Source organism: Actinophytocola sp. (assembly GCF_036402745.1).
Classification (GTDB): domain Bacteria; phylum Actinomycetota; class Actinomycetes; order Mycobacteriales; family Pseudonocardiaceae; genus Actinophytocola.
In genome coordinates, this window is the sequence record NZ_DASWSJ010000244.1 from 1 (window position 1) to 57,671 (window position 57,671).

Consider the following 57,671-nt stretch of genomic DNA (forward strand, 5'->3'; position numbering starts at 1 on the left):
CGTCGGGCGTGCCCCGCAGCTCCCGCTCGCTGCGCGGCAGGCTGGTGGGCTGCAGCAGGACCAGTGTCATCGAGTGAGCCCCTCAGGAGACCGACTGCGACTTGCCGGCGAGCCGGGCGCGCTGCTCGGCCGGCGTGGGCAGGAAGCCGATGTCGACCATGTAGGAGAAGCACTTGTGCGCCAGGTCGGCCGTCATCAGCGGGCACTCGATGCCGGTGTCCCGCAGGACGGTCAGCGTGTTCGCGCACTCCTCCCGGAGGTCGACGCCCTCGAGCACCTCACGGGTGAACGCCGGCAGCACCGACCGCACCCGCTCCTCGAACAGCAACGGCAGCAACGGGAACAGCGGGTTGTCCGGCCCGAGTGACACCAGGTGCTGGACGGCGGTCTCCAGCGGCACGGTCTCGAACGCGTAGCCGAAGGACCGGACCCACTCGTAGACGACCTCGAGCGGCACCGGGTTCAGGTTCCACAGGTTGAAGTCCCGGTCGCGGGACTCCGGCCGCAGCGAGACGTGCGCGATCGCCTTGGCGGCGTAGTCGATCGGGATCGCGTCGAAGAGGTAGTCGATGGCCGGCACCACGCCGAACTCCAGCAGGCCCTTGATCTGCAGCAGCAGATAGTCGCTGGTCTGCGTGGCGCCGGTCTCGCTGTGGCTCATCATCATGCCGGGCCGGAAGACCGTGGTCGGGATGCCGCGGGCGCGGCCGATCCGGACGAGGTGGTCACCGGCCCACTTGGTCCGCGCGTAGGCCTCGGGCACCTCGAGGGGCACCAGCTCCTCGTTCTCCAGGAACGGGCGGTCTCGGCCGGTGTGCAGAAACGCGTCGATGCTCGACACGTAGTGCACCGCCTTGAGCCGCTCGCTGACCGCGAGGCGCAGCATCTCGGCCACGGAGTCCACATTGGCCGCCTTGAGCGCGCTGTACGGGAACACGAAGTTGACCAGCGCGCCGCAGTGGTAGATCGAGTCGATCATCCGGCCGAGCCGGGTGAACCCGTCCTCGCCCAGTCCGAGGCTCGGTTCGGCGAGATCGCCGACGATCGCCTCGATCCGGTCGTCGAAGGAGTCGTCCCAGATGAGGTAGGTCCGCATGACTTCGCGGATCCGCTCCTTGCCGGCCGCCGCGGAGTCCGCGCGCACGAGGCACCAGACGGTGGCGTCGGTCCGCTCGACCAGCTCCAGCAGGAGGAAGGCGCCGAGGTAGCCGGTGGCCCCGGTGAGCAGGATGTGCTCGGGAGCGTGCCAGTTCGCCGCGGGCAGGCCCTCAGCCGGGCGGATGGACTCGTCGAGGTCGGTATCGGCCAGAACGTCGGCGAGGCTCGCGGTGGCGTCGGCCTGGCTGCGGCGCGCGGCCTCGATCATCGCGGCGGCGCCGCCAACGTGCGGCACCTCGAACAGCTGGTGCATCGGGATGCTCACGCCGAACCGGCTCCACAGGCCGAGCGCCAGGCGCGCCAGGTGCAGCGAGTTGGCGCCGACGGCGAAGAAGCTGTCCAGCACCCCGATGGCCTCGATGCCGAGGATCTCGGTGACCAGCTGGGCCACCTCGGTCTCCAGCGCGGTCATCTCCCGGTCCGTGCCGGGCCGGCCGACCGGTTCCGGGTCGGCGAGGGCACCGCGGTCGACCTTGCCGGCGACATTGCGCGGCAGCGCGTCGAGAACTACGAGCCGGGCGGGGACCATGTGTCCGGGGAGCAGAGCGGCCAGGTGCTCCCGCACCTCGTCGGGGTCGACCGGCGCACCGTCCACACCGGACAGCCAGGCCGCCAGGATCTGGCTCGTGCCCAGCGTCCTGATGTCGGCCGCGGCCTCGCTGACGGCCGGATGGCCCACCAGCGCGTGCTCCACCTCGGCCAGCTCGATCCGGAAGCCACGCAGCTTGACCTGGTGGTCGACGCGGCCGCGGAACTCCAGCTGGCCGTCGGCGAGCCGGCGGGCGCGGTCGCCGGTGCGGTACATCCGCCCGCCGGGCGTGGTGCTCCACGGGTCGGGGAGGAACCGCGCACCGGTGAGGCCAGGCCGCTCGTGGTAGCCGCGGGCCACCCCGCCGCCGCCGATGAACAGCTCGCCATCCGTACCGTCGGGCACCGGCCGCAGGTCCTCGTCGAGCAGGTAGGCACCGGCACCCGCGATCGGGTCGCCGATCGGCACGGGCCCGTCGGGGTCGCCGCCGCGGAGGGTGGCGGTCGTCGTCCACACGGTGGTCTCGGTGGGGCCGTAGTTGTTGACCAGCAGGCATTCCGGTAGCAGCTGGTGGTGGCGCTCGACGAGCGCGCGCGGGCACGCCTCGCCGCCGACGATCACGCAGTGCAGGCTGGCCAGTGGGGCCGGGTCGTCGGCCTGGATCACTGAGTACAGCGAGGGCGTGCAGTCCAGGTGGGTCACCCGGTGCCGGGCGATCAGGTCGCGCAGCGCACGCGGGTCGCGAAGCTCCTCCGGGGAGGGGATCACGAGCTGGCCGCCGGTCGCGAGCGTCCAGTAGAGACCGACCGCGCTGGCGTCGAAGGAGAACGACAGCAGCAGCAGGAACGACGCCGGGGCGGGCCGGTCGTAGTCGTGCTGGGCCAGGGTCGTGTGCACGACCTGGCGATGGGCCGCGATGACGCCCTTGGGCTCGCCGGTCGAGCCCGACGTGTAGATCACGTACGCCGCGTTCCCCGGCGAGACCGCGACGTCCGGCCGAGCGTCCGGCTCGTCCGCCAGGTGCTCCGGGTCGGACAGGATCGTGGTCCACTCCCCGTCGGGCGCCGCACCGGCCGACGCCTCCGGGGTCACCAGGACCGTCGCCGCGGAGTCGGCCATCAGGAAGTGGAACCGCCGCGGCGGGTTCGCGGGGTCGATCGGCACGTACACCCCGCCCGCCTTCAGCACGGCGAGGAGCGCGACCACCGTCTCCGTGCACCGCTCGGCGATGACCGCCACCGCGGTCTCCGGCCCGACCCCGGCCCGGCGCAGCCGGTGCGCGAGCCGGTTGGCCCAGCCGTCCAGCTCGGCGTAGGTGAGGTCGGCGCCGAGGTGCGTGACCGCGCACGCGCCGGGCGTCCGGTCCGCCTGCCGCTCGACCAGCTCGTGGAGCAGGTGAACCTGCTCGGTGGTCGCGGTTCCGTTCTCTCCCATGGCGATACCGTTCCGTGCCGCCGTACATTTCCCGTACACGAGAGCTACGCGTGGACGGCCGGTGCCTCGAGGAAACCGGCGCGCACCAGGTGCGCCAGGATCTTGCGGCCCAGCTCGGCACTCATGGGCGGGCAGTCGATGCCGCTGCCGGCCAGCGCCGAGTCCGAGTTGCGGGTGCAGATCTCCGGCGCGCCGACCTCGGGGATGCCGCGTGGATCGACGAAGTCGTCCCGCAGCAGCAAGGGAACCACCGGGAACAGGGCGTTGGCGCTGTCCACCGCACGCAGCGTGCGCCGCCACGTCGCGTCGGACACGACCTCGAACCGGTAGCCGAACTCCGCGACCCAGTCCCAGATGTCGCGCAACGACACCGTGCTCGTGTTGCGGAAGTGGAACGCCCGGCCGAAGGACGCGCGCTGCCGGGACACGTGCACGATCGCGCGGCTCACGAAGTCCACCGGCATCAGGTTCATCGTGAGCGCGTGGTCGGGCCCGACGCCGAGCTGGACGCAGCCCTTCAACAGAACGCAGGAGAAGTCCGCGGGGTTGGTGGCGCCGGTGCCACTGTGCCCGAGGATGGTCCACGGCCGGTAGCGCACCACCGGCAGCCCGCGCTCGCCGAGCGTGGCGACCAGCTGCTCGGCCACCCACTTGCTCTGGTCGTACCCACCGACCACTTCGGACGGGTCGATGGCACCGTCCTCGACGATCCGTCGCGCGGTGCCGTGCATGAACACGTCCATCGTGGACAGATGGTGCACGGCCTTCGCGCGGACGTGGCAGGCGAGCCGGAGCACCTCCTTCGTGCCGAGCACGTTCGCGGCGCGCAGCGCGGAGTACGGGTAGATGAAGTTCACCTGCGCGCCGCAGTGGTAGATCACGTCGACGGTGGCGGCGACCTCGGCGTACCGGTCGGCGGTCAGGCCGAGCCCCGGCTCCTCCAGTGAGCCGGGCAGCGCGACGAGCCGGCGCCGGTAGCGCTCCTCCCAGATCCCGTAGCCGCGCAAGGTGTCGACCAGCCGCGCCATGCCCAGCCCGGCGGTGTCCGCGCGGACCAGGCAGTGCACGGTGGCGGTGCCGGCGCGCAGCAGCTCCTCGAGCACGAACGCGCCGAGGAACCCGGTGCCGCCGGTGAGCAGGATGTGCCGCGGGTCCAGGATGTCCGCGAGCGGCAGGCCGGCGGGGGTGAGGTCGTCCTCGACCACCGTGTCGCGCACCAGCTCCTGGGTGACCGGGTCCGCCGCGACCGCGCCGGACGCACCCGGTGGCGGCAGCGCCGCGCGGTCGACCTTTCCGTTGTGGGTCAGCGGAAGCTCGGGCAGCTCGACGTAGTGGGCCGGGACCATGTGCGCGGGCAGGGTGCGGCCGAGGAACTCACCCAGCGTCGCCGGCGCCGGCGCCTTGTGGGGCACGACGTAGGCGACCAGCCGCCGGTCCCCGGGCCGGTCCTCCCTGGCGAGCACCGCGGCCGCGCGGACGTTGCGGTGGCGCAGCAACGAGGCCTCGATCTCGCCGAGCTCGATGCGGTGCCCGCGCACCTTCACCTGATGGTCGGCCCGGCCGAGGAAATCCAGCGTGCCGTCGGACCGGTACCGCACGAGGTCGCCGGTCCGGTACAACCGGGCGCCGGGCTCGCGGCCGAAAGGATCGGGCACGAAGCGGTCGGCGGTCAGCCCGGGGCGGCCGAGATAGCCGCGGGCCACCCCCGCGCCGCCGATGTACAGCTCCCCAGCCACCCCGATGGGCACCCGGCGCCCCGCCGCGTCGAGCACGTGGAGCCGGGTGTTGCGGATGGGCCGGCCGATCGGCACCGGCCCCGGGCCGGCATCGCCCGCGGCGACCTGGTGCACGCAGCAGCCGACCACCGTCTCGGTCGGGCCGTACTCGTTGACCACCACGGAGTCGGGCGCACCGGCGGTCCACGCCCGCAGCGCCTCGCCGGGCAGCGCCTCCCCGCCCACCACGAGCCGGTGGCCCGCCAGCTCGCCGGGTTCGAGGGCGTCGCCCAGCAGCTCCAGGTGTGCCGGGGTGAGCTTCACCAGGCTCGGCCCGGACTCCCGCAGCACCACGGCGAGCGCCGTCACGCCAGGGCCGTCCGCGCCAGCGAGGAACACCGTGCGGCCCGCCGCCAGGGCGGGGAACACGGAGGTGACGGCGAGGTCGAAGGCGACCGAGGTGTGCAGCGGCGACCCGGCTCCCTCCGCCACCCGGTATGCCGAGGTGGCCCAGCCGACGTAGTTGGTCAGGCCGCGATGGGTGACCGCGACGCCCTTGGGGACGCCCGTCGAGCCCGAGGTGTGCAGAACGTAGGCGAGCCCGTCCGGGTGGACCCGCACGGACAGGTCGGTCCGGTCCTGCGCGGCCAGCTCCGCGGTGTCCCGGTCCAGCACGACGGCCCGCCGCGGCGGCACCGGGACCCGGTCGGCGAGGTCCGCGACCGTGACGACGAGCCCGGCACCGCTGTCGGTGACCACGAACCCGAGCCGGCCGGGCGGGTGCGCGGGGTCGAGCGGCACGTAGGCCGCGCCGGCCTTGAGCACGGCGAGCAACGCCACCGGCAGGTCCGGGCACCGGGGAAGGCACACGGCGACCCGGGTCTCCGGCCCGGCGCCGCGGGCCCGCAGCACGCGGGCGAGCCGGTTGGCGCGCTCGTTCAGCTGCCGGAAGGTGAGCCGTTCGGCGCCGAGGGCCACGGCGGTCGCGTCGGGCTCGCGGGCCGCCACGGCCTCGACCAGCTCGACGACGGACGGCTCGGGCTCCGGCGCGGCGACGCCGTGGGCCCAGCGGTCGAGGACCACGGCCTCCTCGGCCGGCAGCACGTCGAGGTCGCCGACCAGGTCGTCCACAGTGGACGCCGCGGCCTCGAGCAGGGTGCGGAGCCTCGGGAGCAACCGGCCGTCGCCGGTCACCCGGACGGTCACGGTGTCCTCGTCCACCACGCAGCTGAAGGTCAGCGGCCGTGCCGGGTTGTCGAGGCCGCCCCGGCACACCCGTGCACCCGCCAGGACGGCGTACCGGCCCGGGTCCTCGACCAGGACGGCGGCCTCGACCAGCTCGTCCCGCGCGACGTCCAGCTCCGCGGCAAGGCGCTCGACCGGGACCCGCACCCGCCCGAGCGCGTCCCGGTGCGCTGCGGCGACCAGGCCGAACGCGGCCCGCACGGTCGGCGCGCCGCCGAGGTTCACCCGGACCGGCAGCACGGCGGCCAGCGGGCCGATCAGGTTCTCCGTGCCCGGATCGGCCCGCTGGTCATCGAGCACGCCGAGGCGGACGTCGACCTGGCCGGACAGCCGGGACAGCAGCACGGCGACGGCGGCCGGCAGCACGTCCCGACTCGCCACCCCGGTGGCCGCCGCCACCGTGTCCACCAGCGCCAGCGGAAGCTCCACCGAGCTGTCCACACGGGACGGTCCAGCGACCGCCGGGAGGCGCATCGCCCGGCTCCCCTCGAGGTCGGCGACACCGGCCGCGAGCTGGGTCGCGTACTCGGCCGTCGTCAGCCATCGCCGCCGCCCGGCGAGCAGCTCACCGAGCCGCGCGAGTGGCCGCGGGTCGGCGGTCGCGAGCTCGTCGAGCAGGATCGCCGGTGAGAACTCGTCCGCGATCAACCGGTGCAGCACCACCGACAGCACGCTTCGCCCGCCGTCCAGCCGGATCAGGGTGACCCGGAACAACGGCGCGGCCGTGACCGGCAGCGGCCGCTCGGCGTCGGCCCGCAGGGCTTGCCGCAGCGCGGCCGCCCGGTCCTGCCGCGCCGTCCCGGACAGGTCGACGACACCGGCCGGCACGGTCAGGTTCCGGGCGACGAGCCGCACCGGTTCGCCGTCCAGCACACGGAAGTAGGTGCGCAGCGCCTCCTGCCGGCGCACCACCGCGGCCAGCGTGTGGTCGAGCGCCTGAAGGTCGACCGGCCCGTCGAGGTCGAACGTCGCCCGGATCGGGCCGGCTTCAGCACCGGACCACACCGCCTGCTGGCCCACCGACAGGTTCGTGCCGCTCATCCCGCGTTCCCTTCGCCAGCCGGTCGGACGGTCACGCCGGCTCGGCCACCAGCGACCCGGCCGCCACGCGTTCCCTCGCGTACAGGGCGAACAGCTCGTTCAGCTGGTACCACGGCGCGCGGCCGTCCCGGACCTCCACGGCATCGAGCAGGTTGGCGCACATCAGGTGCTCGATGATCCGGTCCGACCGGGCCGGCGGCCGGTCGAGCACGGCCGCGGCCGCCTCGCCGGGCAGCACCCCGGAACCGTGCGTCGCGATCAGCCGGACGGCCCGGCGCTCCTCCTCGGGCAGCGCCAGGTAGCTCGGCTCCAGCCCGGCCCGCACCGACAGGTCCCCACAGATCAGCTCGTCGAGCCGGGTCCGGTTGTCCCCGAGCCGGTCCGCCAGGTCCGCCAACGGCCAGCGCGGCCGCATCGCCAGCCGCGCGGCCGCCACCTTGAGCGCCAGCGGAACCAGGGCACAGCCCCGCGCGATCCGGCGGGCCGCGTCCGGCTCCCGGGCGATCCGCTCGGCGCCGACCACCCCGCGTAGCAGCCCGACGGCCTCACCGAGCGACAGGGGGCCGAGCCGGGTGCGGCGCAGGCCCTCCAGCATCGTCAGGCCGCACCGGCCGGACACGATGACCCGACACTCTCCCGTGCCCGGGAGCAGCGGCCGGACCTGCGCGTGGTCCCAGGCGTCGTCGAGCACGACGAGCACCCGGCGTTCGGCCACGGTGGCGCGGAAGAGCGCCGAGCGGTACTCCACCGCGTCCGGTATCTCCCACGCGGCGATGCCGAGGGACCGCAGCAGGGAGGCGAGCACGTCCGCCGGCTCCTTCGGCCGGCCGGTGGTGCCGCCGAGCGTCTGGTAGAGCTGACCGTCCGGAAAGGACGGCCGTAGCCGGTGTGCGGCGGCGACCGCGAGCGCGGTCTTGCCGACCCCCGGCGGCCCGGACAGCTCGACGCCGATCGGCCCACCCGCGGGCAGGCGCAGGACCGACGTCATGCCGGCGAGCGCCGCCGCGCGGCCCACCACCTGGGGGACGGCGGGCAGCGCGCACGGGCGGCTCGGCAGGGAGGCGGACCGCGCGCGGGTGGCGCCGGCAGGTCCCGGCTGGCCCGAGGTGCGGATCCGCTGCCGCACCCGGCACAGCTCCGCACCCGGCTCGATGCCGAGGTCGCGGCGCAGCACCGCGCGTGCCTCGGCGAACACCGCCAGCGCATCGGGCCTGCGGCCGGCCCGCTCCAGCGCGGTCATCAGCTGGGCCCAGGTGTGCTCGGCGAGCGGCCGTTCGGCGAGCATCTCGCGCAGCCGGGCGGGCAGGTCGTCGTGCCGGCCCAGCGCCAGCCGCGCGTCGACCCACGACGACAGCACCTCGCACCGGCGGTCCTCCAGGGCGGTGATCCGCGCCTGGGCCCAGGACCCCAGCTCGATCCCGTCGAAGGGCCGCCCGCGCCACAGCCGGATCGCGCCGCCGAGGCAGCGGGCCGCCCGGCCCGTGTCGCCCCGGTTGGCCGCGGCCACGCCCTCGTCGGCGAGCTTCTCGAAGTCCAGCAGGTCGAGCTCGTCGGGCCGCACGTCGATCGCGTAGCCGGTGGGGTCGCTGACCAGCCTGGGCCGCCCGTCAGCCGTGTTGCCCAGGGACTTGCGCAGGTCGGACACATAGGTCCGGATGTTCGCGGTGGCCGAGCAGGGCGGCGAGCTGTCCCAGATCGCGTCGATCAGCCTGGCCCTCGTGACCACCCGGCCGGGCTGCAGCAGCAGGGCGGCGAGCAGCGCGTAACGCTTGGCGCCCTTGATGTCCGGTACGACCGTGGAGATACGAACCTCCATGGGCCCGAGCACGTTGATTCGCATGACTCCCACTCCGTATCGCAACACGTACGGTGCGTTCGCTCGTCGCGCCGCGCTCGGGGAGAACGGTAGGGAGGGCCACTTACAGGCCTGTTACATTTCACTTTTGTTCGCCACAGCCGCGAAACCCGCGGCTCCGGTCGGCTACGCGGAGACCCGTTCGCCGTCGAGGGTGTCGGCCGTGTCCAGCCGCAGCAGCGCGGCGCCGTCGAGCGCGACCAGCCCGGCCATCGGGTCCCGGCTGGTGACCAGCACCAGGCAGCCGGGCGAACCGGGCAGAAGCGGACGGACCTGGGCCGGGTCGCGGGCGTCGTCGAGCAGGATCAGCACCCGCCGGGTGGCCAGCATCGACCGGAACAACGCGCTCGCCTCGTCGAGGTCGGCCGGCACCCGGGTGCGCGGCACGCCGAGCGTGCGCAGGAACCGGGTCAGCGCGTCGATCGGGCGGACCGGCGCCGCCGGCGCGGTGGCGCGGAGGTCAAGGTAGAGCTGGGCATCCGGGAACCGGTCGGCGACCTTGTGCGCCCACCGCACGGATAGTGCCGTCTTGCCGGCACCACCCGCGCCGACGATCGCCTGGATCGCGGGGCCCGGGCCGTCCACACCGGACACCAGGGTGTCGAGCTGGCGCAGCTGCGCCTCGCGCCCGCGGAACCCGCCGAACGCGGCCGGGAGCTGCGCGGTGACCGGCCGGCCACGGTCCGACCGGGGGTCTGGCGCGCGGTCCGGGGGCTGCTGGTTCAGCGCGCGGGTGAGCGCGCGGGTGACCCGCTTGGTCGGGTCGATGCCGAGTTCCTGGCGCAACCGCAGCCGAAGCCCGCCGTACGCGGCGAGCGCGTCGGCCTGCCGACCGCACGCCGCGAGCGCCTCGATCCACACGCTGTGTGCGGCCTCGTCGAACGGGTGGCGCTCGACCACCGGCTCGAGCATCGACACGGCCCGCTCACCGTGGCCGGCGGCCAGCCACGCCTCGGCGCAGTCGGCCACCACCGCGATCCTGGCCTGCTCCAGGGCCGGCCGGTGCGTGGTCTCGACCGCGGGGACCCGGACATCGTCGAGGGGACGCCCGCGCCACAGCGCCAGCGCGGACTCCAGCACCACGGCTCGCTCGGCACCGTGGTGCTCGAACGCGCCGGCAACCGTCTCCCGGAACACCTCGACGTCGCACGTGCCCGACTCGACCGCCAGCACGTACCCCGAGGAGGTGCGGCGCAACGCGACCGCGTCGCCCGCGGCCTCCCGCAGCCATCCCCGGGTGCGGTGCACGAGAACGCGCAGCCCGACGTCGTTCGCCGGGTCGCCCCACAGCCCCTCGGCGAGCCCCGAGTCCGAGACACCGCGGCCGCCGGCCACGGCGAGCAGGCCGAGGAGCGCGCGGACGTTCTTGGCCGACGGGGACACCGGCCGCCCGTCGACCCGGACGGCGACCGGTCCGAGCACCAGCACGTCAACCCGGGACATGTGCCTGCCAGCCCCTCCACGGAATGCACCACACGAGCATCGACTCCCGTGTTCGCAGAGAAATCGTCGAACTCGAGACCTTATAATGAGCCGGGCCCGACGGAGAAGGATGATTCGATAATTCGACGAACGACGACCTCGCGGCCGATAACGAATTGGCCGCGAATGCGCACACCGAATGGTCGACGGGCCCCTAATTGTCTTGCCGCCCGACGACTTCCGAACGCGCCTATCGTCGACGGCCGACCACCGTGACGAGGTAATCGTCACCCACGACCCGCTGGTCGTGCACGACCAGACCGGCATCCCGGACCATGCCCACCATCGTGTCGGGGGTGGCGAGGTCGGGCAGCCGGTAGATCAACCGCTTCAGCAGGCTCGGCAGCCGGTGCTCGATGACGACGCCGGTCCCGTCCGGTCGCAGCACCCGCCGGACCTCGCGCAGGCCGGCGGCCTGGTCGGCCCACTGGCCGAAGCTCGTGGTGGACACCACCAGGTCGATCGCGCCGTCGTCGACGTCGAGCGCCTCCGCGCCGCAGACCACGAACCGCGCCGAGGGCAGCCGGGCGCGCGCCCGGCGGATCATCCCCTCCGACGGGTCGGCGCCGGTCAGCCCGGCCGCCGGCAGCCGCCGGGCGAGCAGTTCGAGCAGCGCGCCGGTGCCGCAGCCGACGTCGAGCACGGTCCCCGGCGCCAGGTCGCGGTCGTCGATCTCGGCCAGCACCAGGCGGTGCATCACGCCGCACTCGGCGCCGTACATCGCGTCGTAGTCATGGGCGATCCGGTTGTACCGCGGCACCCGGGCGTTCACACGCGTGCGCATGGGTCGCAGTTCTCCCTTCGGTCGGACGCCGGCGATCCTGAGCGGCCGCCGTACATTTTCGGTACACCGGCCCGTGCGCATCGGGGCCGGTCACCGCCCGGTTGGCGGTGCCCGGCTCGTGTGGTGAGGTGTGCCCGGTGAGCACCGACCAACCTGACCTGGCCCGCCGGCTCGGCACCACCGACGCGGTGGTGATCGGGCTCAGCGCGATGATCGGCGCGGGCGTCTTCGCGGCGTTCGCGCCCGCCGCGGCCGCGGCCGGCAGCGGCCTGCTGATCGGCCTGGTGATCGCCGGCGGGGTGGCCTACTGCAACGCCAGCAGCTCGGCCGCGCTGGCCGCCCGGTACCCGCGGTCCGGCGGGACCTACGTCTACGGGCGCGAGCGCCTCGGCGAGTGGTGGGGCTTCATGGCGGGCTGGGGCTTCGTGGTCGGGAAGACCGCCTCGTGCGCGGCCATGGCACTGACCTTCGCCAGCTACGTGACACCGGGCCTGGCCCGGCCGCTGGCCGTGGCCGCGGTGGTCGTGTTCACGGCGGTCAACTACTTCGGCGTCACGAAGACCGCGGGGCTCGCGCGGGTCCTGCTGGCCGTGACCCTGGTAGCGCTGGCCGTGATCCTGGTGGCGATGTTCGGCGGTGGCCGGCTCGCCGCGGACCACCTCGGCGCCCAGCTGTGGACGGGCGGCGGCGTGGTGGGGACGCTGCAGGCCGCGGGGCTGCTGTTCTTCGCCTTCGCCGGCTACGCGCGCATCGCCACCCTGGGCGAGGAGGTCCGCGACCCGGTGCGGACCATCCCGCGCGCGGTCCGTACCGCTCTCGCCGTCGTCCTGGTCCTCTACGCCGTGGTGGCCGTGGGCCTGCTGCTCGTGCTGGACCCCGCCGAGCTCGCCGCCTCGACCGCGCCGCTGCGGGACGCGGTCGAGGCCGGGTCCCTGTCCTGGCTCGCGCCGGCCGCAAGCGTGGGCGCCGCGGTGGCGAGCCTCGGCGCGCTGCTGGCGCTGATCACCGGCGTCGGCCGGACCACGCTGGCCATGGCGCGCAACCGCGACCTGCCCGGGTGGCTGTCGGCCGTGCATCCCCGCTACCAGGTCCCGCACCACGCGGAGATCGCCGTCGGCGTCGTGGTGTGCGCGCTGGTGCTCAGCTTCGACCTCCGCGGGGTGATCGGGTTCTCCTCGTTCGGCGTACTCGTCTACTACGCCATCGCCAACGCTGCGGCCTTCACCCTGCGGGACGGCGAGGTGCGCCTGCGCCGCTGGGTGCCGGTCCTCGGCCTGGCCGGCTGCCTGATCCTCGCCGCGACGCTGCCGTGGACCTCCGTCGTGGCCGGGCTCGCGGTCTTCGCCGTCGGCCTCGCCGGCCGTGCCGCCGTACTCGCCCGCCGGGACCGTGCCGGCGGCGGCCGATCCGTCTGAACAAGACAAACAAGGCGCTTTACCACATTGCATATTCCGCGCACATTCGTCGCGATCCGAGGTTATCCGCTCGCGTTCCGTCACCAGCTCAACGCCTGGCGGCAGCCGCTACCGGGGGCGGGGTGAATTCATTTCCGGCGAAGGCGCGACGAATGTTGTCGCGTCCAGTACGGTAATCCGCCACGGACCCCGAACGTACGTTGTTGGAGACCGAGCAACGAGGAACCATGGCCGGCGACCGAAAGGACCTCCGAACATGCAATGGCGCCGAATCACCACCCTGCTGCCCGCGGCCGCACTGGCGTTGCTCGCCGCGGCAGGCATCGTCGGGGCCCTCGAGCTCGCCGACCAGAACCCGGACCAGGTCGTCGCTTCCGGCGCGCCACCGGCCGCGGCATGCGACTGGTCGGTTCGCCCGCCGAACCAGTGAGCCGGGCCCAGTAGACCCACGCCCGGTGCGCCATGGACGCTGACGGGGAGACCCCGGCCGGGACCGGTACGGACGTACTCGTGCTCGGCTCAGTGGTCGTACGGCACGAGGGCCGGCTGATCGCCCCGCCGTCGCGCGGTGGCCGGATCCTGCTCGGCAACCTCGGGCTCGGCCAGTACCGCGGGCTGCGCGACGACACGCTGCTCGAGCGCATGTGGCCGGACCGCTCGGCGGAGGACTCTCTCCGCGCGCTTCGGGTGGCGGTCCACCGGCTGCGGCACTGGTTGCAGGAAGCGGTCGGGGACGCGATCACCGTCGCGCGAACCTCGCAGGGGTACGTGCTGGAGATCGCCGACGGCGACGTGGACGCCGACCACTTCCGCCGGCTGGTGGCGAGCAGCACGACGCTCCCGCCGGCCGACAAGGCGGCGGTGCTGGCCAAGGCCCTCGAGCTGTGGCGCGGTCCCGCGCTCCTCGACGTCCCGTCCGACAGCGTCGACCGGACCGAGCTGCACCAGCTCTCCCGGCAGCGCACCCTGGCCACGGTCGACTACGCGCGCGCGATGGTCCACATCGGACAGGCGGACGTGGCGCTGCGGGCGCTGACCCCGCTGGTGGCCGACGAGGCGCTGAACGAGGGCGTGCACGCGGCGTGGATCGAGGCGTTGGCCGTGTCCGGCCGGCAGGCCGCCGCGCTGGAGGCGTACGAGACGCTGCGGCTCCGCCTGCGCAACGAGCTCGGCATCGAGCCGAGCCGCGAGCTCAGCCGGACCTTGATCAAGGTGCTGCACCAGGATCTCCCCGAGGCGACCGCGGACCCCGCGCCGGACGTGGCCGACAAGCCCGCGCCCGCGCAGCTTCCGGCCGCGGTGAGCGCGTTCACCGGCCGCCGGGAGCACCTGCGGGTGCTGGACACGCTGCTTGTCGACTGCCGGTCGTCGGCCGAGACCATGGTCATCTCGGCAATCGAGGGCACCGGCGGGGTGGGGAAGACGGCCCTGGCCGTCCACTGGGGGCACAAGGTCGCCGACCAGTTCCCCGACGGCCAGCTCTACGTCGACCTGCGGGGGTTCTCCCGGGACCAGCCGGTGGCGCCGGGCAACGCGCTCGGCCGGCTGCTGCGCGGGATCGGGTTGCCCGACGGGCAGATCCCGGCCGACCAGAGCGAGGCGGCCGGGCTCTACCGGTCGGCCCTGGCGAACAAGCGGATGCTGATCGTGCTGGACAACGCTGCCAATGCCGAGCAGGTCCGGCCGCTGATCCCCGGCACCCCGGGCAGCCTCGTGCTGGTCACCAGCCGCGCCCAGCTCGGCGGCCTGGTGGCGATCGACGGCGCGCGACGCATCGACCTCGAGACGCTCAGCCCTGACGAGGCTGTCGAGCTGCTGACCACGTTGCTGGGCAAGGACAAGGTGGCCGCCGAGCCCGCGGCGACGGCCGAGCTGGCCGCTGCCTGCGCGTGCCTGCCGCTGGCCCTACGCATCGCCGGCGCGAACCTGCTCGCCCACCGGTCGCAGCGGATCGCCGACCTCGTGCGCCGGTTGCGCTCCGGTCACCCGTGGACCGCGCTCACGGTGGACGGCGACGACGGGGCCACCGTGCGGCTCGCGTTCGACCTGTCCTACCGGCAGCTCTCCCCGCCGGCCGGGCGAGTGTTCCGGTTCCTCGGGATGCTGCCGGGCGCGGACACGACCGTCGACGCCACCGCCGCGCTCGCCGAGCTCGACGAGGAGCGGACGGCCGACGCGCTGGCCGAGCTGGTCGACGCGCACCTGCTCACCGAGCACGAGGACGGCCGCTACACCTTTCACGACCTGTTGCGGGCCTATGCGCGGGACCTCGCCGAGCACGAGGAGCCGGACCGGGAGGCGGGGGTGCGCCGGCTGGCCGCCTGGTACCTCGCGGCCGCCGACAACGCGGTACGCCAGCTCTACCCCAAGGTCCTGCGGCTTCCGGTGCCCGACCTGCCGGCGCTGCGGGCACCGGCCCTCGACGACGACCCGGCCGCGGCCGGGTGGCTCGCGACCGAGCTCGCCAACCTCGTCGAGGTGGTGCGCCACGCCGCGGCCCACGGTGCCGCGGAGGTCGCCTGGCTGCTCGGCGACGCGCTGCGGATCCACCTGTTCCGCCGCCGCCTCAACGCCGAGTTCGGTCAGGTCGTGGACGCCGCGCTCGCCGCCGCCACCGAGGCGGGTGACGCCGGTGGCTGCGCGGCGGCGGAGCTCGGCCTGGCCACCGTCTGCCGGTCCCGCGGTGACCTGCCGCGGGCCCTGCACCACCTGCGCCACGCGCTCGACCACGCCCGCAAGGCCGAGTGGGCCGACTGCCAGCTCGCGACGCTGAGCAACATCGCCGTGATCCACACGGAGATGGGCGAGCTCGACCGGGCCACCCGATACCTGCGCGAGGTGCAGGCGCTCAACCGGACCCTGGGCAACACCGCCCGCGAGGCGACCGCGTTCAACCACCTCGGCGCGATCCAGTTCCAGTCAGGGCACCTGGCCGAGTCGGTCCAGGCGCACCGGCAGGCGCTGGCGAAATACCACGAGCTCGGCGACGACTCCTACGACGGCCTGACCCTGCACAACCTCGGCCGGTCGCTGCGGGACCTCGGCAACCCGGCCGAGGCGCGGGAGATCCTCGACCGGGCGCTACGCACCGCCCACGCCACCGGCGACAAGCACATCGAGGCCGGCATCCTGAGCGACCTCGCCCGCCTCGACCGCGACGTCGGCCGGACCACCGAGGCCCGGGCCAACGCGGCCCGCGCGCTCACCCTGGCGACCGACCTCGGCGACCAGTTCGAGCAGATCGCGGCCCTGATCTGCCTCGGCAGCATCGACACGTCCCTCGGCGCCCTGCCGGGTGCCATGCGGTCCTACGAGCGCGCACTGACCCTGGCGCGCCAGACGAGCCAGGCGAGCCCGCAGACGGAGTCACTGATCGGCCTCGGCGCGGTGTGCCTGCGACGCGGCGATCACCAGAAGGCGGTCATCCACGCGAGGGAGGCACTCGCCCGCAGCCACGAGTGCGGGTTCCGCGTCCTGGAAGGCCAGGCCCTCACCCTGCTCGCCGAGATCCACCTGGCGGCGCACCGGCACGAACGCGCCGGTTCCCTGGCGGAACGCGCCGTGGCCAGCCACACCGCGACGGAGCACAAGCTCGGCGAGGCCCGCGCCCTGCTGGTGCTCCACGCCATCCGGACCGCCGCGGGCGACACGGAGGCGGCCGAACAGGCGTGCCGACGCGCCACCGAGATCCTCAGTGAGCTCGGCGTTCCCCACTAGGGAAGTCCGGAAGGCGGTAGGCGGTTCGCTCCACCACCGGGATGCGGTTGCCCCGCCCGGTTCGTGCGGCGTCGACCATGGTGGCGAGCGCCGCGACGGTCGGCTGGGCGAACAGGGCACGCAGCGGGATCTCCGCGCCGAACTCGTCCAGCAGACGGGCCGCGAGGCGGGTGGCCAGCAAGGAGTGGCCGCCGACGTCGAAGAAGTTGTCGTGCCGGCCCACGTCCGGCACCTCTAGCAGCTCGCCCCAGATCTCGGCCAGCCGGCGCTCCACGGGGGTCCGCGGCGGCTCGCGGTCGGCCGGCCGTTCGGTGCCCGTCGCAGCGGGCGCGGGCAGCCGGGCGTGGTCGACCTTCCCGTTGGCGCCCGTCGGCAGCGCCGGGAGCACCTCGACGTGCGTCGGCACGAGGTAGGCCGGGAGCCGCTCGCGCAGGAACGCCCGGACCGACGTGGGGCTCAGCTCGCCCACGACGTAGGCGACCAGCGACACGGGCCGCGAGCGCGGCCACGGGATGACCGTCGCCTGCCGGACATCGGGATGGCGGGCCAGCACGCCCGCGACCTCACCCGGCTCGATCCGCAGGCCGCGGATCTTCACCTGGCTGTCGCGCCGCCCGCGGAACTCCAGCAGCTCGTCGTTGCGGTAGCGCACCAGGTCACCGGTCCGGTACATCCGCGCACCTGGCTCGTGCGCGAACGGGTCCGCCAGGAACGCCGCCGCGGTCTCCGCCGGGCGCGCCAGGTACCCGCGCCCGACCGGCAGCCCACCGACGTACAGCTCGCCGAGGCAGCCCTGCGGCACCGGCCGGAGCCGCTCGTCGAGCACGTACAGCCGGGCGTTGGGCATCGCGCGGCCGAGGGCCAGCCGGCCGGTGCCGACCGCGTCCCGGCACGGCCACCCGGTGACCGCGATGGCCGTCTCGGTCGGCCCGTACATGTGCAGCAGCAGCGCGGGGAGCCGGGCGAGGATCTCGTCGTGGGTCGCCGGGGACAGTGACTCCGCGCCGGCCATCAGCATCCGCAGGCTCGACAGCGGCATGCCGCGCCGCCGGGACACCTCCAGGACGACGTCCAACATGGACGGCACCAGGTGGACCACCGTGGCCTCCGACCGTGCCAGGTGGACACAGATCTCATGCGCGTCCCGCTCGGCGCCGGGATGGGCGATGACCACCTGCGCGCCGGCGATGAGCGGCCAGAAGATCTCCTTGACCGACACGTCGAACGTGTGGACGGTCTTGAACAGCAGCCGGTCGTCGCGCCCCAGCGGCCAGTCCTGCTGCATCCACCGCAGGTTGTTCACGATCCCCGCGTGCTCGATCAGCGCGCCCTTCGGACCGCCGGTGGACCCGGACGTGTAGACGACGTACGCCAGGTCCTTCCCGCCGGCACTCCCGGGTTTCCGAGGTGAACCCGGCAGCCGGTCGACGAGCACCACCGCCGTGCCCGGCGGCACCCGGTCGGCATGCCGGCTCGACGTGACGACGACCCGGCACCCACCGTCCGCGAGGATCGCCGCGGTACGCAGTGCGGGATGGCTCGGCTCCAGCGGCAGGAACGCGGCACCCGCCTCGAGCACGCCCAGCTCGGCCACCACGAGCCCGGCCGACCGTCCCAACAGGACACCCACGACGTCGCCGCGGCGCGTGCCCAGGTCCGCCAGCGCCGTGGCCACCGCGGCGGCCCGGGCACCGAGCTCGCCGTAGGTCAGATGCCCCGGCGCGGCGGCACAGGGCTCGTCGGCATTGCAGTCCAGGCACCCGGACAACGCCACCGCGTCGGGTGTCGCGGCCACCTGGCGCCCCACCAGCTCGTGCAGCGGCACGTCGACCGGGTAGTGCGCGGGTGCGTCGTTCCAGTGCTCGAGCTGCCGCGACCGCTCGTCCGCGCTGAGCAGATCCAGCTCGGCCACCCGCCGGTGCGGCGCGGCGACCAGCTGCTCCAGCACCCGGACCAGGTGCGCGACCAGGCGGCGCACGGTGGTGCCGTCGAACAGGTCGGTGTCGTATCGCGCCACCGCGGCCCCGGTCCGCAGATCCTCGACCACCACGGTCAGGTCGAACTTCCCGATGCTCGCGTCCTGCTCGACCCGGCTCACCCGCAGACCCGGCAGCTCCACCGACACCGGCGCGTCCTCGACCGCGAGCATCACCTGGAACAGCGGGTTGGCGGCGTGCTCCCGCGCCGGCGCGACCGCCTCCACCACCTTCTCGAACGGCAGGTCCTGGTGCGCGTAGGCCGCCAGGCACGTCTCTCGCACCCGGTCGAGCAGCTCGGCGACCACCGGCCCGCCGGACGTGTCGACCCGCAGCGCCACCGTGTTCGCGAAGAACCCCATCAGCTCGTCGAACTCCGCCCGGGTCCGGTTCGCCACCGGCGTGCCGACCAGCACCTCGCGCTGGCCCGCGTACCGGCACAAGGTCAACCCGAGGCCGGCCAGCAGCACCATGAACGACGTCATCCGGTGCGCCGTGGCCAGCCTGTGGATACCCCGCAGGAGCGCGTCGGGCAGCTCGAAGCGCACGTCCGCGCCACGGTGGGCCGGCACCGCCGGGCGCGGCCGGTCGGTGGGCAGCTCCAGCACGGCCGGCGCGCCCGCGAGGGCGGAGCGCCAGAACTCCGTGAGCTCGCCGAGGCGCGAACCGGACAGCTGGTCCCGTTGCCAGCCCGCGAAGTCCGCGTACTGGACGGGCAGCTCGGGGAGGTCCGGCTCCGGCCCGCCGGTCTCGGCCAGGTAAAGCGCGCCGATGTCGCGGACGAGGACCCGGGCCGACAGCGCGTCGCACGCGAGATGGTGCATCGTCAGCACCAGCAGGTGCTCGGCGTGGCCGAGGCGGGCGGTGAGCAGCCGGAGCAGCGGGGCGCACGTCAGGTCGAACGGCCGGCTCGACTCGGCAGCGACGAAGTCGGCGAGCCGGCGCTCGTCGGGCGGCGCGGCGGACAGGTCGACGTGCCGCGCGGGCACCCGTACCGCGGCGAGCACGTGCTGCACGAGAGCGCCGTCACGCAGGCCGAACGACGTGCGCAGCACCTCGTGCCGCGCGGTCAGCCGGGCGAGCGCCCGCTCCAGCGCGGGGAGGTCCACCTCGCCGTCGACCCGCAGCACGACCGGCACGTGGTAGGCGGCGTTGCCGGGGGTCAGCTGGTCGAGGAACCAGAGCCGTTCCTGGGAGAACGACGCCGGCACGAGCCACGGCTCACCACCCGGTTCGGGGCGGGCCGCCGGGGTCAGCGCCGGGGCAGGCGCGACGCCGGCCTGCCGGGTGAGCCAGTCCGCGAGGCCGGCGACGGTCGGCCGCTCCAGGAACGTCCGCAACGCGAGGCCCTCGGCACCCAGCCGCGCCACGAACCGGCCGGCCAGCAGCGAGTTGCCACCCAGCGCGAAGAAGTCATCGTGCACGCCGACCCGGGCCGCCGGCACGCCGATCGTCTCGCACACCAGGTCGCGCAGCCGCTCCTCGAGCGGGTCGCCCGGAGCGACGAACCCCGCCGGAGCGGGTGAGGTGGGCACGGTCGGCTCGGCCACCGGGCCGCCGATCGGGCGCCGCACATCGGTGACGCTCCGGCTCACCGTGGCGACGAACGACTCGACCAGGGCGGCGATCCGGGCCCGGTCGAGCCGGTCGGTCCGGTAGTCGGCGCGGACCCGGAAGCCGTCGCCGGCGGGGCTCACCTCGAGGGCCAGCTCGCACTTGGCGTTGCGCGGCGGCACCGGCACGACGCTGACGGCCAGGCCGTCGAGCGTCACGTCCTCGATCTGGTCCTCGTAGGCGAACAGCACGTCGGAGAACGGCGTGCGACCCAGCTCGCGATCGGGCCGCAGCTCGTCGACGAGCCGCTCGAACGCCACGGTCTGGTGGGCGTAGGCGGCGGTGCAGCGTTCGTGGACCTGGTGCAGCAGCTCGGCGAACGTGGCGGCCGGGCCCGGCTCGAGGCGGAGCACCAGGGTGTTGACGAAGAATCCGACCAGCAGCTCGGTCTCGGGCAGGTCGCGGTTCGCGACGGGCACGAGGACCGCGACGTCCGGTCGGCCGAGGTGCCGGGCCAGCACCAGCGACCACACGGCCAGCAGCACGGCCATCGGCGTGGTCCCCAGCTCGGCGGCCAGCCCGCGCACGGCGGCGCCGGTGCGCGCATCGATCTCCGCGCACACGGTGGCGGCCGGCGCCGCGGTCGCCGGCACGGGCGCCACCGCGCCGTCGGCCAGCGAGAAGTGCGCCGGCGCACCGGACAGCTGCCGGCGCCAGTACGCGAGCGCGGGCTCGTCCGCGTCGGCCGGCTGCTCCCGTTGCCACGCGACGAAGTCGGCGTACTGGAGGGACTCCGGGGGCGGGGCCGCGGGGCCGCCGCGGTACAGGGTCCGCAGCTCGGCGATCAGCAGCCGCAGCGACCACGCGTCCACGACGATGTGGTGGGCGCACACCAGCAGCAGGTGGTCCCGCGGCCCGGTGCGGTACACCCGGCAGCGCAGCAGTGGCCCGCGGGCGAGGTCGAACGGCTCGTACGCGTCCCGCAGCAGATGCTCGGCCGGGTCGGTGCCGTCCGGGACGTCCACCAGCGCGAAGTCCGCGCGGGCCGTGTCCGTGATGTGCTGGTGGGGCACGCCGTCGAGGCAGCGGATGGTGGTGCGCAGCGTCTCGTGCCGGGCCACGAGCGCGTCCAGGGCCGCCCGCAGCGCCGGCACGTCGAGCGGTCCGCGTAGCCGCAGCGCGGCCGGCACGTGGTAGGCCGTCGTCTCCGGCGTCACCTCGTGGACGAGCCAGAGCCGGTGCTGCTCCTGGGAGAGCGGGAACATCGAGTACCCCGGCGCCAGGTCCGGCTCCCGGATCGCACGCTCGGCCGACGTGGTCACCGTGACTCCTCGCTCCCGTCCACTGTGGACATCATGGCCGCCACGGACGCGGCGCCGCGGGGCCGCCGCGTGAGGGCACCACGCCGGGCCGTCGCACCGGCCCGGCGGGCGAACTCGGCCAGCTCGCCGGCGGTGGGCCGCTGGAAGATGACCGCGACCGGTAGCTCGACCGCCAGCACGGCACGCAGGTGGGTGGCCGCGCGGGCCGCGGCGAGGCTGTGCCCGCCGAGGGTGAAGAAGTTGTCGTCGAGGCCGACCTCCGCCACACCAAGCTCACGCGCCAGCGTCGCGGCGATCTGCCGCTCCAGCCAGGTGCCCGCCCGCCTGCCCGCCGGGGTGCTGGCCGGGCGCACCCTCGCCAGCGCGGTGCGGTCGACCTTGCCGTTGGCGGTGAGGGGCCACGCGTCGTGCCAGTGCAGCCGGGTCGGGACCATGTGCCGCGGCAACGACTCCCGGGCCCGCGCCAGCACCTCGACGGTGACCTCGGCCGGCGTCGCCGCCGCCGCCGGCTCGGGGATGGCGTGGGCCACGACCTGCTGGCCGTCCCCGGTGCCGGCGACGACCACTACCGCCTCCGCCACTGCCGGGTGCTGGCCGAGCACCGCCTCGATCTCACCCAGCTCGACGCGCTGGCCGAACAGCTTCACCTGCTGGTCGGCGCGCCCGACGAACTCCAGCCGGCCGTCGCCGCGGTAGCGCACCAGGTCACCGGTCCGGTACAGCCGCGCGCCGGGCAGCGGACCGTACGGGTCGGGCGTGAAGCGCTCGGCGGTGGCACCCGGCCGGCCGAGGTAGCCGCGGGCCAGCTGGGCGCCGCCGACGCACAGCTCACCGACGGCGCCCTGGGGCACCAGCAGGCCCCGCGGGTCGAGCACGTAGGCGCCCGTGTTGCGCAGCGCCCGGCCGATCGGCAGCCGGCGCTGCGCCAGCTCGCCGGCCTCGACCTCGTAGGCCGTGCACATGACCGTGGTCTCCGTGGGTCCGTAGGCGTTGACGACGGTGGCCCCCGGCAGCACGGCCGCGAGCCGCTTCGCCAACGGCTCGGCGATCGGCTCTACACCGAGCAGCAGCCGGCGCATGGGCGGCGGCGACCCGTGCCGTTCGAGGTCGGCGACCAGCTCGCCGAGTGCGAACGGCGGCACGAACGCGGACTCGATCCCGTGGTCACGGAGCCAGCCGGCGAGCACCGCGCCGTCGACCCGTACGTGCTCGGGGGCGACGACGACAGTGGCACCGGTGTGGAAGGCCGCGAAGATCTCGTAGACGGACACGTCGAAGCCGGTGCTCGTCCACCACGCGCAGCGCGCCCCGGCCGGCACCCCGCCGCGCTCGCGGAAGTCGGCCAGCAGGTTGGCCACCGCCCGGTGCGGGACGCCGACCGCCTTCGGCACGCCTGTCGAGCCCGACGTGGACATGACGTAGCAGAGGTTCCCGGCCCCCGGCGCGGCACCGGCGACGACGGCGGGTGGCTCCCCGAGGTCGGTGACGTCGACGGCGCGGCCGTCCGGCGCGGGCCCACCCGCGGTCACGACGACGTCGATCCCGGCCTGGCCGCGGATGTGGTCGAGGCGCTCGGCGGGCAGGTCCGGGTCCAGCGGCACGTAGGCGGCGCCGGCCTTGAGCACGCCGAGCACGGCGACGACATAGTCCAGTGACCGTCCGATGTGGACGCCAACGCGGTCGTCCACGGCCACCCCGGCCGCCCTCAGGAGCCCGGCCAGCCGCTCTGCCCGCGCGTCCAGCCACCCGTAGGTGACCGTACGCCGGCCGTCGACGATCGCCACCACGTCGGGCTGGGTCTTCGCCCAGCGCTCGAACGGATGGTGTAGCAGCTCGCCGTCGGGAACCTCCCCCACCGGCCCGTTCCACTCGTGCAGCAGCCGGTGGGACTCCGTGGGCGCGGGGGCGGTCAGCGTGTCGAACGAGCCATCCGGGTCCCGGCCCACGCGGTCCACAATGGACACCCAGCTGTCGAGGAGCCGGTGTGCGGTGGTGGCGTCGAACAGGTCGGCGTCATAGGTGAGCTGGGCCGCGACGGCGCCGTCGAGCTCGCTCACCTCCAGCGCGAGATCGGTGAGGGCCGGCCGGTGCGGCAGCCGCCACGGCCGCAGGTGTAGCGGGCCCACCGCGACCGCGTGACCCTCGCCGCCCAGCGCGAGCGTGGCCGCGCCGGCGGTCGTGCGTGCCTGCTGGAACGCGAACACGGCCTGCACCAGCGGTGCGCGGCCGGCGTCCCGGTCGGGCGCGAGCCGCTCGACGATCACGGGGAACGGCAGCTCGCCGTGGTCCATCGCCGCGCAGGAGGCGCGATGGGCACGGGCGAGGTAGCCGCGGAACGTGTCCCGCGGCCGGTGGTCGAGGCGCACCGGCAGCAGGTTGGCGAGGTAGCCGACGACACGGTGCCGGTCGGGCCGGCCCCGGTTGGCGAACACGGTTCCGACGAGGAGGTCGGCCTGGCCGCTCTGCCGGTGCAGCAGCCAGGCGTACGCGGCGAGCAGCACGCTGGCCAGGGTCACGCCGGCCTCGGCCGCGAGGGCGGCGAGCCGGGCCGCGGCCTCCCGGCTCAGCTCCGCCGTCACGACCGCGCCGCGGTGGCGTGGCCGGCCGGGACGTTCGTGGTCGGTCGGGAGCGCGAGGACGTGCGGTGCGCCGGCGAGCCGCTCCCGCCAGTGGTCCCACAGCTCGCCCGCCCGCGGGGAGGCCAGCAGCTGGCGCTCCCGGTGTGCCTGGCGGCCCATCGGGTCCGGGTCGCCGGGCGCCGGCGCCGGCGCGTCGCCGGCGACCACCCGCCCGTACACCTCGCCGAGCTCCGCGAGCAGCACGTCGAGCGACCACAGGTCCACGAGGAGGTGGTGGGTACGCACGAGCACGAGGTGGCGGGTCGCGGTGAGGCGGAACATGTCGAGGTGCCACGTCGGGCCCGCGAGCCGCACCGGTGTCGCCGCCCGGCGCGCGCACTCGGCGTCGAGCCGGTCCGCCGGCCACGCGCTCGCGTCGACCACGTCGAGCGCGACGGCCGTGGCGCCCACCGAGCGGACCACGCGGTCCTGCTCGACGGTGACCCGGGTGCGCAGGGCCGGGTGCCGGGCTGCCAGCACCTCGACTGTCGTGCGCAGGGCGGTGGCGTCGAGCGGTCCCTCGACGACGAAGGCGTTGGCGACGGTGGTCGGCGACCGGTCGGCCGTGCCGAACTCGTCGAGGAACCAGAACGACTCCTCGCCCGGCGTCAACCCGTGCTCCTGCCCGGCGGGAGGTTCGGCCGGTCTTTCCGGAGTGGACGTTCGGGGGCCGGCCGCGAGAACGTCCGCCAAGGTGGTGCCGCTGAGGAGCGCGTGGAGCGGGACGTCGACGCCGGCCGTGTCGTCGAGGCGCGCCCGCAGCTCCGCGGCACGCAGCGAGTCGAGGCCGAGCGCGGTCAGCGGCGTGTCGGCCGGGACCTCGCGGCACGGGCTGCCGAGAACCTCCTCGAGCAGCTGCCGCACGACCTCTGCGTGCGGGCCGGCCGCGTCGGTCATCGGAGGTCCGCGGTGGCGACGAGCAGGCCGGTGCCCCGCAGGCTCTCCAGCTCGAGGTCGGCGACGCACCGGACCGGGACCTCGTTGAGGGACAGCGTTCCCTCCAGGTGCACCCGGCCGGTCCCCCGCTCGAAGTCGGCAGCGTCAGCCCGCGTCGCGCCCGGGTCCAGGCTCACCAGCAGCTCGGTCCCGCCGCGCGTATCGGGAAACCTGACGAAGACCGAGCCCTGGTCGCGGATCCGCTCGTGCAGCCGCGCGGCGGACGGGTCCCGCCCGCCCAGCTGGACCGGGTGCTCGCCGGCGCACAGGCGGCCGACCAGGTCGTCCATCTCAGTCCCCTTCCGGCCGGGCGGCTGTGTCGCCCCTGACATGCAGCGGGCAGGTCTCTCGCAGGCGCGAGTCGTCGTCCGCGATGAAGTACTGGCGCCACTCGTAGTTCGACGGGTCCCCGTAGTCGCCGAGGTCGGCGTGCGGCCCGACGGTGTCCCACTCGGCGAGCCGGCGGCGAATCGTGCGGCGGGCCCGCACACCCCCGGGGGTGCCACCGGTGACGTCGGCGAAGACCGTCCGTGGCTGGAACAGCAGGACGAGGCCGGCGCCGAGGTTGCGGCTCTGCCGCCGCTGGTAGGTGGGTGCGGCCGAGAACGCGAACATCGGGACCCCCGCGAAGGAGAACTCCCAGCTCGCGTGCTCGGGGTGGCTCGGGATGTCGGCCGGCCACGGCCGGTCGTCCCGGTCGTGCAGCTCCTGGAGCACCCGCCAGAACTCCTGCTCGTACCATGCGTGGTCGCGCGGCTCGTCCTCCGGCCGGCGGAACGCGGCCAGCACCAGGCGCCGGCCCGGATCACGTTGGGAGCGCTCGAGGAACTCCCCGAGCGCCCAGGCCAGCTCCGGCCCGGGGCCGTCGAAGAACGTGGCGAACAGCTCGCCCTTGGCCAACGCGACCCGGCCGAAGTGGCAGGGGTACTCGCGCTGGCCCACGCTGCGGGCGAAGTCCTCGGTGCACCGCTCCCACCAGGGTTGCGGGGGGCTGGTCTGCTGGCAGATCACGGGAACCCCGGCGACCTGGAGGGTGGGCGCGGACATCACTCCGGCCCGACCGTGCCGAACCGGCGATCGAGCTCCTCGGTGATGATCGGCTGGTGGTAGACGCACTGGCCGGAGAACACGACCGAGCCGTGCAGGCTGTGCTTGGGGATGAAGGCCATGTCGCCGGGGAGGTACTTGTGCTGCACCCCGAAGCAGTTCCAGAACTCCATCTCCCCGCTCTCGATGATCAGCAGCCGGTCCTCGTCGTGGACGTGGGTCGTGGAGCACTCCTCCCACGACTCGATGAACGTGTCGAGGTCGACGTCGATGTGGTGGGTCTCGATCGCGGCCTGCAGGCGCTCGGCCTTCTCCTGGTAGTACGGCATCGTGGTGATCCAGCGGAACTGCCGCAGCCGCTCGTCGTCGTGGACGTCGAGCAGGACCCGGTACTCCTCGAGCCCGCGGGACAGCTCGCGCAGCCCGTACGCGCCGCCGACCCGCTCGACCTCCCCGATGAGCTCGGTGACCGCGGCGGCGAGATCGCCGGACGGCAGCGGGTCGTGGCCGCCGCACAGGTCCACAGTGGTCAGCGCCTGCGCCTCCGCGAACCGCGCCACGAGCGCGCCGGCGAACGCGAAGAGCTGTCCCGGCCGGAAGGTCGTGTTGACATAGTTCATCAGCGCGAGAGTGGACGGCAGGTAGTACTGGCAGTAGCTGTGCGGCTCGGCCTTGATCCCACCGAACTCGGCGATCCTGCGGACCGGCCGGTACTGGCCGGGCGCGGGGGTACCGAGCACCGTCGCGATCGCCGCCGAGCCGGCCAGCGGCAGGAGCCGCTTCGCCGGGCGCAGCTCGGCGTTGAGCGCCTGCGCGACCGACTGGATGGCGACCATGCCGTTGAGCTGCGCGGGATCCGGGGACGTGGCGAGCACGCGCTCCAGTTCGGCCGCCCGCGCGTCACGGTGGTCGACGAGCTCGTGAATCTGGTCGACGACGTCCGCGCGGCTCGCGCGCACGTGCTCCCGGGCGCCGTCGCGGACGAAGTCGAACACGTGCCGCTCGAGCTGGGGCCGGACCTGGTCGCCGAGCGCGATGTTGTCCGGGTGGTAGAACAGCTCGAAGCTCGCCCGGTTCTCCGCCGTGTGCGTCCGGGGCAGCAGCAGCTCGTGCGCGTCGTGGATGTTGAGCAGGATTCGATGTGCCATCAGCCCGCTGAGCCGGGTGGCGTCCGTCCGCTCCAGCCGCGCGCCGAAGTCGACCATGCCTAGGTCGTCGGGACGCACCGGGCGGCGATAGGGATCGTCGTCGAGAACGAGCTCCTCGAAACGAGCTGACCGGAAGAGCGGGTTCGCCAGATACCGCTCCAGCACGTCGCCCTCAATTGGTTTCAATGCAACCTCACAGAGTGTTCCGCGGCGTGTCGTTCCAGCCGAACAATACTGCGGCACAACACTTCTGCCCATGTTGCGCGACCTAGCCAATTGGTCAACCAGGCGGACACGCAAAAACGGAACCGTCCATTCGGGTCATTCCGAATGGACGGTCGGTTCTGCGGACGACTATCGGGCCGGGTCGGTCTCCAGTGCCCGGCAGAAGTCCTCGACGGACTGGTTGACATACAGGGTGCGCATGCTGACGTCGCGGCTCAGCAGCGTCGACAGGCGGGTCGCCAGGCTCATCATGCGGATCGAGTTCCCGCCCAGCGCGAAGAAGTTGTCCCGCACGGTGAGCCTGTCGACCTCGAGGATCTCCGCCCACACGTCCGCGACCTTGCGTTCCAGCTCGGAGCCCGCCGGCTCCGAGCCGTCCGGGCCGTCCGGGGCGAACGCCGGTACGACGAGCGAGCGGCGCTCGACCTTGCCGCTGGCCGTCATCGGGAGCTCCGCGACGGACACGAACAGCGAGGGAACCATGAACTCCGGCAGCCGGCCGCGGGCGAACCTGCGCAAGAAGGTCCGGTCCGGCCGCCGGCCGGACTCGGGCACGACGAAGCACACCAGCCGGACGTCGCCGGGCCCGAAGGACCGGCCGACCACGGCACACGTCGCCACCCCCGGGCACTGCGCGACGACGTCCTCGACCTCGGCGGGCTCGACCCGCATGCCACGCACCTTGACCTGGTCGTCGAGCCGGCCCAGGTACTCGAGCACGCCGTCGGGCCGCCAGCGGCACCGATCCCCCGTCCGGTACAACCGCCCGGGACCGTACGGGTTCGGGACGAACCGGTCCGCGGTCATGCCCGGCCGCCCGGCGTAGCCCCTGGCCAGGCCCGCACCGCCGACGAACAGCTCGCCGTCCACACCGACCGGCACCGGCCTCAGCGCCGCGTCGAGCACGTACCCGCCGGCGTTCGCGATCGGCCGTCCGATCGGCACACTCGCCGAGTCGTCTGCCGCCAGGCATTCCCAGGCGGTGACGTCGGCGGCGAGTTCGGAGGAGCCGTAGAGGTTCAGCAGCAGGGTGTCCGGCAGCACGGCGCGGATCCGGCGGGCCAGCTCGGCGTCGAGTGCCTCCCCGCTGCTGACCACGATCCGCAGTCGGACCAGCCGGCGCGCCACGTCCGGCCGGCCGGTCAGCAGCCACAGCATGGACGGCACCAGTGTGCACCTGCTGACGTCACCCCGGGCCAGCGCGGACACGAACCGGTCCGGGTCGCGGACCTCCTCATCGGCGAGCACCAGCGTGGGCACGCCCTGGAGCAGCCCGCCCAACGTCTCCCAGACGGAGTCGCCGAAGCACAGCGACGCCTTCTGGCACACCAGGTCGCCGTCGGTGAACGGATACTCCTGCCACATCCAGCGCAGCCGATTCAGCGTGGCCGAGTGCGTGCCCATGACGGCCTTCGGGACACCGCTCGAGCCCGACGTGTAGATGAGGTAGGCCACCCGCGACAGCGGCACCTCCGGCAGGCGCGGCGCGCGGCCGTGCCGGCTCCCCTCCCCCACCAGCACCACCTCGACCCCCTCGCCTGGCAGGTGGTCGAGCTGCTCCCGCTCGGTCAGCAGGATGCGTGCGCCGCTGTCGGACATCATGTAGCGCAGGCGATCCATCGGGTAGCCCGGGTCCAGCGCGAGGTACGTCGCGTGGCAGCGGAGGACCGCCAGGACCGCGACGAAGAACTCCGGCGAGCGGGGCAGGCCGATCGCGACGGGCTCCTCGAACGACACCCCGCGCCGGGTCAGCTCCGCGGCGAGGGCGGCGCTGCGCTCCTCGAGCCAGCGGTAGGTCCACTGGCCACCGGCGGTCACGATCGCGACGCGGTCCGGGAAACGGGCGGCCTGGGCCAGGAACAGCTCGTCGAGGCTCGGCCCCGGGAGCGGCCGCGCGGTGGCGTTCCACTCGTGCAGCATCCGCTGCTCGTCCTCATCGGACAGTACGGCCAGCTCGCCCGGGTGCTTGCCGGGATGCGCCAGCCAGTCCGCCAGGAGCACCTGCCACTGGCGGGCGATCCGCTCGACGGTAGCGGCGTCGAACAGCTCCTCGTTGTACTCCAGGAACCCCGACAGCGTGCCCCCACCGTCCACGACGGACACCGCGAGGTCGAGCTGGCCACTGAGGCCGGGAAGGTCCACCGGCTCGCTGCGCACGCCGTCGAGCCGGAGCGCGAAGGCCGCCGAGTCACGCACGGACAGCATGACCTGGGCGAGCGGCTGGCCCGACAGGCGTTGCGGTGACACGACCTCCACGATCCGCTCGAACGGCATGCCGCCGGTCACACAGCCTCTCCGGTGCGCCTCGGCGACGCGGGCCAGCAGCCGGTCGAGGTCGGGCTCGTCGCCGAGGTGGACGCGGATCGGCACCAGGTCGGCGAAGCACCCGAGCACGCCAGGCGTTGCCGGGCGGCTCACCGGCACGCCGACGATCACGTCGGCCATCGCGGTGTAGCGATGCAGCAGGGTGGCGAACGAGGCGAGCAGTGACACGACGACCCCGCCCGTGCCGCCACGGGCCCGGACCGCGCGGGTCGTGTCCTCGTCGAGGGCGAACGGCACGGCGCGGCCGCGGAACGCCGACGCGCGGTCCCGGGGCCGGTCGGTGGGCAGATCGAGCACGTGTGGCACGTCGCCGAGCTGCTCTCGCCAGTACGCCGCGTCGTCGTCGGCCCGGGGCGGTGCGTGGGTCACGGGGGGCCGTTCGGGACGGCGGCCCGCGTAGCTCGCGCTCAGCTCGGCCGCGAGCAGCCCGAGGCAGGCGTCGTCGACGGCGATGCGGTGCAGCGTGACCGCGAGCAGACTCTCGGTCTCCGACAGGCGGCACAGCGTCACGCGGACGGGGACCTCGCGCTCGAGGTCGAACGGGCCTCGATTGCGCTCGACGACCGTGCGCCACGCCGCGTCCAGCCGGTCGGCCGCCGGCACGTCGGCGAGGTCGACCATGTCGAGAACAGACGCCTCGGCGAGGATCTCGGGGACCGGACCGGCACCATCGGACCGGTAGACCGTGCGCAGCACCGGGTGCCGGGCGAGCACGTCGGCGCAGGCGTCCCGCAGGCGGTCGACGTCGAGCGGGCCGGTGAGGAGGTTGGCCACGCAGCGGTGGGTCGCCCCGGGGGCGCCGCCGATCTGCTCCTGGAGCCAGATCCTGCGCTGCGCCGGGGAGAGCACGGTTCGCTCGGTCATCGCGTACCGTCCGATCGGGAGCCGTTGTGGGCGTCGACGGCCAGCAGCTCACGCATCTCCGCGCAGGAGTCGAGCAGCTCGGGCAGCGTTCCGGTGCCGGCGACCGCACCGTCCTTGAGCACCACGATGGTGTCCGCTCGGGCCAGCGCCATGCGCCGGTGCGAGACGACGAGACAGGTCGCCTCCAGTCCGAGGATGCGGTCCCACAGCTGGGACTCCGTCTCCACGTCCAATGCGCTCGACAGGTCGTCGAAGACCATCAGGTGGGCGTGGCGGACGAGCATCCGGGCCGCGGCGGTCCGGAGGACCTGGCCGCCGGAGAGCCGGCGACCACGCACGCCGATCTCGGTGTCGAGTCCGTCGGGCATCGCGGCGAGGTCGTGGTCGAGCACGGCGGTCCGCACGGCCGCGCCGATCTTCTCGCCGGCACCGAGGCCGAGCAGGATGTTCTCCCGCACCGTGCCGGACAGCAGCGTCGGGCTCTGGGGCGTGTAGGCGACGCTCGGGGGCACCATGAACGTGTCGGGCGCGGTGATCTCGTTGCCGTTCCAGCAGATGACGCCGGACTCCGCCGGCACCAGGCCGAGCACCGCACGCAGCAGCGTCGTCTTGCCGGCGCCGACCCGGCCGGTCACGACGGTCAGGCTCCCGCGCCGCAGCCGCAGGTCGACGTCGTGGATCCCGCGGCCGGAGTCGGGGTGGCGCACGGTGAGGCCGCGGACGTGCAGCTCCTCCAACCGGTCACCGTCGACATCGCCGGGGGGCCACTCGTCCTTCGCCGGCGCGCCGCTCAGGTGCAGCGGGTGGTGCGCCACCAGGTCGTCGCGCGGCGCGCCCTGCATCAGGCCAGCCGCGCGCCGGAACGCCACGTTGGCCTGGCGGCGGGTGCGGGCGAGGTAGCCGACGAACCCGGTGTATCCGCTGACCTGCATGAGATAGGTCGAGAACAGGACGAAGTCGCCGACGGTGAACGCGCCGGTCCGCATGGACGACGCGGCGGCCAGCAGGGTGAGCCCGGTGCCGAGGCTCGCCATGTTCTCGAACACCGCGTCCAGCCAGGCGCTGTTCAGCTCGTCGCGCAGGACCGCCCGCTTGCGGGCCTCGCCCTGCTTGCGCAGCCGCGCGACGACCGAGGCCTCCTTGCCGGCCGCCTGGATGGCCCGGACCCCGGACACGAGGTCGCCGATGGTTCCCGTGACGTCCGCCGTGGCGGTGCGGCTGTGCTCCCGGAACCGCTCGACCCGGCTGCGCACGAGGTGGGCGAGCAGGACCACGCCGACGAGCGGCGCGACCACGAACAAGGTGATGCGGGCGTTGGTGGCGAGCAGGATCGCGATCCCGGCGCCCGCGAACACGACCGCCGAGATCATGTCGTAGGCCCAGTCGCCGGTCTTGGCGATGGCGTCCGCGTCGTCGCGCAGGGTGGAGATGTTGCGGTCGACCCCGCCCGGCACGGACCGCGCGCCCGGCAGGTCGAAGATGCGGGCCAGGATGTTGCGCTGCACGAGGCCGCGGGCCGCGAAGTGCCATCGGGTCCCGGCGAGCGTCGCGGCGAACACGACCCCCATCCGGGCGAGTCCGGCCGCAGCCACGAGGGCCACGATCGCGCCGAGGGTGAGGCCGGCCTGGTGACCGGCCAGCAGGTCGAAGAACATCTTGCCGAACAGGCCCGGCAGCAACGGCCAGACGTGGAACAGCAGCCAGCCCAGCCCGCCGAGGGCGAACCACTGCGGGTGGAACGCGGCGAGCCGGGACACCGGCCACCGCGGCAGGATCCGGCGTGGATCGGACAAGATGCTCATGACCGTCCCTCGCAGGCTCGGTACGGCCGCTCGCGGTCGCCCTGTGACATCGACTCGCTCGCACGCTCGCTCATAACCGTCCCTCACAGGCTCGGCACAGCCGCTCGCGGTCGCCCCGTGACATCGACTCGCTCGCACGCTCGCTCATAACCGCGCGTCCCCCACCCGGTGCAGCATGGCGAACCGGGAGTCGCCGTCGGAGAGCAGGCTCGCCGCCGTGTCGTGCTCGACGACCCGGCCGTCCTCGATCATCAGCACGTCGTCCGCCCGCCACATGGTCTCCAGCCGGTGCGCGATGATGATCGCCGTCCGGTTGCCGAGCAGGCCGTCCATCGCTCGGTCCATCAGCTGCTCGGTGGCGCCGTCGAGCCGGCTGGACGCCTCGTCCAGGATCACCAGGCCGGGGTCCTTGAGGAACACGCGCGCGAACGCCACCAGCTGTGCCTCGCCCGCGGACAGCGAGCCCGCCGAGATCGTCGTGTCCAGGCCGTCGGGCAGGCCGTCGAGCCACTCCGCGCGGCCGAGCACCGCCAGCACCTCGGTCAGCCGCCGGTCGGGCACGGTCTCGTCGAAGAACGTCAGGTTGTCCCGCACACTCGCGTCGAAGATGTGCACGTCCTGGGTGACCAGCCCGATGTTCTCGCGCAGCGAGGCCAGCCGGGCGTCCCGGAGGTCGACCTCGCCCACCCGGACCGTGCCGGCCTGCGGGTCGTAGAGCCGGAACAGCAGGTGCGCGATCGTGCTCTTACCGGCACCGGTGCGGCCGACCAGCGCCAGCACCCGGCCGGCGGGCAGCTCGAAGCTCACGTCGCGCAGCGCGGTCGCCCGCGCGTCCGGGTCCGCGCCGGCCGGGCGGGACCCGGGGTAGCGGAAGTTCACGTGGTCGAACCGGACCGACAGCGGCCGGCCCTCCGGGATCTCGGTCGTGCCGGAGGCCAGCTCGGACCGGACGGCGAGCAGCTCCCGCACGCGGATCACCGCGGCCGTCGCCTGCTGCAGGTAGGCCAGCTGCTCCTTGATCGCCTCCATCGGCGCCATCAGCATCATGGCGTAGGCGACGATCAGGTAGACGCCGCTGATGTCCAGCCGGTTCGCGTAGAACAGCCCGCTGCCGAACAGGTAGGCGAGCACGGTGATGCCGGTGACCAACGCGATGGAGACCAGCCACACCAGGTTCACCCAGGCCGTGGCCCGCAGCTTCACCGGCAGCCAGGCCCGCAGCCGCTGCAGGAACCGTGCCATCGCGTACCGCTCCGCGCCCAAGGACCGCAGATCCTCCCGCGCGTGCAGGGTCTCGCTCAGGTAGCCGTAGAAGAGCGCACCCTCCTGCCGGTCGTCCTTCCACTGTGGAACGCCAAGGCTGCCGACGTAGAGCAGGGCGCCGACGCCGGCCAGCGCGAGGACGCCGAAGATGAGCCCGACCCACGGGTCGATCGTCGTCAGCATCACCAGGATTCCGGCCAGCAGCAGGATGTTGCCGAGCAGGAGCGCGACGAACCGGGAGAAGAAGTCGTTGATCTCGTTGACATCCCCGTCGATGCGCTCGATGAGCTCGCCCGACGAGCGTGACTCGTGGAAGCTCAGGTCCATGCCGAGGACGTGGGCCAACAGGTCACCGCGCAGCTGGTTGGTGGCTGTCCAGCCCACCCGCTCGCTCCAGTAGGTGGCCAGCGCCTTCATCGCCTGCTGCGCAGAGGTGACGACGAGGAAGAAGACCGCGACCCCCACGAGCGAGGACACCGTGGCGCCGGACTGGACCATCCGGATGAAGGTGCTGGCGACCACGGGCCCGGCGAGCGCAAGAGCGATGCCGCACAACAGGAACACGCCCGTGAGCGCGGCGGCCCCGCGTTGCGGGCCCAGGTATTTCCTGAGCAGGCTGGCATGTCCCGCTTTCGACGGCACGGCACTCCCTCGTTGTCAAGTGACGTTGGCCGGTCCCCGGCTCGCTTCTCCCTGCCGCACAACGGGTTCAGGTTCACGAGCCGATGTCCGCGAAGGGTATGGCGCTCGTGGACCGCGCGCAACCACGCCGGTTTCCGCAACGGCCGTTCATGGGCATCATTCGACCCGGAGACAGTATTTCGACGACACCGTGGGAGAAGTCGTGATCGACGAGCAGACCGGCCCGCCCGACTTCACCGCGGCGCTGCCGGCGTCGTTCGGGCAGCAACGGCTGTGGTTCCTCAGCAACGCCGACCCGCACGCCCACCTCGCGTACCACATGCTCGGCGGTGTGCGGGTGCACGGCCGCCTCGACCTGGACCGGCTCGAGGAGGCCATCGGCGCGGTCGTCCAACGACACGAGGTACTCCGCACGACGTTCCGCCACCACGCCGGCGAGCTCTGGCAGGTCGCCCATCCCCGGCTTTCCTTCTCCCTCACCAGGGCGGACCACCGTGACGCCGCCGCGGCGACCGTCGACGAGGCGATCGCGGCGGAGGCCGGGCGGCCGTTCGACCTGGCGGCCGGACCGCTGATCCGCGCCACCGCCATCACCTCAGGCCCCGAGCTGCACACGCTGATCCTGGCGCTGCACCACGCCATCTGCGACGGATGGTCGCTGGCGATCCTGCTCGGTGAGATCACCGCGCACTACCGCGCCTTGTCCGCCGGCCAGCTGAGCGACCTGCCGCCGCTGCCGATCCAGTACGCGGACTATGCCGTCTGGCAACGGAACCGGCTCACGTCGGGCGCGCTCGACGGACAGATCTCCTACTGGCGCACGCAACTCGCGGACCTGCCGGCCCTGCCGCTGCCGGCCGGGAACCACGCGGCATCGTCGTTCGCCGGGGGCCGGCTGCACCGCCGCCTCGGCCCCGCCCTCACCGCCGACCTCACCGCGCTCGTCCGCGCCGAGGGCACCACGCCGCACGCCGGGCTCATCGCCGCGGTGACGACGCTGCTGCGTGGCCTCACCGGTGTGGCGGACGTGCCCGTCGGGACCGCGGTGGCGGGCCGGCACCACGTCGACGTCGAGCGGCTCGTCGGGTTCTTCGTCAACACGCTCGTGATCCGCACCGACCACACGGGCGACCCCACGTTCCGCCAGCTCCTCGGCCGGGTCGGCGACACGTGTCTCGACGCGTACGCGAACCAGGACGTGCCCTTCGAGCGGCTCGTGGCCGAGCTCCGCCCCCGGCGGTCGCCGTCGGGCAACCCGTTCTTCCACGTGATGGTGACCCTGCAGAACCAGCCCGCGGCAGTCCTCGACCTGCCGGGACTCCGGTTCGAGGCACTGCCGCCCATGGCGCGGTTCTCCCCATTCCCGCTGGACTTCGTGTTCCGCGAGACCGGTGTGGACGGCCTGAGCTGCGACCTCGACTACCACACCGCGACGTTCGCGCCCGAGCTCGTCGAGCGCATGTGGGAGGTGTTCGCGACCCTGCTGGCGGCCGCGGTCGCGAACCCGGACCAGCCGCTGACCGAGCTCCTGCCCGACCTCCTCCTCGCCGACCAGATCGCGGCCGCCGAGCCCGCCCCCTCGCCGGTCCGGCTCCCGGCCGCGGCCGCTCTCCGCGAGCATCCCCTCGTCGACGACGCGGTCGTCGTGCTGCGCGAGGACGTGCTCACGGCCTACGTCACCGGAACCGCCCGTCCCGACGAGCTGCTGGCCCATCTGGCGGAGCGCCTGCCCGGTGCTGACCTGCCAGTGGTGGTGGAGCTCGACGTCCTGCCGCGCACCGCGACCGGCGACGTCGACCTCGACGCGCTGCCGGCGCCGTACGCCGAGCCCCGCACGGAGCTGGAGTCCACGATCGCCGGCCAGTGGCGGGAGCTTCTGCGGACGGCGGAGCCGATCGGGATCCACGACGACTTCTTCGACCTCGGCGGCCATTCGCTGCTCGCGGTCCGGGCGATGGCCGAGCTCGGCGACACGCTGGGGGTCGAGCTCCCGGTCAACCTCATCCTGGAGAGCCCCACGATCGCGCGCCTGTCCGTCCACTTGGGAACCGTCGAGTACCGGCCGGCCGCGGAGATCAAGCGGCTGCCCCGGGTGCTCGGCGGCACGCGCTGAGGCTCAGCGCTCGCCGCGCTCGGCCAGCAGCTTGCGGAGCAGCTCGTCCAGCTGGGACCCGCTGAGCCGGTCCATGCCCGGCGTAGGCGCGGATTTCGGTCGTGGCGCGGCGAAGCTCGCCCGGTCCACCTTGCCGGTCGAGGTGCGCGGCATCGTGTCCAGCACCACGATCCTGTCCGGCACCATGAACCGGGGCAGGTGCTCGGCCACCCACTCCCGCACGAGATCCGGGAGCCGCGCGGGCTCGGCGCCGGCGGTACCGACGACATGGGCCACGAGCCGGCGGGTGCCCGGCGCGGCCTCCTCGGTGGTGACCACGACCTCGGCGACCTGGGGATGGCGCCGGATGACGCTCTCGATCTCCGGCAGCTCCACCCGGAACCCGCGGATCTTCACCTGATGGTCCACCCGGCCGAGGAACTCGATCATCCCGTCCCGCAGGTACCTGACCCGGTCGCCGGTCCGGTAGAGCAGCGCCCCCGGCTCACCACCGAACGGGTCGGGGACGAACCGCTGCGCGGTGAGGCCGGGCCGGCCGACATACCCGCGGGCGACCCCGTCCCCACCGATGTACAACTCGGCCGGCACCCCGGGCGCCACCGGGGCCAGGTACTCGTCCAGTAGGTAGACCCTGGTGTTGGGGATCGGCCGGCCGATCGGCACCGACGCCGCCAGCCCGTGCGCCGGGCGGCAGTCGCACACCGCGGCCCACACCGTCGTCTCCGTCGGGCCGTAGCAGTTGGTCAGGATCGCGTCCGGCGTCCGCCGGTAATGCATGCTCACGAGGTCCGGCGGCAGCGCCTCGCCACCCACGTCGACGTACTCCAGCGACCGGAGGTCCGCCGGCTCGGTCTCCTCGAGGATCAGCCGGTACTGCGAGTGGATCGTGTTGATGTGGGTGATCGTGTGCTCGCGCACGAGGCGGGCCATCAGCCGCGGGTCGTGGAGCTCCTCCTCGGTGGGCATGAGGCAGGTGCCACCCTTGGTGAGCATCCAATGCAGGCCACCGGCCGCGGCGTCGAACGTGAGCGGGAAGGTCAGCAGGTCCGTGCCGGGGTCGGCGTAGGTCCAGCGGGCCGCCGTCGAGGCGACGAGGTTGCGGTGGCTGACGGCGACGCCCTTGGGCTGGCCCGTCGAGCCGGAGGTGTAGATCACGTAGGCGAGGTTGCCGGGGGTGGTGACCACCGGCAGGTCGGCGGCGCCGGTCTCACCGCCGGGTACCGGGACGAGGCAGGTGCCCGGGGGAAGCGGCCCGGTGGTGCCAACCACGACCGTGACGCCGGCGTCGACCGCGATGGCGCCCAACCGCTGCGGGGGGTACGCGGGGTCCAGCGGCACGTAGGCGCCGCCGGCCTTGAGCACCCCGAGCAACGCGACGACCGGGTCGACCGACCGGGTGGAGACGATCCCGACCAGGGACTCTGGACCCACGCCGAGGCCCCGCAGCTCGGCGGCGAGCTGGTTGGCCCGGTCGTTGAGCTGCGCGTAGGTCAGCGCCCGGTCGCCGCACCGCACGGCCACCACGTCGGGGGTGGCCGTGACCTGCCGCTCGACCAGCTCGTGGAAGCACCGGTCGGCCGGATAGTCCACAGTGGTCCGGTTCCACCCGTTGACCACGAGGTCACGCTCCGCCTCGCCCATCAGCGCGAGCCGGGTGACCGCCGGGTCCGGATCGGCCGTACCGGCGGCGAGCACCCGCGGCACCCGGTCCAGCAGCTGCCGCAGGGTGTCCACATCGAACAGGTCGGCGCTGCCGGTCAACCGCAACCCCAGCCCCGGGCTCCGCCAGGTCGCGGTCAGCTCCAGGTCCACCGCGGCGCACCCGGTCTCGAGGTCGACCGGTTCGACCTCCGCGCCGAGACGGAGAAGGGCGTCGGGCCGCTCGTCGACGGACTCGTAGAACACCTGGAAGAGCTCGCCCTCCGGCACCACCGCGTCGACCATCCGCTCCACCGGCACCCGGCCGTGCGCCAGCGCGGAGGCGACCCGCTCCCCCACCGACCGAACCCACGCACCGAACGACACGCCCGCGTCGAGAACGACCCGCACGGGAACGACGTTCGCCGTGCTGGGCACCGGCACCCCGACCGCGAAGTCGCGCACGCCGGAGCACCGGGCCAGCACCACGGTCCACGCAGCCAGCACCACGACCGGCGCCTCGACCCCCAACCGGGCGGCCAGCCCCGCCACCTCACCGGCAAGGCCGCACTCGACCGCGCAGCTGACGCCGGCACCGGACCGCACCGCCGGCCGGGGCCGGTCGGACGGGAAGTCCAGCGGCCCCAACCCGGCCAGCCGCTCCCGCCAGAACGCGAGCCCGTCCTCGGCACCGGCAGGATCCACGTCCACACCGCCACCGCCGCCCCCGTCCCACCTCTCGCCGGGGCCCCGGTGGACGGCGGCCAGCTCCTCGACGAACGAGCCGAGCGTGCGCCGGTCCGCGACCGACTGGTGCAGCGTCACCACGACGAGGTGCTCGGCCGCCCCGCCCCGCACCACGAGCACGCGGACCAGCGGCCGGGCGCCGAGGTCGTACCCACCCGCGAACTCCCTCGCGACGACCTCGCCCAGCAGGCCGCCGCCCAGCTCCACCACCGACATCGACACGGCGGGCTGCCCGGCGCGGGTCAGGCCGCGCCGGGCAGCCGCGACGTCCGCGGCTCGCCGAACCAGGTCGAGGTCGAGCCCGCCGCGGACCCGCCACGCGCCGTACACGGGCGGGCGCCGGCGCGTGGCGACGATGGTGGGGTGAACGGGGCTCGCTGTCATGTCTCGCACTCGCCCTTCCTGGTGGCACGGCAGGGAACCCGGCGGGGACCGTCAGACGGCGCTGACGGCGACCTCGCCCGGCGCGGGCAGGAAGCCGATGTCGACCATGTACCGAAGCGACGCGTGCGCCATCTCCTCTGTCCACTTGGGACAGCGGATCCCGGTGCCTTCGAGCGCCTCGAGCACGTTGCGGCACTCGACGACCGGGTCGATGCTCTGCTGCGTCTCCGCGTGCATCGCCACGGTGGCCGGGCGGTTCGCGCGGATCATGGGCGTGAGCGGGTAGAGCGCGTTGTCCTCGGGGACGTCCAGCGTGCGCTGCTCACCGAGCTTCTCGTCCACCAGCGTCGGGCTGTAGCCGAAGGACCGCAGCCACGAGTAGAGCGTGGGGAACGACACAGGCTCCAGGTTCCCGATGTTGAAGAACTTCCCGAACGACTGCTCGCGCAGTGAGATGTGCACGAGGGCGGCGCAGAAGTAGTCCACCGGGACCGCGTTGACCATCTCGGAGTACGCCGGGAGGAAGCCGAGCTGCAGGTAGCCCTTGAGCCCGACGAACATGTAGTCGGTCTGGTGGGCGACCCCGGTCTCGGTGTGCCCGACGACGATCCACGGCCGGAAGACGCACGCCGGCAGGCCGCGCTCGCGCGCCATGATCACCATGTGCTCGGACACCCATTTGCTGCGCGGGTAGCCCTGCGGGATCACGTTCGGCGGCCCGGCGTGTTCGGCCTCCAGCCACGGCCGGTCGGCCCGCGACGCGATGAACATGTCCATTGTGGACACGTGGTGGAAGGCCTTGACCTTCCGGTGGCACGCGAGCTTCAGCAGCTCGCCGGTGCCGCCCACGTTGGCCGCCTTCATCACCTCGTAGGGCATGGTGAAGTTGACCATCGCGCCGGAGTGGTAGATGGCGTCGACCTTCTCGCCGAGGTCGTCGAACTGCTCGGGGGACAGTCCGACGAGCGGCTTGGCGAGGTCGCCCGCCAGGACCCGGATGCGGTCGCGGTAGGACTCGTCCCAGGCCTCGAAGCTGCGCATGATGCCCTCGAGCCGCGCGTACGCGGCGACGTCGTCCTCGCCGCGCACGAGGCAGTGCACGGTGGCCGAGGTCTTGCGCACCAGCTCGGCCACGAGGAAGCAGCCGATGTAGCCGGTGGCACCGGTCACGAAGACGTGCTCGGGGTTGAGGTAGTCGGCGGTCGGCAGCCCGTCGACCCGCACCGCGTCGTCGAGCTTCGCCTCGTTGCGCAGCTCGGCCAGCTCCATCGCGTACAGGGCCTCGTTGTCGAGCTGGCCGGCCTTGCGCCGCTGATGCGTGTCGATCGCGCCGGCGATCCCCGCCACGGTCGGCACCCGGAAGATCTCCTCCACCGGCAGGGTGACGTCGAACTGGCGGGCCAGCCGGGCCACGAGCCGCGCCACCAGCAGCGAGTCCCCGCCGAGGTCGAAGAAGCCGGTGTGGATGTCGACGGTCTCCACCCCGAGCACCTTCGACCACTGCTCGGCCACGGCGGCCTCGGTCGACGTGGTCGGCCCGGTCCGGTCGGCGACGTCCGGCAGCACGTCCGGACGCGGCAGCGAGGCGCGGTCGATCTTGCCCTGCACCGTCAGGGGCATGCGGTCGAGCGTCACCAACGCCGACGGCACCATGTAGTCGGGCAGGTATGCGAGCAGGTGCGCGCTCAGATCCTGCGGCGTCACCAGGTGCCCGGCCGAGGCGACCACGTGGGCGAGCAGCCGGTGGTTGCCCGGGGTCGGCTCCTGGGTGGTGACGACGGCCTCGGCGACGTGCGGGTGGCGCAGGATCACGTTCTCGATCTCGGCCAGCTCGACCCGGAACCCGCGGATCTTGACCTGGTGGTCGACCCGGCCGAGAAACTCGATCATCCCGTCCGGCAGGTACCGCGCCCGGTCCCCCGTGCGGTAGAGGCGGGCGCCCGGCCGCCCGCCGAACGGGTCGGGGACGAACCGCTGCGCGGTGAGGCCGGGCTGGTTCACGTACCCGCGCGCGACCGCGTCTCCGCCGATGTACAGCTCGGCCGCGACCCCCGGCGGCACTGGGGCGAGGTACTCGTCCAGCAGGTACATCTGGGCGTTCGGGATCGGTCGGCCGATCGGCACCGACCCGGCGAGCCCGTGCTCCGGCCGGCAGTCGCACACCGCGGCCCACACGGTGGCCTCGGTCGGCCCGTACTCGTTCTGCAGCAGGGTGTCCGGGTTGCGCTCGAAGTGCGCGCCGACAAGCGTCGGCGGCAGCGCCTCGCCGGCGAGCACGCAGGTGCGCAGCGACTCGGTGCCCGTCGTGTCCGCCTCCAGCAGCACGGCGTACTGCGAGGGCACGCCGTCGAAGTGGGTCACCTCGGCAGACCTGATGAGCGCGGCCAGCGCGCGTGGGTCCTGCACCTCGGTCTCGGTCGGCAGGATCACGGTGCCGCCGCGGGTGAGCGTGCAGTACAGCCCACCGCCGGAGGCGTCGAACGTCAGCGGCGCCATGACCAGGTAGCGGTCCGGCTGGTTGAAGCCGGGGTGGGTCCAGCGGGCCGCGGTCGAGGCGACGATGTGCCGGTGGTTGACCGCCACGCCCTTGGGCTGCCCGGTGGAGCCGGAGGTGTATATGACGTAGGCGAGGTTGTTCGGGTTGGTCACCACGGCCGGGTTGTCCGCGCCGGTCTCCCCGGTGGGGGTGGGGATGAACCGGGAGCCGGGCGCGGCGGCGGTGGCCAGGTCCACGTCGGCGGCGGGACCCACGACCGCGACGGCGCGGGCGTTGGCCACGATGTAGCCCAGCCGCTGCACGGGGTAGGACGGGTCCAGCGGCACGTAGGCGCCGCCGGCCTTGAGGACGCCCAGCAGACCCACGACGGAGTCCACCGACCGGTCGGTGAGCACGCCGACCCGGGACTCGGGAACGACCCCGAGCGAGCGGAGCTCGGTCGCGAGCTGGTTGGCGCGGTCGTTGAGCTGGGTGTAGGTCAGCTCCTGGTCACCACACCGCACGGCGATGGCGTCGGGGCTGGCGGCGACCTGCCGCTCGACCAGCTCGTGCAGGCACCGGTCGGCCGGATAGTCCACAGTGGTCTGGTTCCAGCCGGTGACCACCCGGTCCCGCTCGGCCGGGTCCATCAGGCCCAGCCGCGACACACCAATGCCGGCGTCGCGCACCCCGGCGGTGAGCAAGCGCACCACCCGGTCCAGCAGCTGGCGAAGGGTGTCCACATCGAACAGGTCGGCGTTGCCGTCCAGGCGCAGCCGCAGCCCTGAGTCACGCCAGGTCGCGGTCAGCTCCAGGTCCACCGCGGCGAACCCGGTCTCCGTCGCGATCGGCTCGACGACCGTGTCCGGCGTCCGGACGCCGGCCTGCCCGCCGGTCACGCTCTCGAACGACACCTGGTACAGCGGCGAGCGCGACAGGTCCCGGCCCGGGTCCACGGCCTCGACGATGCGCTCGAACGGCACCCGGCCGTGTGCCCGCGCCGCCGCCACCCACTCGCCGACCAGCGTCACCCACTCGCCGAAGCACTTGGTCCCGTCGAAGCCACACCGCAGCGGTACGACGTTGGCCAGCGGGCCCACCACCTGCTCGGCACCCTCGCGCCAACCCGGGACCGGCAGCCCGACCGCGAAGTCCCGCACCCCGGAGGACCGCGCCAGCACGGCGGCCCACCCGGCCAGCACGACCACCGACGGGTCCACGCCCAGCCGGTCCGCCAGATCGGTCAGCCCACCGACGACGTCGTCGCAGTCGAGGGCACAACCCGTCCCGCCGAAGGACTTCACTGCGGGCCGCACCCGATCCGACGGCAGGTCCAGGGACCCCACGCCGGCCAACCAGTCCCGCCAGAACGCCACGTGCGCGTCGGCCTCGGCGCTCCCCAGCCACTCCCGCTGCCGCGTCACGACGTCGGAGAACTCCACCGTGGCGGCCGCGGCGCCCGGGAGGCCCTTGCCGCTCACCAGGTCCCGGTAGGCCGCGCCCAGCTCGTCGACGAACAGGCCCAGCGACACCCGGTCGGCCACCAGCCGATGCATGGTCACCACGACGACGTGCTCCCCTGCCCCGTCCCGCACCACGAGGGCCCGGACCAGCGGCCCGGCACCCACGTCGAACCCGGTGCCGAACTCCCGCACGACGACGTCGTCGAGGTCCCCGTCGCCCAACTCCACCACCGACACCGACAGGCCGGAGATCGGCGCTGAGCCGCGGAACGGCTGCCCGTTGACCTCGACGAAGGTGGAGCGCAGCGACTCGTGCCGCTGCATGAGCTGACCGAGCGCCTGCTGGAGCGCGGCCAGGTTGACCCCGCCGGCGAAGCGGAGGCCGGCCGAGACGTGCCAGGGCACCGAGTCGTCGAGCTTGCGCAGGAACCAGAGCCGGCGCTGCTCGAGGGTCAGGTTGGACACGGCGAGCCCGGAGCCGTCCTGCAGCAGGCTCGCGAGCAGGTCACGCTTCTCGCCGGATGACATGGTCGTGAGGTCGCGCCGCTGGTCGTTCATGAGAACACCTCCGGGGTTGGGGCGGGCGGTCAGGACCGGACGGACTTCGGCCGCATGTCGATCCACACCTCGTCGATGTGGCGCAGGCACTCCTGCTTGGTGCCGCGCACACCGTCGGGACGCCACCCCGCGGGCAGCTCCATGTCCTCGAGCCAGATCGAGTACTGCTCCTCGTCGTTGACGACCACCAGGAAGATGGCCTCGTCGCTGTCAATGCTCATCAGTGCCTCCGTGCTTCGTTGTCATCTCGGGAAGTTCTCTCGCCGGCACCGCGCAGCAGCGCCTCGACCTCGGCGTCGGGCAGGTCCGCGAGCAGGGCCCGCAACGCCGCGTCCTCGCGTGCGGCCTCGGTGTTGCCCTGCCCGGCCACCACGGCGGCGGCGACCGCGGCCACGGTCGGCCGGTGGAACAGGTCCCGGAGCTGCATCGTGACTCCGGTCTCCTCGCGCAGCCGGGTCGCGAACTTGGCGGCGAGCAGCGAGTGCCCGCCGAGGTCGAAGAAGCCGGCGTGCACACCGACCCGGTCCACACCGAGCACCTCGGCGAAGATCGCCGCGATCTGCCGCTCGACCTCGGTCCGCGGCGGCGTCTCGTCCACCGCCTGGACGGTCATCGTGGCCGAGTCACGCCGCAGCGCCGCGCGGTCGAGCTTGCCGCTGGGAGTGAGCGGCAGCTCGTCGACCACGGCGTACATGGACGGCGCGAGCTGTGCCGGCAGGTCCCGCTTGGCCAGGTCGCGCAGCTCCTCGACGAGCCCCGCCTCCGCGTCCGGGCCGCGGCCGAACGTGGGCCGGGCCACCACGAACGCGACGAGCCGCACGTCCACCGCGCTCACTCGGCGGGCGACGACCACGGCGTGCGCGACCTCGGCGTGCCGGGCGAGCACGGTCTCGATCTCGCCCGGCTCGATCCGGAACCCGCGGACCTTGATCTGCTGGTCAGCGCGACCGAGGTACTCCAGCGTCCCGTCGGACCGGTACCGGCACAGGTCGGAGGTCCGGTACATGCGCGCGCCCGGCGTGGTGGCGAACGGGTCGGGCAGGAACCGGGAGGCCGTCAGCGCGGACTGGCCGACATAGCCGTAGCCGAGCGCCGCCCCGCCCAGGTAGAGCTCGCCGACGGCGCCGATCGGCACCGGCCGCAGGGCGCCGTCGAGCACGTGCCGGACGGTGTTGGCGACCGGCTCCCCGAGTCCGATCCGGTCCGCGTCGCGGACCCGGCCGACGCTGGCGTACAGGGTCGCCTCGGTGGGGCCGTACAGGTTCCACAAAAGCCCGCCGCCCGACAGGAGGCGGGCGGCGAGGTCGCCGTCCAGCGCCTCGCCCGTGCAGAGCATGCGCAGCCGCGGGGAGGGCTGCCAGCCCGCCATGAGCAGCAGCCGCCAGGTCGCGGGGGTCGCCTGCATGATGGTGACGCCGCCGCGGGCCATCCGGCTTGCGAGCTGCGGGCCGTCCGCGACGCTGCGCTCCGGCACGACGACGACCGTGCCGCCCGTGAGCAGCGGCATGAACAGCTCCAGCGCGGCGATGTCGAACGACACGCTGGCCACAGCGGCGAGGGTGTCGGCCGGGCCCGCGGCCAGCTCGGCCGCGACGGCCAGGATGACGTTTACCAGCGACCGGTGGCCGATCCGCACGCCCTTCGGCAGGCCCGTCGAGCCGGAGGTGTAGATGAGGTACGCGGCCCGGTCCCCCGCGCCGTCCTCGGCCGGGTCGATCGCCGACGGCGGGTCGCCGAGCCGGTCCAGGAGGACGCGATCCGGGCCGCCGGCGGGCAGGCACGGCGCGGCCGCCGAGGTCGACAGCACCAGCCGCACCCGCGCGTCCCGCAGCATGTAGCCGATCCGCTCGGTCGGGTACCCGGGGTCGATCGGCACGTAGGCCGCACCGGCGGTCAGCACGGCCAGCAGCGCCACCACGAGCGAGGCCGACCGCTCGACGCACACGCCGACCGCGTCGCCGGGGCACACGCCGTGGCCGCGCAGGTGACGCGCGAGCGCGTCCACCCGGTCCACGAGGTCCGCGTAGGTGAGCGTCGCGTCGTCCGCCTCGACCGCGACGGCCTCGGGAGTGCGGGTGGCCTGCGCCCGGACCAGCTCGTGCAGCGGGCGCCACGGCACCTCGCGGACCGGCCCGCGCGCCCAGTCGCGGCCGACCAGCAGGTGGTCCTCGGCACCGAGCAGGTCGAGGTCGGCGGTGTCCCGGTCGGGCGCGTCGACCACCCCGCGCAGGAGCCGCAGGAACTGCTGGAGCATCCGCTCGGCGGTCGGGCGGCCGAACAGGTCGGGGCTGTAGTGCAACGCCAGGTCGAGCTCCGCCCCCACCGGCGTAGCCTCCAGAGTGAGGTCGAACTTGGCCGTGCCGGGGTCGATATCCAACGGTGTGAACGTGAGGCGATCCAGCGCGATCGGCCGCACCGGGGTGTTCTGCAGCAGGAACATCGCCTGGAACAGCGGGGTCCGGCTCAGGTCCCGGACCGGCCGCAGCTCTTCCACGACCTTCTCGAACGGAAGGTCCTGGTGGGCGTAGGCGTCCAGGCAGGTGCGCCGGACCCGGCCCAGCAGCTCGGCGAACGTGCCCGACTCCGGGAGCCGCGTGCGCATCACGAGCGTGTTGACGAACAGCCCCAGCACACCGTCGAGCTCGCGCCTGGTGCGATTGGCGACCGCCGTGCCGACGGCCAGGTCGCGCTGGCCGCCGTGCCGGGCGAGCAGGACCTGGAACGCCGCGAGCATCCCCATGAACAGCGTCGCCTCGTGCTGGCCGGCGAGGCCTGTCAACGCCTCGACGAGCGGAGCCGGCACGCGTGCCCGGCAGGTGTCCCCGCGGGCGGCCCGGACCGGCGGCCGCGGGTGGTCGGTGGGGATCTCCAGTGGCTCGAGGTCCGCGAGCTGCTCTTTCCAGAACCCGGTCAGCCTGGCCAGACGTGGCCCGCTCAGCGCCTCCCGCTGCCACGCGGCGAAGTCCGCGTACTGGACGACGGTCTCGCCCGGCGGCTCGTCGCCGCGGCCGACGCGGTCGTAGGCGGTGGCGAGGTCCTGCAGGAACACGCCGATCGACCAGCCGTCGCAGACGATGTGGTGCAGCACGACGAGGAGTACGTGCCGGTCCTCGGCGAACCGGAGCAGCAGCACCCGCAGGAGCGGCGGCTGGTCGAGGACGAAGCGCCGGCCGGCCTCGCGGGCGAGCGTCGTCGTGACCGTCGCCCGCTCCTGCTCCGGGGTCAGGCCGGGGTGGTCGACGACCGGGATCGCGACAACCGCGTGCGGCAGCACGATCTGCCGCGGCTCGCCGGCGATGAGCGCGACACCCGTGCGCAGGCTCTCGTGCCGGGCGAGAACGGAGTCGAGGGCCTGCTGCAGGACCAGCCGGTCGAGCGGGCCGGCGATCCCGACCGCGGTGTGGACGTTGTAGGCGACATCGCTGTCCGGCTCGAGCTGGGACAGGAACCACAGCCGCTCCTGGCCGAACGACGGCGCGAAGACGTAGCAGTCGGCGTGGTCGCGCCCCGGCGCGCCCGCCTGTCGAGTCCCGTTGCCCATCGTCATGCGCGGATGCCTCCTCTGGTCACCAGATCCCGTTCGATCAGTTCGACGAGCAGCGCGGCCTGGTCGTGGAGGTAGAAGTGGTCGCCGGGCAGCACGTCGACCTCGCATCCCCTGGTGGACTGGCGGTGCCAGCCGCCGACGTCGGCCAGGGTGCAGCTGGGGTCCTCGGCGCCGAGGAAGACCCGGATGGGCCACGGCAGCGACGGCGCGGACCGGTAGGCGTAGGTGTCCGCGACCGCGAGGTCGGCCCGCAGTGCCGGGAGCAGCACGTCCATCAGCTCGTCGTGCTGGGCCACGTCGATGTCCAGGCCGCCGTTGTCGACCAGCCAGCGGATGAGCTCCGGGCGGGGCAGGTTGTAGACCGGCGGCGGGATCGGCAGGTCCGGGGCGGGGTAGGCGCTCACGAACAGCGCCCTCGGCCCGTCGAGCCCGTCGTCGCGGATCCGGCGCGCCAGCTCGAACGCCACGAGCGCGCCCATGCTGTGGCCGAACAAGGCGTAGTCGCGCCCGAGGCCCGCCAGCTCGGTGGTGAGGCGGTCGACCATCTCGGCCAGGCTCACCAACGGTGGCTCCGCGATCCGGTTTGCCCGGCCCGGTAGCTGCACGGCAACGATGTCGAGCACGCTCGTCTGCCGCTGCCAGGTGTCGAAGATCGACGCCGAGCCACCCGCGTAAGGCAGGCAGACCAGCGCGCACGTCCCGGTCGGCGGCCGGAACTCGTACAACCATCGAGCGGCCACTCCCCGTCACCTCAAACCATTCGGGCACCATTCACCGAAATGCACATGGAATTGCATCCGGCCTGTACTCGGAAGGTGCTCATTGATACGGCCGAACGATTTCTAGCAGAGGCGCCGCAGCCTGAGCAAGGGTCGCATTTGCGCATTTCCGAGCGAGCCGTCGACTCCTGTGCGCACAGTACCCGAATTGGTACCGTGCCCGCATTTCCGTGCCACGCGAGGGGTAATGATGACGTCACTCGCCACTGCCGACAAACCACCGGCGGAAATAACCCGGGCGCTCCGCGAGGTGTCCACAGTAGACAACTGGCGCAACGCTCTCTTCCTTTCGGCGGACTGGCTGGTCATCGCGGTCGCAGTGGTCGCGCACGTCCGCTGGGGTGGCGCGCTGGTCTATGTGGCGGCCACGATCCTCATCGGCACCCGAATGCGTGCGCTGGCCAATCTGGTGCACGAGGCCGCGCATCGAAAGCTGTTCGCGCGGCGCGTGCTCAATTCCGTTGTCGGCCGATTGTTCTGCGCGTGGCCGATATTCATCGACCTAACCCGTTACGAGTCCGATCACCGGCGCCACCACCAGAGCCTGTGGCGCGGTGCCGACGACCCCGACGTCGCCCTCTACCGGCTGACCGGCACCGAGCGGCGGTCCGCCGGCCGGATCAGCTTCACCCGGTTCCTCGGCGAGCACGTCCTGCTGGTCGTCGTCCCCGTGATGCCGCTGCGGCGGCTTTGGTCCGGGATCACCACCCGCCGGCTGCTGGCCGCGGCCATGGTCGCCGGCGCCGTCGCAGTGTGCTGGAGCGCGATTCCGCCGCTGGCGGCCGGTGTCGCGGCGTACTGGCTCCTCCCCTGGCTGACGACCTACCAGATGTGCGCCTACTGGGCGGAGCTCGGCGAGCACGGCGGCCTACGCGACGCCGGCCGGCTCTGGGGCAGCCGCAACTGGCGCGGCAACGTGCTGACCCGCTGGGCCATCGGGTCGCACTCCGATGACCTCTACCACCTGCTGCACCACTGGTTCCCCACCGTCCCGCACCACCGGCTACGCAAGCTCGACCGGCTGTGCCGGCAGCGCTGGCCGCGGTACGCGGCCGAGGTGCGGTGCACGGGCTTCTTCGTGGGGGGCGCGCGGGGTGTCTCGGTGCTGCGGGACATCTGGTCCGGCGGTGCGGAGCCGAGGAGCTAGCCCGCCGCCCACCTGGCCAACTGGGGGACTTCCGCGGTTGCGCACCCTCAGGTGCGGCTCACCGTCCGCTGCTCCATGAGCTCGGCGAACTGCCGCCAGGACTGCGCGCAGTTGCGCGCTACCGTCGCGACCGCGTCCGCGCAGTGCGCCGGCGTCGAGTCGATGAGCTCGCTCCACGTCGCCGAGGAGATCGAGTGCGCGTCGAGCAGGCGCAGCATGGTGCGCCCGGCCTCCGAGAAGCGCAGCGACGGGTCCTTCTTCAGCTGCTGGAGCATCCGGGCGGCGACCCGCGGGTCCGTCGGAGTGTCCACATCGGAGCGTCCGGGGTCCTCGACCTTCGCCCAGTCGCACGCCTCATCGGCGTGGCGCTGCCGCGCCGGAACGGCGTCCAGGCCGCGGTCCAGCCGCGAGCGCACGTCCCGGACGGTGCCGAGCGAGATGCCCGACTCGCGGGCGATCTGGCGCAGGCTTGCCGTGGGGCGCTCGGTCATGAGCCGGCCGGCCAGCAGCCGGCCGTGCGCGACGTTGAGCGGCCGGACCTTTCCGTCCCGCCCGATCCTGCCGGTCACCTGGTCGGCGCCGTGGTCCGCGCGGCTGCGGATCGCCGCGACCGTCTTCGACGACAGGCCCGTGAGCTGGGCGATCATCCGGTCCGACCAGTGCGGGTGCGTGCCGATCACCCGGCACGCGGCCGCGGTGCGGTCCTTGTGCGACAAGGGCAGGCCGTGCTCGGCGTTGAGCTCGACGGCCAGCACGAAAGCGTCCCGCTCGGTGCCGTCGAAGTAGTGGACGTCGATGGTCTCCCGACCACGGAGGACGGCCGCGCGAAGCCGGTGCATCCCGTCGACCACGCGCATCGTGGCCCGGTGGACGATGATCGGCGGGCCGCCACCGTCGAGTTCGGCGAGCGTGCGCACGTGCTCGGCGTCCTCACCGGCGAGCCGCGGCGAGTCGGCGGACAGCAACGACGCGACGGGAACCGCGACCGCGACCCGCCGCTCGAGCGACTCCGCTGCCGAGGTCACCTGACCTCGCCCCCGTTGGCCGCCATCATCACCACGTCCTCCGGTCACCGGGCTGCTGCGGAAACCGACGCTACAAAGGCGCGACTACACGACACTTACGTTTCAGTTACGTGCCCGTGGGTGCGCCCGTCTCCAGCAGCCGGCCGCCGGCGAGGCGCAGCCAGCGGTTCACCCTGATCCGCGCCAGGAACCGCTCGTCGTGGCTGACCACCACGAAGGCGCCCTCGTAGGCGTTGAGGGCGCTCTCCAGCTGGCCGACGCTCACCAGGTCGAGGTTGTTGGTCGGCTCGTCGAGCAGGAGCAGCTGGGGTGCCGGCTCGGCGAACAGGACGCAGGCCAGCGTGGCCCGCAGCCGCTCGCCGCCGGACAGCGCCGCCACCGGGAGGTGGCCGCGGGCGCCGCGGAACAGGAAGCGGGCGAGCAGGTTCATCCGCTGCGACTCCGGCATCGCGGGTGCGAACGCGGCCAGGTTCTGCGCCACCGTGCGGTCGACGTCGAGCAGGTCCAGCCGTTGGGACAGGTAGGCGACCCGGCCGTCGGCCCGCCTGGTGCCGCCGCCGGCCGGCGCCAGCTCGCCGTTGATCACCCGCAACAGGGTGGACTTGCCGGCGCCGTTGGGACCGGTCAGCGCGATCCGCTCGGGACCGCGGATGGCCAGGTCGACGCCGTCGGCGGCGAAGAGGGCCCGGTCGCCGTAGGAGACCCGCAGCCGCTCGCCGAGGAAGACCGTGCGGCCCGCCGGGACGTTGGTGCCGGGGAGGATCAGCGTGATCTTCTGCTCGTCCCGCAGCGCGCGGTCCGCCTCGTCCAGCTTGGCCTTGGCCTCGCTGACCCGCGCGGCGTGCGTCTCGTTCGCCCGGCCCGCCGACTCCTGGGCGTTCCGCTTCATCGCCCCGGCGACGATCTTCGGCAGCCCGGCGCTCTTGAGGTTGCGGGCGGCGTTGCCCGCCCTGCGCGCGGCCCGCTCCCGGGCCTGCCGCAGGTCCCGCTTCTCCCGCCGCACCTCCTGCTCGGCGTTGCGAACGTTCTTCTCGGCCACCTCCCGAGCGGCGCGCACGGCCTCCTCGTACTCGGTGAAGTTGCCGCCATGGAAGCGGATCTCGCCGCGGTCGAGCTCGGCGATGCGGTCCATGCGGTCGAGCAGCGCCCGGTCGTGGCTGACCAGCAGCAGGCAGCCGGACCAGTCCTCGAGCGCGGTGTAGAGCTTGCGGCGGACGTCGAGGTCGAGGTTGTTGGTCGGCTCGTCGAGCAGCAGCACGTCGGGCCGCCGCAACAGCTGCGCGGCCAGGCCGAGCGAGACGACCTGGCCGCCGCTGAGCGTGTGCAGCGGCCGGGTGAGGGCGACGTCGCCGAGGCCGAGCCGGTCGAGCTGGGCCGTGGTGCGCTCCTCGACGTCCCAGTCGGTGCCGATCGTGGTGAAGTGCTCCTCGCTCGCGTCGCCGGACTCGATGGCGGCGAGCGCGGCGAGCACCGGGGCGATCCCGAGCACCTCGGCCACGGTCAGGTCGCCGGCGAGGGGCAGGGCCTGCGGGAGGTAGCCGAGCACCCCGTCGACGGACACGGTCCCGCCGCTGGGCGCCAGCTCGCCGGCGATCAGCCTGAGCAGGGTGGTCTTGCCGGCCCCGTTCGGCGCGACGAGCCCCGTGCGGCCGCCGCCGACGGTGAAGGACAGGTCCTCGAACACCGGGGTGTCGTCGGGCCAGGAGAAGGACAGGGTGGAACAGACGATGAACGCATCGGACATGCGGAGAGACCTCATGGGTGATGCGGGCGTGCCGGAGCCGCCCGGCGCGGGAACAGGAACGACGGCATGGCCACCGCGGCTGCTGCACAAGCGCCTGCCGATGGCCCAGCACTCCCCGGGCTCACCCGGAGATGTCGTCGTCACCCGCCACGTGTGGTCTCCCTCGATCCTGATCTCAGTCCACCGTAGCAAGGAGCGCGAGCCTCCTCGATCAGCTCCGGTACGCCGACGCGGCGAGGAAGTGCTCGGCGACCGACAGGTCGTGCGGGTAGGTGATCTTGAAGTTGTGCTCCTCGCCGCGAACCCAGCGCACGGGCAGGCTCGAGTAGCGCTCCATGCACGAGGACGTGTCGGTGCCGAGGAACCCCTCGCGCGCGGCCTGTTCGTAGGCCTCGAGCAGCTCGGGCGCGCGGAACCCCTGCGGGGTCTGCACCCTGATCGCGCCCTCCAGCGACTGGTCGCGCACCACGGCGCCGTCGCCGCCGACGGCCACGATGTCCTCGGCCGGCAGGCCGGGGATGGCGCCGCCGTGCTCGCGGGCCGCGTGCAGCACGCCGGCGATGAGCGTGGGGCTGACCAGCGGGCGCGCCGCGTCGTGCAGGAGAACGATGTCGACCGTGCCCCCGTCGATGCGGCCGGCGAGCCGGTGCAGCGCGCGCAGCTCGGACTCCTGCCGGGTGGCCCCGCCGTGGACGACCTCGACCGGCACCCCGCCCAGCTCACGGTCGAGCACCGACTCGACCAGCGTGGTGTCCTCCGGCCGGACCACCAGCACGAGCACGCCGATCTCGGGCACCCTGCTGAACGCCTCCAGCGACCAGGACACCACCCGGCGCCCCGCCAGCGGCAGGTAGACCTTGTTCAGGTCGGCACCCATGCGGGCACCGACCCCCGCCGCCAGCACCACACCGGCGGCGTGCGGCCGCTGCTGGCCTCGTGGTCTCCGCACGCTGTGATCATAGGCCGTCGCTCCCGGGAGCCGGGACGAGTGGCCGGACGCCCACCCCGCTCGGTACCGGCCCGACCGCGACCGCGCCAGGCGCCGGTGCCGTGCTCGCTACCGAGTCCACATCGGACAGCCGGATCGGGTGTCCCGGGCCCTCGGCGTGACGGTCGCGAGGTCGGCGTCCGGCCGCCGGCTCGATGGCCATCCGCTATCCGTTACGTGCCAACGTGCACACGACAGCGCGCCGCCGGGCGGGGCGCGCCGCCCGCGCCGGGCCCCTCACCGGGGACGTTTCCGTTGCGTGACAACGGCGTTTCGGCTATGCGTACCGCACTCTTGACCAGCTGGCGCGCGCACCCTATGGTTCTGCCAGTCATAGGACGTCCCATGTCCTATCTCGTGGCGAATCAGGAGGCGCGGTGTCCGCAACTCGGCGCGGTTCTGGTCAGTACTTCGGCCGGCGGGACATGCTGCGCCTCACCGGCCTCGCCGGCGTGGCAGCCGCCTTCTCCTCGACGCTCGCCGCGTGCGGCGGGCCGGCCTCGACCAACTCGACCGGCGACACCGCCGAGTCGATCACCGCCGTGATCGGCTACGGCAACAACCAGACGTGGGACCCGCTGCAGACGGCCTCGGCCTTCTCCATGGCCGCCATCCTGCACTGCTACGAGTCCCTTGTAGAGGGTGACCCGCTCACCCGGGAGCCGTACGCGGGGCTGGCGAAGGCCCTGCCGGAGGACGTCAGCGGCACCAGCGTCACCTTCGAGCTGCGCGACGGCGCGACGTGGCACGACGGCAAGCCGGTGACCGCCGAGGACGTCGTCTTCACCTACACCAGGGCGCTCGACCCGAAGGAGAACGTCCTCGTCCGGACCTTCCTCGGCGGCTGGCTGCGGGAGGTCCGCAAGGTCGACGACCGCTCGGTCGAGCTCGTGCTGGCCAAGCCCTTCCCCTACGTGCTGCAACGCCTCCAGACCGTCAAGATCGTGCCCAAGCACGTGTTCGACGGCAAGTGGGCGGACGCGGTGGCCGGCAAGGTGGTCGGCTCCGGCCCGTACAAGGTGGTCGAGCAGGCGCCGCTGTCGCACACCCGCTTCGAGCGCTTCGACGGCTACAACGGCCCGCGGCCGGCGGTCTACAAGCGCATGCTGTGGAACTCGATCGTCGAGGCGGCGCCCCGGGTGGCGAAGATCTCGGGTGCGCGGCCGGCCGCGCAGATCGTCGAGAACATCCCGCCGGCGAACGCCGAGCAGCTGCACAAGGACGGCCGGACCGTCGAGTTCGCCGACGGCGGCAACAACCTGTGGCTGATGTTCAACACCGCGCACCCGCCGTTCGACAACAAGCTGGTGCGCCAGGCACTGCACTACGCCATCGACAGCGAGAAGATGATCGAGGTCGGTCTGAAGGGCAAGGGCACGCCCGGGACCTCCTTCATCAACCCGAAGCTCGAGTCCTCGCAGCCGGCGGTCAACGACTTCGCCCACGACCCCGCCAAGGCCAGGTCGCTGCTGGCGCAGGCCGGCCTCGGCAACCTGCGGGTCACCCTGTCCACGACCAACACGACGCTGGTCGCCGACTGCGTGAACGTGATCAAGGAGGGCTGGGACGCCATCGGCGTCACCACCACTCTGGACTCCCAGGACACGAAGGCGCTGTTCTCCAAGCTCGACGCCGGGTTCGACTTCCAGGTCGTCGCCACGACGCAGAACGCCGGGCAGTTCGGCAACGACCCGGACCTGCTCATCCGCTACTACTACGCGGGTTCCGGCGTCGTGCCCAAGTACTCGCGGTGGACCGGCGCCGACGCGCAGGCGCTCCTGCGGCTGCTGGACCAGGCGGCCGAGGAAGCCGACGCGGGGCAGCGCGAGACGCTCACCAAGCAGGTGCTGGACCTGATCTCCGACCAGGCCGTCGTGTACCCGATCGTGTTCACCCAGAACGGCACCGCGTGGGATCCGAAGGCGCTGTCCGGCGTGCGCGCGCAGGGCTATCCCGGCATCAACCTGAACCAGGCCAAGCCGGGAGCCTGACTTGATCGTCCTGCGGATGCTGCTCGGCCGCATCCTCGCCCTCGTGCCGCTGCTGCTCGGCGTCACGCTGTTCGTCTTCGTCGTGATGCGCTTCTCGCCGGTCGACCCGGCGCTGGCGGCCTTCGACGGCGCGAACGCCACCGACGCGCAGCTCGACCAGTTCCGGCGGGAGAACGGGCTGCTCGACCCCTGGCCCGTGCAGTACGTGCGGTTCGTCTGGCAGCTGATGCACGGCGACTTCGGGACGAGCGTGATCACCAAGCAGCCGGTGGCCGACACCATCACCACCGCGCTGCCGCTGACCGTCCAGCTGACCCTGATGGGCCTCGTCATCGCGATCGTCCTCGCGCTGCTGCTCGGGGTGACCTCGGCGATCTTCCGGGACCGCTGGCCCGACCAGCTCATCCGGATCGTGTCGCTCGCGGGGGTCGCGGCGCCCGCGTTCTGGATCGCGCTGCTGCTCGTCCAGTGGCTCGCGGTCGGCAAGGGCCTGTTCCCCACCAGCGGGTACGTCAGCATGACCGACTCGTTCACCGGCTGGCTGAACTCGATGACGCTGCCCGCGGTCTCGCTGGCGATGCCGGTGGCCGCCCAGCTGACCCGCATCATCCGCACGTCGATGGTGGAGGAGCTCGACAAGGACTACGTGCGCACGGCCCGCGGCGGCGGGCTGCCGCCGGTCGTCGTGGTGGGCCGCAACGTCCTGCGCAACGCCCTGGTCACCCCGCTCACCGTGCTGGGCCTGCGGCTCGGCTACCTGCTCGGCGGCGCGGTGGTCATCGAGACGATGTTCGCGCTGCCGGGCATGGGGCAGAACATGATCCAGGCCGTCCGCGACGGCGACACGTCGAACGTCCAGGGCTTCGTGATCACGATCGCCATCGGCTTCGTGCTGGTCAACCTGATCGTCGACATCCTCTACCTGATCGCGAACCCCCGGCTGCGGAGCCACGCGTGATGCGCCCCGGCCTCACCGAGCGCCTCACCCGGCCGGGCATCCGGTTCAGCCGGCTCAACACCCCGTCCTGGGTGGCGCTGTCGGTCATCGTGCTGCTCGCGCTGGTCGCCGTCCTCGCCCCGCTGGTCGCCGGGCACGACCCGTACCTGACGGGAACGGCGGTCGCCGGGCCGAGCGGCGAGCACTGGCTCGGCACGGACTCCTCCGGCCGCGACATCTTCTCCCGCCTGGTCCACGGCACCCGCTGGTCGCTCGCGATCGGTCTCGGCGCCACCGCGCTCGCCCTCGTGGCCGGCGCGCTGATCGGCGCGTTCGCGGCGACCTCGCGGCGCCGGCTGGACGAGACGGTCATGCGGGTCCTCGACGTGATCATGGCGTTCCCGGGGATCGCCCTCGCCGCGGTCCTGGTCGCCGTGTTCGGGCGCGGGATCGGCGTGCTGATCCTCGCGATCGGCTTCCTCTACACGCCGTCGGTCGCGCGGGTGGTCCGGGCGAACGTGCTGGCGCAGTACAGCGAGGACTACGTCGCGGCCGAGCGGGTCATCGGCGCCCGGCGCGGTCACATCCTCACCAGGCACGTCGCGGTCAACTGCGCGGCCCCGGTGCTGGTGTTCTGCACGGTGACGGTGGCCGACGCGATCGTGTTCGAGGCGTCGCTGTCGTTCATCGGGGCCGGCATCCAGCAGCCGGACCCGTCCTGGGGGTCGGTGCTCGCCAACGGCAAGGAACTGGTGCTCACCGGCGGCTGGTGGGCGACGCTGTTCCCGGGCCTGCTGATCCTGATCACGGTGCTGTCGCTGAACGTCCTGTCCGAGGGGATCTCCGACGCCTGGGCGACGCCGTCCGCGCGCCGGGCGAAGGCGGGCCGGGCGGCGAAGAAGGCGGCGGAGGCACCGGCCGCGACCGAGGAGCGCGTCGAGCCGGTGCTGCCGATCGCGGGGCTGCGCGAGGCCGGCGAGCGGCTGGGCCGGCGGACCAGGGACCTGGCCGGCCGGGAGACCGTGCTCGACGTCGAGCACCTCGCGATCTCGTTCCGGGACCGGCACAACGGGGTGAACGTCGTCGACGACGTGTCGTTCACGGTGCGGGTCGGCGAGGTGCTCGGGCTGATCGGCGAGTCCGGCTGCGGCAAGTCGCTGACCGCGCTGTCGATCATGGGCCTGCTGCCGGCCACCGCGCGGGTGTCGGGCCAGGTCCGCTTCGACCACCGGGACCTGCTCGCGCTCACCCCGCGGCAGCGCCGCCGCCACCTCGGTCACGACCTCGCGATGATCTACCAGGACGCGCTCAGCTCGCTCAACCCGGCGATGACCGTGCGCGCGCAGCTCAAGCAGTTCACCCGGCGGGGCGGCACCGGCACCCCGGCGGAGCTGCTGGAGCTGGTGAACCTCGACCCGCAGCGGACGCTGCGGTCCTACCCGCACGAGCTCTCCGGCGGGCAGCGCCAGCGGGTGCTGATCGCGATGGCGCTGTCCCGCAGCCCCAAGCTGATCGTCGCCGACGAGCCGACGACCGCGCTCGACGTCACCGTGCAGGCCCAGATCGTGACGCTGCTGCTGCGGTTGCAGGAGGAGCTCGGCTTCGCGTTGATCCTCGTGTCGCACGACCTGGCGCTGGTGTCGGAGGTGGCCGACCGCGTGGTGGTGATGTACGGCGGCCAGGTCGCCGAGATGGGGACCATCGCGCAGCTCGTCGGCTCGCCGCGGCACCACTACACCCGCGGCCTGCTCAGCGCGGTGCTGTCGCTGGAGGAGAACCGGGACCGGCTGACCCAGATCAAGGGCGTCGTCCCCTCCCCCGCGGACTTCGCGGCGGGCTGCCGCTTCGCCGACCGCTGCCCCGCGGCCCGCGCGATCTGCCACCACGAGCCGCCGGCGAAGGTCGGCGACAACGTCAACCACCTGATCGCGTGCCACTTCCCCGCGCGGCAGCCGGCGGTGACCCATGAGCCTGCTTGAGCTCGACGGTGTGCACGTGGTGCACCGGATCCGGTCGGCCCGGCTGCTCGGGCACGAC

General features: G+C 73.2%; 30 protein-coding genes (1 of these 30 running past the window's edge). 9 read left to right on the forward strand and 21 right to left on the reverse strand.

What is annotated here, in order from left to right; translation table 11 throughout:
- Positions 1 to 82: 82 nt before the first annotated feature.
- The 5 genes from VGD70_RS22785 to VGD70_RS22805 all read right to left on the reverse strand — a co-directional run bounded on the left by VGD70_RS22785 (position 83) and on the right by VGD70_RS22805 (position 11,243).
- Entirely contained in the window at positions 83 to 3,121 is a 3,039-nt protein-coding gene (locus tag VGD70_RS22785; RefSeq protein ID WP_331084547.1) for an amino acid adenylation domain-containing protein, read from the reverse strand.
- Positions 3,122 to 3,165: 44 nt separating this feature from the next.
- A complete protein-coding gene (locus tag VGD70_RS22790; protein ID WP_331084548.1) occupies positions 3,166 to 7,122 on the reverse strand; it encodes an amino acid adenylation domain-containing protein in 3,957 nt (1,318 codons plus the stop codon).
- A 31-nt stretch (positions 7,123 to 7,153) separates the two neighbouring features.
- Positions 7,154 to 8,962 carry an AfsR/SARP family transcriptional regulator gene (locus VGD70_RS22795; RefSeq protein ID WP_331084550.1) on the reverse strand — a complete coding sequence of 603 codons (1,809 nt, stop codon included), beginning with the start codon at positions 8,960 to 8,962 and terminating at the stop codon, positions 7,154 to 7,156.
- 141 nt (positions 8,963 to 9,103) lie between these two features.
- Positions 9,104 to 10,420 carry an AfsR/SARP family transcriptional regulator gene (locus VGD70_RS22800; protein ID WP_331084552.1) on the reverse strand — a complete coding sequence of 439 codons (1,317 nt, stop codon included), beginning with the start codon at positions 10,418 to 10,420 and terminating at the stop codon, positions 9,104 to 9,106.
- Between the two features lie 229 nt (positions 10,421 to 10,649).
- Positions 10,650 to 11,243: a class I SAM-dependent methyltransferase gene (locus VGD70_RS22805; protein WP_331084554.1), complete on the reverse strand. Its 594-nt coding sequence runs from the start codon at positions 11,241 to 11,243 to the stop codon at positions 10,650 to 10,652.
- Positions 11,244 to 11,380: 137 nt separating this feature from the next.
- Between VGD70_RS22805 and VGD70_RS22810 the strand changes: the two genes are divergently transcribed.
- The 3 genes from VGD70_RS22810 to VGD70_RS22820 all read left to right on the forward strand — a co-directional run bounded on the left by VGD70_RS22810 (position 11,381) and on the right by VGD70_RS22820 (position 16,375).
- Positions 11,381 to 12,658 (forward strand): APC family permease, encoded by a 1,278-nt coding sequence (locus tag VGD70_RS22810; RefSeq protein ID WP_331084556.1) that lies wholly within the window; start codon positions 11,381 to 11,383, stop codon positions 12,656 to 12,658.
- A 256-nt stretch (positions 12,659 to 12,914) separates the two neighbouring features.
- A complete protein-coding gene (locus VGD70_RS22815) occupies positions 12,915 to 13,088 on the forward strand; it encodes a hypothetical protein (protein WP_331084557.1) in 174 nt (57 codons plus the stop codon).
- A 32-nt stretch (positions 13,089 to 13,120) separates the two neighbouring features.
- The gene (locus tag VGD70_RS22820) at positions 13,121 to 16,375 is read left to right on the forward strand and encodes an AfsR/SARP family transcriptional regulator (protein ID WP_331084559.1); all 3,255 of its coding nucleotides are present in this window, start codon (positions 13,121 to 13,123) and stop codon (positions 16,373 to 16,375) included.
- On the opposite strand, the gene VGD70_RS22825 is transcribed toward VGD70_RS22820, so the two are convergent.
- The 8 genes from VGD70_RS22825 to VGD70_RS22860 form a co-directional block, all read right to left on the reverse strand.
- Entirely contained in the window at positions 16,350 to 21,227 is a 4,878-nt protein-coding gene (locus VGD70_RS22825; RefSeq protein ID WP_331084561.1) for an amino acid adenylation domain-containing protein, read from the reverse strand. The genes VGD70_RS22820 and VGD70_RS22825 overlap by 26 nt on opposite strands.
- Entirely contained in the window at positions 21,224 to 24,742 is a 3,519-nt protein-coding gene (locus VGD70_RS22830) for an amino acid adenylation domain-containing protein (RefSeq protein WP_331084562.1), read from the reverse strand. Before VGD70_RS22830 ends, VGD70_RS22825 begins: the two co-directional genes overlap by 4 nt.
- Entirely contained in the window at positions 24,739 to 25,071 is a 333-nt protein-coding gene (locus VGD70_RS22835) for a hypothetical protein (protein WP_331084564.1), read from the reverse strand. The genes VGD70_RS22830 and VGD70_RS22835 overlap by 4 nt, the downstream gene beginning before the upstream one ends.
- A gap of 1 nt (position 25,072) precedes the next feature.
- Entirely contained in the window at positions 25,073 to 25,828 is a 756-nt protein-coding gene (locus VGD70_RS22840) for a YqcI/YcgG family protein (RefSeq protein WP_331084566.1), read from the reverse strand.
- Entirely contained in the window at positions 25,828 to 27,162 is a 1,335-nt protein-coding gene (locus VGD70_RS22845) for a hypothetical protein (protein ID WP_331084568.1), read from the reverse strand. Before VGD70_RS22845 ends, VGD70_RS22840 begins: the two co-directional genes overlap by 1 nt.
- 168 nt (positions 27,163 to 27,330) lie before the next feature.
- Positions 27,331 to 30,390 carry an amino acid adenylation domain-containing protein gene (locus VGD70_RS22850; protein WP_331084570.1) on the reverse strand — a complete coding sequence of 1,020 codons (3,060 nt, stop codon included), beginning with the start codon at positions 30,388 to 30,390 and terminating at the stop codon, positions 27,331 to 27,333.
- On the reverse strand, positions 30,387 to 32,192 hold the full coding sequence (locus tag VGD70_RS22855; RefSeq protein WP_331084572.1) for an ABC transporter ATP-binding protein: 1,806 nt from the start codon (positions 32,190 to 32,192) through the stop codon (positions 30,387 to 30,389). The genes VGD70_RS22850 and VGD70_RS22855 overlap by 4 nt, the downstream gene beginning before the upstream one ends.
- Positions 32,193 to 32,336: 144 nt before the next feature.
- The gene (locus VGD70_RS22860) at positions 32,337 to 34,097 is read right to left on the reverse strand and encodes an ABC transporter ATP-binding protein (RefSeq protein ID WP_331084574.1); all 1,761 of its coding nucleotides are present in this window, start codon (positions 34,095 to 34,097) and stop codon (positions 32,337 to 32,339) included.
- A gap of 202 nt (positions 34,098 to 34,299) precedes the next feature.
- Here VGD70_RS22860 and VGD70_RS22865 point away from each other — a divergent pair, with 202 nt between their 5' ends.
- Positions 34,300 to 36,210 (forward strand): condensation domain-containing protein, encoded by a 1,911-nt coding sequence (locus VGD70_RS22865; RefSeq protein WP_331084576.1) that lies wholly within the window; start codon positions 34,300 to 34,302, stop codon positions 36,208 to 36,210.
- Positions 36,211 to 36,213: 3 nt separating this feature from the next.
- Here the strand turns inward: VGD70_RS22865 and VGD70_RS22870 are convergent, their stop codons facing one another.
- The 5 genes from VGD70_RS22870 to VGD70_RS22890 are packed head-to-tail and all read right to left on the reverse strand — an operon-like array spanning position 36,214 to position 47,763.
- Entirely contained in the window at positions 36,214 to 38,979 is a 2,766-nt protein-coding gene (locus VGD70_RS22870; RefSeq protein WP_331084578.1) for an amino acid adenylation domain-containing protein, read from the reverse strand.
- Between the two features lie 51 nt (positions 38,980 to 39,030).
- Positions 39,031 to 43,476 (reverse strand): amino acid adenylation domain-containing protein, encoded by a 4,446-nt coding sequence (locus VGD70_RS22875; RefSeq protein ID WP_331084579.1) that lies wholly within the window; start codon positions 43,474 to 43,476, stop codon positions 39,031 to 39,033.
- Between the two features lie 29 nt (positions 43,477 to 43,505).
- Positions 43,506 to 43,697, reverse strand: coding sequence for an MbtH family protein (locus VGD70_RS22880; protein ID WP_331084581.1), 192 nt, complete (start codon positions 43,695 to 43,697; stop codon positions 43,506 to 43,508).
- A complete protein-coding gene (locus VGD70_RS22885; protein ID WP_331084584.1) occupies positions 43,697 to 47,023 on the reverse strand; it encodes an amino acid adenylation domain-containing protein in 3,327 nt (1,108 codons plus the stop codon). The genes VGD70_RS22880 and VGD70_RS22885 overlap by 1 nt, the downstream gene beginning before the upstream one ends.
- Positions 47,020 to 47,763 carry a thioesterase II family protein gene (locus VGD70_RS22890; protein WP_331084586.1) on the reverse strand — a complete coding sequence of 248 codons (744 nt, stop codon included), beginning with the start codon at positions 47,761 to 47,763 and terminating at the stop codon, positions 47,020 to 47,022. Before VGD70_RS22890 ends, VGD70_RS22885 begins: the two co-directional genes overlap by 4 nt.
- Positions 47,764 to 47,992: 229 nt before the next feature.
- Between VGD70_RS22890 and VGD70_RS22895 the strand changes: the two genes are divergently transcribed.
- Positions 47,993 to 48,949 (forward strand): fatty acid desaturase family protein, encoded by a 957-nt coding sequence (locus VGD70_RS22895; protein ID WP_331084588.1) that lies wholly within the window; start codon positions 47,993 to 47,995, stop codon positions 48,947 to 48,949.
- 47 nt (positions 48,950 to 48,996) lie between these two features.
- On the opposite strand, the gene VGD70_RS22900 is transcribed toward VGD70_RS22895, so the two are convergent.
- The 3 genes from VGD70_RS22900 to ispD all read right to left on the reverse strand — a co-directional run bounded on the left by VGD70_RS22900 (position 48,997) and on the right by ispD (position 52,625).
- Positions 48,997 to 49,974 (reverse strand): ParB/RepB/Spo0J family partition protein, encoded by a 978-nt coding sequence (locus VGD70_RS22900; protein ID WP_331084590.1) that lies wholly within the window; start codon positions 49,972 to 49,974, stop codon positions 48,997 to 48,999.
- 106 nt (positions 49,975 to 50,080) lie between these two features.
- A complete protein-coding gene (gene abc-f / locus VGD70_RS22905; protein WP_331084592.1) occupies positions 50,081 to 51,718 on the reverse strand; it encodes a ribosomal protection-like ABC-F family protein in 1,638 nt (545 codons plus the stop codon).
- A gap of 211 nt (positions 51,719 to 51,929) precedes the next feature.
- Positions 51,930 to 52,625 carry a 2-C-methyl-D-erythritol 4-phosphate cytidylyltransferase gene (gene ispD / locus VGD70_RS22910; protein ID WP_331084615.1) on the reverse strand — a complete coding sequence of 232 codons (696 nt, stop codon included), beginning with the start codon at positions 52,623 to 52,625 and terminating at the stop codon, positions 51,930 to 51,932.
- A 458-nt stretch (positions 52,626 to 53,083) separates the two neighbouring features.
- Between ispD and VGD70_RS22915 the strand changes: the two genes are divergently transcribed.
- The 4 genes in view from VGD70_RS22915 to VGD70_RS22930 are tightly spaced (at most 1 nt apart) and all read left to right on the forward strand, a layout consistent with a single transcriptional unit that may run on beyond the window.
- Positions 53,084 to 54,697: an ABC transporter substrate-binding protein gene (locus tag VGD70_RS22915; RefSeq protein ID WP_331084594.1), complete on the forward strand. Its 1,614-nt coding sequence runs from the start codon at positions 53,084 to 53,086 to the stop codon at positions 54,695 to 54,697.
- Between the two features lies 1 nt (position 54,698).
- Positions 54,699 to 55,655, forward strand: a complete 957-nt coding sequence (locus VGD70_RS22920) for an ABC transporter permease (RefSeq protein WP_331084596.1) — start codon at positions 54,699 to 54,701, stop codon at positions 55,653 to 55,655.
- Positions 55,655 to 57,613 (forward strand): dipeptide/oligopeptide/nickel ABC transporter permease/ATP-binding protein, encoded by a 1,959-nt coding sequence (locus VGD70_RS22925; protein ID WP_331084617.1) that lies wholly within the window; start codon positions 55,655 to 55,657, stop codon positions 57,611 to 57,613. Before VGD70_RS22920 ends, VGD70_RS22925 begins: the two co-directional genes overlap by 1 nt.
- Positions 57,600 to 57,671 carry the 5' end (the start) of an ABC transporter ATP-binding protein gene (locus VGD70_RS22930; protein ID WP_331084598.1) on the forward strand. 885 nt of this gene lie beyond the right edge of the window, so only the first 72 of its 957 coding nucleotides appear in the window; it begins with the start codon at positions 57,600 to 57,602; its stop codon lies off the right edge, out of view. Before VGD70_RS22925 ends, VGD70_RS22930 begins: the two co-directional genes overlap by 14 nt.

Coding starts and splice junctions, on each gene's coding strand:
- VGD70_RS22785 (WP_331084547.1), bottom strand. CDS start 3,121: ATGGGAGAGAACGGAACCGCGACCACCGAGCAGGTTCACCTGCTCCAC.
- VGD70_RS22790 (WP_331084548.1), bottom strand. CDS start 7,122: ATGAGCGGCACGAACCTGTCGGTGGGCCAGCAGGCGGTGTGGTCCGGT.
- VGD70_RS22795 (WP_331084550.1), bottom strand. CDS start 8,962: ATGCGAATCAACGTGCTCGGGCCCATGGAGGTTCGTATCTCCACGGTC.
- VGD70_RS22800 (WP_331084552.1), bottom strand. CDS start 10,420: ATGTCCCGGGTTGACGTGCTGGTGCTCGGACCGGTCGCCGTCCGGGTC.
- VGD70_RS22805 (WP_331084554.1), bottom strand. CDS start 11,243: ATGCGCACGCGTGTGAACGCCCGGGTGCCGCGGTACAACCGGATCGCC.
- VGD70_RS22815 (WP_331084557.1), top strand. CDS start 12,915: ATGCAATGGCGCCGAATCACCACCCTGCTGCCCGCGGCCGCACTGGCG.
- VGD70_RS22820 (WP_331084559.1), top strand. CDS start 13,121: ATGGACGCTGACGGGGAGACCCCGGCCGGGACCGGTACGGACGTACTC.
- VGD70_RS22830 (WP_331084562.1), bottom strand. CDS start 24,742: ATGACCGACGCGGCCGGCCCGCACGCAGAGGTCGTGCGGCAGCTGCTC.
- VGD70_RS22835 (WP_331084564.1), bottom strand. CDS start 25,071: ATGGACGACCTGGTCGGCCGCCTGTGCGCCGGCGAGCACCCGGTCCAG.
- VGD70_RS22840 (WP_331084566.1), bottom strand. CDS start 25,828: ATGTCCGCGCCCACCCTCCAGGTCGCCGGGGTTCCCGTGATCTGCCAG.
- VGD70_RS22850 (WP_331084570.1), bottom strand. CDS start 30,390: ATGACCGAGCGAACCGTGCTCTCCCCGGCGCAGCGCAGGATCTGGCTC.
- VGD70_RS22855 (WP_331084572.1), bottom strand. CDS start 32,192: ATGAGCATCTTGTCCGATCCACGCCGGATCCTGCCGCGGTGGCCGGTG.
- VGD70_RS22870 (WP_331084578.1), bottom strand. CDS start 38,979: ATGACAGCGAGCCCCGTTCACCCCACCATCGTCGCCACGCGCCGGCGC.
- VGD70_RS22875 (WP_331084579.1), bottom strand. CDS start 43,476: ATGAACGACCAGCGGCGCGACCTCACGACCATGTCATCCGGCGAGAAG.
- VGD70_RS22880 (WP_331084581.1), bottom strand. CDS start 43,697: ATGAGCATTGACAGCGACGAGGCCATCTTCCTGGTGGTCGTCAACGAC.
- VGD70_RS22885 (WP_331084584.1), bottom strand. CDS start 47,023: ATGACGATGGGCAACGGGACTCGACAGGCGGGCGCGCCGGGGCGCGAC.
- VGD70_RS22895 (WP_331084588.1), top strand. CDS start 47,993: ATGACGTCACTCGCCACTGCCGACAAACCACCGGCGGAAATAACCCGG.
- abc-f (WP_331084592.1), bottom strand. CDS start 51,718: ATGTCCGATGCGTTCATCGTCTGTTCCACCCTGTCCTTCTCCTGGCCC.
- VGD70_RS22925 (WP_331084617.1), top strand. CDS start 55,655: ATGCGCCCCGGCCTCACCGAGCGCCTCACCCGGCCGGGCATCCGGTTC.